A 56,439-nucleotide genomic window follows, 5' to 3' on the forward strand; every position below is an offset into this window, starting at 1 on the left:
ATTGTTCACCTCCTTTAAAAAAACAATAAAATAAATATATTCATATATTATAATTTTTATGATACGTTTTAAAGATTAAGCTCACAAAATGTTTATGAAGTAGTATTATATTTGTAAAGAGTGCAGTGTACTACGTAGATGTAGAACGAAAAAAATGGGACTATGCTTCTGAAAATAAGTGAAATATGAGTGGAAATCGATATAAATATGGTAAAATATTCAATTGCACCGTTTGGAATTATTATATAGTATTTTGCGAGGGAAATGTATGAAATAATTGATTTAACATAAGGAAGAAAAGAGGTAAAAAATATAGATGAAAAGATTATGTATAATCCCATGTGGAAAGAAGAAAATTTGGGATAAGTATGTAGATTATGGACCTACTGAGGCGAAGAATGTATATATTAGTCCTTTCGGGAAAGCATGTCAGGCGTACGCAACTGAGTTTTTTGAGGATTGGGTTATTTTATCAGCAAAGCATGGATTTTTAAAGCCGAATGATATTGTACAAGAAAACTATGATCTTGCATTTGATTCGAAGAGTGATGAAGTTATTAGTATAGAGCAACTACAAAAACAGATGATTGATAAAGGTTTAATACAGTTTGACGAAATTGTTTTGCTTGCGGGAAAGAAGCATAAAAAAGTAGTCACAAAGTTATATCCAGAAGAAATCATTACATATCCGTTAGAAGGATGTAAAGGGATCGGGTATATGCTGCAGAGGTTGAAGGGAGCTGTGGAGGAGGTAAAGGAACTATAGTAGTGGTGTTTCATATTTAGTTAACGTAGTATTTACCTATTATTATGAACGAGAAGTAAGAAAATATACATGAATGTAAAGCCCAAGCATTGGGCTTTTTTATTTGCAATATTTCCTACGAATATTTAATAGAAAATTTTTAAGAAAGTGTAATACTTAAAAAACTATTGTTTAAAAGTAGAAAATAGACTAGTAAACAAGCCTTTTTCTACTTTTAAACATAGAATATGATGAATTCTATTGAGGAGGAAGCATATTCATGGGGAATCATTGTCATTGTGGACGTTCATTTTGGGATGATTTAATGTTTGGAAGATGTAGATGTAAACGCAGGGACTGTGACGAATGTTGCTGCAAAGAGAAACCGAAATGTGATTGTGACGAGTGTCGTTGCAAGGAAAAGCCGAAGTGTGATTGCGAAAAATGTCATTGTAAAGAGAAACCGAAATGCCATTGTAAACAGGAAGGGTATTAATAATAAAAGAGTACTTTACGTACTCTTTTATTTTATGAGTTTATATTCCATCTTGAACTAATTTTTTTTCAATTTCCCATGTATCTCGCTTTTTAATTTTTATAGCTACATTAGTTCCGCCAGATTCTTTATAAAAAATATAGCCATTGTTTGCGTTTACGTATGTTATTGGTTCACTTATGCAATCTCGTGAACAAGATGTATTAACGAGCTCAAGTAAGGATAGTTCGCTCGGGTCGGTTTTACTTTCAGCTATAACGGCATCAATGTTTGTTTTACGATAACCTTGTAAATTCACATGGAAAATCTGTTCAATTTCTCCTGTAATGCTAGTATTCATTACTTCTACTGAATTCTTTTTTTCTTGAAGAAATCCATTTTCATAAAGTAATTTTGTATATCCAAGCCAGGCGATTAAAACTAGCATGATAAACATACTAGACATTTTTAGTGTTCGAAGTCTTTTACTAACAATTGTTTCTGAGTATTTCATTCAGTCTGATCCTCCAATGTTTTTAATTTAAAGTATGCCTGGATACATACATTTAGAAGAGGATGGAAGGCAACGAGTTGTTGATTCAAAAAAGAAAACATCAGAAGTTAGATGCTTTCTTTTTGAATGATTATTGTTATCTGTTCGTTACTTGTTTCATAAGCGGTCTTATTTCTTTAACAGGTGGTTTTTTATCATAGGCATCAACGTAAGAAAAGTAATAATTTAAATTTCTAAGAAGTCCTTTTCCTATTTTAGCGCTTAAAAAGGGGAATACTTGTCCAGTATAATCATCGAGAGATTTACAGTAGTATTTTTCATCTAAATATATACTGTATTTACAAGTGAGTTCTACTAATGAGTTACCTTCATCATCAATTACCTCTTTAGAATCAATAATGTCTATTAATGCAAATTTTTCATTCAAATACACTTTCTTCTTTTTCTCGTGTTTATTTGTGAGTATAAATACGAGACCAATGGCGTTAATCAAACTATTTCCTCCTATAAAAAACGGATATAAATAAAATATATCGATATACGTTAAATGTAAAGAGGAGAGGCGAAATAACATTGAGAGAAAGCTAAATAAGCCGATTTGTTTTTTTGAAATCGGCTTATGCTTATTTTTATCCCGCATTGACGAGAAATAAGAATCACACCTCGAAATTCAGCTTAAGTAGAGAAGTTAGGCGGGAGATAAAATGCTCGTGAAACCCTGATTGGTCTGGGTTAGTAATCGGTGGGGATGTACAAACCCATCACTGGTTAACGTCTCAGTTTATTGAAATACTTGCGGGAATTGTTTTACGATTGCGTTTGTTATCATGTCGGCCATTTCTAATGCTTCTTTTTCAATTTTATCGTAAAGTTTTACTCCTGCTTCATAATCTTTATTTAGGAAGGCAAGCGCTTCTGCTTTCGTTAGTGCTAAATGTTCATAAAACATTTTTCTAAATTCCTCTTTATCTATATATGGATTGATACTGTGAAGAAATTCAGTAATTTCATCACCATTAGCATACCATTTCTTCTCTATAGCGGCAGCTGCATTTTGATCACCAGCTTTTGCGGCTTTCACAAGATCGGCTGCAATTACTAAATGATCTTTAATTAATGCACTATATTTCTTTACTGCATCCTCGCCATAGAAGGGCTCAAGTGATAGTCCCATATGTGTTGCGTTTTGTAGAAGCCGTCCAACAGTAACGTTAACATCGGGTAAATTAAAGACAATACTTATAATAGCCAATCTCGTCCAAGCGACGTGTTGTTCCCATAAAGAACGCATATATCCTTTTAAAAAATTCTCGTTTTTACTTATTCGGTAGTTACGTACGGATAAATCATAGTTTACATAAAGGTTATGATAGGGAGAGTAATACGATTGCCAATAAGAATACATAAAAAGTAACACTCCTTTGAACATGTATAACTCAAAGTATGATAAAGATTTATTTTTAGTTACGTGTCCTAGATAATTTTCAGGTAATTTGAAATGGAGAAATTCAATGAATGATATTGTGATATATATAAATAAATTGAATGTAAAGTAAAAGAGGCTCTGCAAGGGAAGTTGCAGAGCCTCTAAAGGGTATTGCCGAGATGTCGGACTCGACTACGTAATATTATCATAAAATTCTTTTAAAAAAACCTGGTAAATGTGTCCAAATGAAAATGGAACTTTAATAAAGTCAAAGGGACCTGCTTCCCGCGGCAGGCCCCATTAACTAGATAATGTAGATGAGCAAAAACTCATCTGGAGTACTTTTATAGTAACAAGTAAAATGCGTTTTGTGTATTGAGAAAAAAGAATTGCATAATTACATGTGAACAATTTATATTTTACTTTTTATGATTATCATGAATTGTTGGGATTTAAATCTGGTTATAAAATGGAGAAAAGACTTGGAAGTGAAATTGAAGTGCACAGAAATATGTAATCATGAAAAAGACCTGCTATTATGAGCAGGTCAATTTAAGGGGTTTATCTAACTGATTATTATATAGGATAACAACTGAATTGTAGTAAGTCTATACGTTTCATATTGAGAAACCTTCTGTGAATGATATATTTTTACGCATATATTAACGTCTAAAAAGTTGAGAAAGAAAATTAAAAATCTTTTTATAAGAGAATAATGGCTGGTATTTATAGTATGATTCATATTTCCACGCATCATTATTAGAGAATTGGAGTTGTTTTGTTTTCGTTTTTGCCTTGGTGGAACCCATATTACGATGCTTCATATAGTAACCTCCTGCATTTATATGTATACGATTAGTAGTATTCAAGAAAGGGCAATAAAATGAATATTTAAATTGAAATGCTTTCTTCATGTGTAATGGATGTATGTTTTAAATGTTGTGAAACATACAAAACACCGATGCTAATTAATATTAAATACGAGGAGAAATATAGAATAATGAAAAAACAATAAGCATTTATTCATCGCTTTCAAGTCGCATAAGTGATGATATAATAGAAGTAGATGAAAGATAAAGAAAAGCAGGTGAATCTTTTTTGTTTACAAAAGCACAAGAACTTTTAGCGTCTTATTTCGGTTATTCGTCATTCCGAAGAGGGCAAGACGAAACAATTAAAAATGTATTAGAGGGGAAAGATACAGTTTGCATTATGCCTACGGGCGGAGGTAAGTCAATTTGTTATCAAATTCCCGCATTAGTATTCGAAGGAACGACGTTAGTAATATCACCTTTGATTTCACTTATGAAAGACCAAGTAGATACACTAATACAAAACGGTATATCCGCTACATATATTAATAGTTCTATTTCAATGACAGAAGCTAATCATAGAATTCAATTAGCGAAACAAGGGCATTATAAGTTACTTTATGTCGCTCCTGAGCGTCTTGATTCAATGGAGTTTGTTGATCAACTTATCGATATGAAAATCCCGATGATTGCGATTGATGAGGCGCACTGTATTTCGCAGTGGGGACATGATTTCCGTCCAAGTTATTTACATATACATCGTATACTAGATTATCTCCCAGAAAAACCGCTCGTATTAGCGTTAACAGCGACAGCAACTCCGCAAGTACGTGATGATATTTGCAAAACGCTTGAAATTAATCAAGAAAATACAATTATGACAACTTTTGAGCGTGAGAACTTATCATTTTCTGTCATTAAAGGGCAGGATCGTAATGCTTATTTAGCGGATTATATTCGTCAAAATCAAAAGGAATCAGGGATTATATATGCAGCTACTAGAAAAGTAGTTGATCAGTTGTATGAAGATTTAATGAAAGCGGGAGTTTCGGTATCAAAATATCACGCTGGTATGAGTGATCATGATCGAAATGAGCAACAAGAACTCTTTTTACGAGATGAAGTAAGTGTAATGATAGCGACATCTGCATTCGGAATGGGTATTGATAAATCGAATATTCGTTACGTTATTCATTATCAGCTGCCAAAAAATATGGAAAGTTACTATCAAGAAGCAGGACGTGCTGGTCGTGACGGATTAGATAGTGAATGTATTTTGTTATATTCTTCTCAAGATGTGCAAGTACAACGCTTTTTAATTGATCAATCAACAGGAGAATCACGTTTTTCGAATGAACTTGAAAAATTGCAAAATATGACTGATTACTGTCATACAGAACAATGTTTACAATCATTCATTTTGCAATACTTTGGAGAAGAACCGAAAGAAGATTGTGGACGCTGCGGTAATTGTACGGACGACCGTGAGAGCATCGATGTGACGAGAGAATCACAAATGGTTTTATCCTGTATGATTAGAACGAACCAACGATTTGGAAAACAAATGATTGCACAAGTATTAACTGGATCGAAAAATAAGAAAGTTATTGAATTTAATTTTCATACGTTACCAACGTATGGCCTTTTATCAAACCGTAGTGTAAAAGAAGTGAGTGACTTTATAGAGTTTTTAATTTCAGATGAGTTAATTGCAGTTGAACATGGTACGTATCCGACATTAAAAGTAACGGGAAAAGGGAAAGAAGTATTACTTGGTAATGAGAATGTTCTACGAAAAGAACGAGTAGAGACGAGACAAATCGTCCAAGATCATCCTTTATTTGAAGTGTTGCGTGAAGTACGTAAAGAAATCGCACAAGGAGAAGGTGTACCTCCGTTCGTTATTTTCTCTGACCAAACATTAAAAGATATGTGTGCCAAAATGCCGCGAAATGATTCCGAACTGTTAACAGTAAAAGGTATTGGAGAACACAAACTTGTGAAGTATGGCTCGCACTTCTTACAAGCAGTTCAGCATTTTATTGATGAAAATCCAAACTATGCAGAAACAATTAAGACAGAAGTTGTTTCTGAGCGTAAAAAATCAGGAAAAGCTTCAGCGAATTCTCATTTGGAAACGTATGAAATGTATAAACAAGGAATTGACCTAAATGAGATTGCAAAAGAACGTGATCTATCAAGACAAACAATTGAAAACCATTTAATTCGCTCTTTTGAGGATGGGATGGAAGTAGATTGGCAAAGTTTTGTACCAAAAGAGTATGAATCTCTTATAGAAACTGCTGTACAAAATGCAGAAGGTGGTTTGAAATCTATTAAAGAACAGCTTCCAAATGAAGTGAGTTACTTTATGATCCGTGCTTATTTACAAATAAGAAAGTAGAGACATATAAAGGGGATAGGGATTTATGTATCATGTTTTCGTTTATGGCACGTTAAGAAGAGGGCAAACGAATGCTCATTATATGCAAGGTGCAACATGCATCGCAGACGGAGCATGGACGTATGGGGAATTATTTGATACAAACGAAGGATATCCGGCCATGATTTGTTCTAATGAAGTAAAGGTATATGGGGAAGTTTATGAAGTAAATGATGATGTTTTGCATAAGTTAGATGAACTAGAAGAATATACAGGTAATGCAGAGACTGATTTATATGACCGAATAACGCAAACAGTGTATGTTGCTGATACGGAAATACATGCGTATGTGTATATTGCTCAGGATAAAAAGATGTTAAAGAAAGTGATTAATTCTGGGGATTGGCTTTTATATCAAAAAGTATAATAGAAGTAACTATATAAAATTGGAAAGCAGATAATGAAATATTTCATTATCTGCTTTTTATTGTTTCTTTTAATTGAACTTCTCAAATTAATAAAGAATGTTTTAAATATGTTATATCGAATTAAAGCAAAGCAGAGTAGGGATTAATGGTTACTCTTTTATATTTTAGAAAATTCTCACTAGAACTATTGACTTTGCGAATGGATTTTTAATACAATTGTATTTCGACTGAAAAATTAGAACGGACAGGAGGGAATCGTCGAAATGAGCAACATATTTGAAGATGAGTTACAAAAAATGAGGGATACTTTACATATGATGGATGATCAATTAGAACAGCTTGAAAAAATCCCGGTTTATTATGGAGAAGATTTTAAAGAGCAAATTCTTGAAAGCATGAGGGAGTCAAATAGACAGAACTTACGTATCGGTGTGGAAGAGCCGTATTTTGGAAGACTAGACTTTCAAGAGGATGGAAAAGAACAAGTTATGCCGATTTATATCGGTAAAGTAGGTGTTTCAGATAAGGACACGATGAAACCAATTGTTATCGATTGGCGAGCGCCTGTCGCAAGTATGTTTTATTCATTTACCGGTGGAGAAGAACTAGCGTTTTATCAATCACCAGATGGGTTAGTTGAAGGTGATGTGTATTTAAAACGAAACATTTCCATTCGTAAAAGAGAACTTGAACGTGTTGTTGATACATATGTGAAAGGAAATGAAGATGTATCGCATGCCGATGATTTTCTTCTATATCGATTAGGTGAGAATAAAGATAATAAACTAAAGGATATTGTTTCAACGATTCAATCGGAACAAAATGATATTATTCGAGCGGAAAGAAATTTACCATTACTTATTCAAGGGGTTGCAGGGAGCGGAAAGACAACAATCGCTTTACATCGCCTTGCTTTTTTAATTTATGAATACCGTGAACAGTTAGAGGCAGAAAGAATGATTGTATTTGCTCCGAACAGCTTGTTTTTAGATTATATTTCGAGTGTACTGCCTGAATTAGGGGTAGGGAATATTAGTCAAACAACGTTTCCAGATTGGGCATTGCGTACGTTAGATGATTCAGTGAAACTAAAGCAAACAGAAGAGAAATTGAAAGAAGCATTTTCAATTAATCGTGATGAAAGTAAGGTAATGCTCGGTAAATTAAAGGGTACACTGGAATTTAAGGCGTTTATTGAAGAGAGAATGATTCAATTTGAAAATGACTTAGTTCCGACAAACGATTTTGAGGTGTGGGATAAAGCGATTATTCCAGTGGAAGACATTAAAAAATGGATGCAAGTTGAATATAAACATTATCCACTAAAGAAAAGAAGAGAACGTTTAGTAGGCCGCATGAAGCGCTGGATTGAAATTGAACTTAAAAAGTTTGGGGAAACGAACGAGAAAAAATTGCTCAAAAAAGAAGCGACTAAGAGATTGAACACATATATGAAGTTTTGGCCAAAAATGAGTGCTTTTTCACTGTATAGTTCAATATTGAAAAGTAAAGAAATACTCGAAGTTTTACCTGAAGAACTTGTTAAAGAAACAGAAAAGAGTTGTCGTAAAAAAGAAGTGTATGTAGAAGATTTACCTGCCTTAATTTACATCCATCATCGCATAACAGGTATTGAAATCGGTCAGAAGTTTCACCATGTCGTTATTGATGAAGCGCAAGATTTTTCGCCATTTCAAGTGTATGTATTAAAAGAAATTACACTAGGTAATTCTTTCACTATATTAGGTGATTTATCGCAAGCGATTTATGATTACCAAGGAATTGAAGATTGGAACGCATTTAAGGAAGTATTCCAAGAAACAGGTTATTTTGAATTGACTAGAAGTTATCGTTCTACAAAAGAAATTATTGAATTCGCAAATGAAATAATTAAAAATGCAGAAATACCAGTGGGGCTCGCAACACCAGTTTTCCGTAGCGGTGAAGACGTAAAAGTAATCCATGCAGAAGATCAATTCACTGAAGTTTTGAAGACAATAAAGCATTTGCAAAATGAAGGTGTGAAAACAATTGCGGTAATAGGTAGAACAGATGATGAATGCCGCGGTATGTATGAGAAATTAACGAATGCAGGATTGACGGTAAATGTCATTGAAGCAAATCAAAGTAAATATGAAGGTGGTATTTCAGTAGTACCTGTATATTTAGCGAAAGGTTTAGAATTTGACGCTGTAATTCTAATGGATGTTGATGAAGACCATTATAAAAATACAAAGCATGATGCGAAGTTACTGTATGTCGCATGTACGAGATCACTGCATGATTTATGGATTTTCCATAGCGGTGAAGCGTCGCCTTTAATTAAAGGATTAAAATAAATGTAAAAAGAGGATTTTCTAGTAGGGTATGAAAATCCTCTTTTTTATATTTAAAAGCTAGATGAATTAACGACCTGAGCGGTTATTTAAATAATATAATAAAGTAAAAAAAGTGCAATGGAGTTATATGCATTAATATGTGCGTTTAAGTATAAATCTTGGTGATGGAAGTGTTTCTTGTTCTGCTTCAAAATACGCAACTTGATTTGTAATTGAGTATAGAATAGAAGGCATTCCCATTCCAACAGCAGCCTCTAATGCGTCCAGCAAAGGGAGTGTTTTTCCATCGATTTTTGTGTCCCATGATATGGCGTAACAAGAATCAACAGCCCCATGTTTTTTTAACAGATCTCCTATATCAATTGGACAATAATTAGGCTTAGGAATTTCAATCATATATTCTTCACGTAACGTAGTTCTGTAATTATGGCAAAGTCGACCGATCGCATCTTTACGTTTTTTTGAAGAAGAAAGCTCAAATAGTACTCTATTTTGAAGGCGCTTAGTAAAAAATGATTTTACAATGATCTCTTCTAATTTTTTATCCATTAAGATTCTCCAATCAACTAATCATTTGTTGGAAATTTTAGTGTTATTATATCATTACATATATTAAAAAAGGGGAAAAGCTATGATTACAAAAGTAATAACAAAAAGAAAATGGGAAATCGCAAAAACAACTGGAGAAATTCATGAAGAGTCACTTATAAAAGAGGGGTTTATTCATTGTTCATTATTTGAACAAGCTTTAAAGGTTGCAGAAAAACATTTCTTTCATGAAGAAGAGGTTTTATTACTTACAATAAATCCATCCTTGGTAAAAGCAGAAATAAAATATGAACTTGCTTCAAATGGTCAAGAATACCCGCATGTATATGGAGTAATCAATGTTGAGTCGATTGTAGGGGTTATCCCATTTCCTAAAGAAAAAGGAGAGTTTATATTACCAGAGGTACAAAGTTAAGCGTGTTATAAATATATAAGTTAGCTAGAAAAGCACAAATCGTATAGTTTGTGCTTTTTTTATCCGTTTTTTGGTAAATGATAATTGTTTTTGTCACACAAATACTGTACGATACATAGTATAAAACACATACTGTATGACATATAGTAATAAAAATGAGGTGGGTGAATGGATACTTTATTAAATTCATTAATTACTGAGTTAAGAAGAGGGACATTGACATTAGCGGTTTTAAGTCAATTAAGAACGCCGCAGTATGGATATTCACTTGTCCAATTATTGGAGCAATCAGGGATTACAATTGATCAAAGTACTTTATATCCACTACTTCGTCGATTAGAAAAGCAGAAACTAGTTACGAGTAGTTGGGATAAAACGGAGAGTAGACCTCGTAAGTATTATGTTTTAAGTGAATATGGACTAGAGATATTTTTACAATTGAAAAAGGAGTGGATAAAGGATTCGAAAGAACTTTATAACCTATTAAAGGAGGAGGACGAGAATGAGTTTGATTGATATGTACGTCCAAGAAGTGGCGAAGAGATTACCTGAAAAAAATCGTGAAGATATTACGCTTGAGCTACGGTCGACAATAGAGGATATGTTACCAGACGATTATAATGAAGATGATGTGAAGAGCGTTCTCGAAAAATTGGGAAGTCCGGTTTCATTGGCTAATGGGTATTTGGATAGACCGATGCATTTAATTGGACCACGTTATTTTGATGTATATACGACGTTATTAAAAATGATTATACCAATTGCAGCTGTTATCGCACTCATTGCAATGGTTGCAGAAAATTTTATAGGCTATACTGGTAATCAAGTAGTATTAGATGTTATTTTAAAATTGATAGGTAAAGGCATTGGGGAAATTGTTGAAGTAGGCCTCCATGTGTTTTTCTGGTTGACACTTGTATTTGCTGTTTTAGAAAGAACTGATAAAGAAAAGGATCCACACCCATTAACAACAAGTTTAAAAAAATGGACGCCAGATGATTTGAAAAATATCTCGTATATCCCGAAGAAAAAGGCAATCTCAAAGTTTGAAGTTTTTGGAGGTTTAATGTGGACAGCAATATGGGCTACCCTTTACTTTTATGCGAACCATCTTGTAGGCGTATATAATGGTACGGAAAACGGACTGAAGTTTATCGCGCCAACGTTTAATCAAGATGTTTTACTTCAATATTGGCCAATTATTTTGGTTATGATCGTTTTTGAAGTAGCTATATCTCTTTATAAGTTAGTACAAGGACAATGGACGAAAAGATTGGCAATCGGAAATGGTATTCTTCAAGTAGTCGGAACGATAGTATTCATTGTAATTGTAGTAAATCCACATATATTTAACGAAGGATTTATTACGTATTTGGCAAATGTGTTTACTATTTCCCCAGAAGGATTTAATACGTGGTTAGTTGGCGGTGGAATTATCATTTATACGTTGTCCGCTGCGATTAATATATTTGATGGTTTCAGAAAAGCAAATATTCGTATGCGGAAATAAAACAGAAATTTCGGTAAAATAAAATTATTAAAAAGATAGCGAAAGAAGATTAACATTAGGAAAGGAAGAAAACGATGATCAGGGAAGCAACGAAAAGAGATGTAGCATATATTTTAGACATTTATAACGATGCGATACTTTATACAACAGCTGTATATGCATATAAACCTGTAACCCTTGAAAATAGAATAGATTGGTATGAACAAAAAAAGGCTGATGGCTATCCAATTTTCGTATACGAACTAGATAATAAAGTAGTAGGATTTGCGACATTCGGCTCATTTAGAGCGTGGCCTGCTTACAAATATTCAATTGAACATTCTGTGTATGTTGATAAGGAATATAGAAAAAATGGAATTGGCTCCTCTTTGATGGAAAAATTAATCGCAACCGCAAAAGAAAGAGAATATATGACCTTAATTGCTGGAGTCGATGCGGAAAACGAGAAAAGTATAGCCTTGCATCAAAATTATGGATTTGTTCATGCCGGAACAATACAAAAAGCTGGTTATAAGTTTAATAGATGGCTAGATTTAGCCTTTTATCAATTGGAGCTTAACGGGCCTGAAAATCCTATAGAAGATTAGAAGTTTTTCGTGAAAATGAATGTTTTAGGTAGCAAGGAGTAATTCATGCTACCTTTTTCTAATTGTCATTACAAATATAACCTGTCAAAAAAGGTTTTTTATATTCCATATTGAATTATTAGAAGGTGATATAACGATGTGAAAAGAGGAATGGAAATGGAAACTGTCATTCAAAAAATGAAAGAGATACAAGTTGGTCATGTAGGAGTAGCTATTTATTCTACAAAAAACGAATGTATAATTATTTCATATAATAGTGAATTATATATTCCATTAGCATCGGCAGCAAAAGTAGTAATTGGATTTGTAGCAGCACAAATGGTGAAGGAAAATAAACGTAATTGGAATGATATACTTCATCACATTAAATTTCATCCACATGAAGATAGTGCACAGTTATATCCGCATCTACAAGGAAGAAGTACTTTAACACTTAGTAAAGCAGTAGAAGTGATGATAGCTTGTCACGACAGTTATATTGCTCACTCGGTTGTAAAGCACTGCGGTGGATGGGATGCTGTGAAAATAAATGCTCAAACGTATTTTTCAAAAATTTATATACAAGAGAATGCTAGAGATGAGAAAAATATTGGAGAATTAAATCAAGTTCTTTCGCTTTTAGTACATATTTTTCAAGGCTATAAAGTAGAACCAGCAGTATGGGAACCAATTATCAATGGAATGGTAAGACAACAAGGGGATTATGAAAGTATACCGTATTTTCATTTAGCTCATATGACAGGTGGATTGCCCACAGCTACAATAAATATTGGTATAATGGGAATGTTTAACGAATTCCCGTTTCTTTATGTAATTGGGGGAAAAGATTTACCCGAGCGAGTTCATAATATAGAGGTTGATGAAACTATTGCAACAGCTTTGAAATACATTTACAAAGCATATAGTGAAAGCATGCTAGGAGTGAGCGATTGAAACGAAACTTAAAGACTTCAACAATTATTATTTTAATTGTAACGATTATTGCTCTTGAAGTTGGAATCGCACTATATGATCACAATTTGTCATTAGATACCATTTACTTTGCAGCGATTCTTATTTGTATTGTATTGCTTTTTGGTACACGTGTTTCTGAAGAGAAAGAACGTACATCGAAACAGAGACGAAGAAAAACGGCTCTAATATTTTGGCCATCTATTTTAATGTTAATTACTAGCTTTGCAGCTATAAGTTATGTACGAACAGGCTATGTCTCTGTACCTGGGATAATTGGTTTTTCATGTTTTGTTACATATGGTGGATTTGTATTCATTAGTATTTTAAAAAGGCGAAATAAAAATTAGATGCAATTTACTAAGTTGAAAGGAAGAAATATATATGAAACACATAGAGAATGGTACTCGTAATGAAGGAGAATACATTAGAAATAAAGTCATTCAATATAATATGTCCATCTTAACAGATGAAGTAAAGCAGCCGATGGAACAAGTAAGCCTTGTAGTGAAAGATGAGGAAGGGAAAATCTTTGGCGGCGTAACAGGAACGATGTATTTTTATCATCTTCATATCGATTTTTTATGGGTTGATGAATCCGTTCGTCATGATGGTTATGGAAGTCAACTGATACATAAAATCGAAGACATTGCGAAGGAAAAAGGATGTAGACTCATATTACTAGATTCATTTAGTTTCCAAGCACCGGAATTTTATAAAAAGCACGGTTACCGAGAATATGGTGTCGTTGAAGATCACCCGAAAGGGTATAGTCAACACTTTTTAGAAAAGAGATTATAATAATATTATGTATACTAGTTGATGGGAGAAAGAATATGTACACGTATAAATTACAACATGAACGACCAATCTGTGCAGAGAAAATAAAGAAGCTTTACGACTCTGTCGGTTGGTGGCCAGAAAGAAAAGAAATCGATATTGAAAAAATGTTAAAGAATAGCATAGCAATTGGGGTATGGAAAGAAAATGAGTTAATTGGGTTTACTAGAGTCGTTTCAGATGGTGTTTTTCGAGCGTACATAGAAGATGTTGTCGTACATGAAGGTGTAAGAAATAAAGGCATTGGAGAGAATATGCTTACAATGTTACTGGAAGAGATATCTCATATTGATATTGTTAGTCTATTTTGCGGAGAGAAACTCATAAATTTTTATGGGGAACAGCAATTTAAAGCGACGAAGCAAATTGTGATGCATCGTAATCAAATAGTGAAAGAATAAGAGGTGCCATTTAAAATGAATGCAACGAGAGCATATTGTTTATCAAAAAGAAAAGCGACAGAGGATTCTCCAAATGGCTGGAGTGCAACATGTATGAGACTCAATAATAAAATATTTGCGATAGTGAACCATGAAGAAGGTGAAAAAGCTGCGATTACATTAAAATGTGATCCTGAGCTCGCTTTACGAATAAGAGAAGATTATCCAGACACAATAATTCCAGGGTATCATATGAATAAGAAACATTGGAATACAGTGTATATACATAAGGGAGTAGAACAGGAGCAAATTAATAAAATGATCGATTGGTCGTATGAGTTAGTACTACAATCATTTTCAAAGAAAAAGCAGCAAGAGTTAATGGATTAATATGTATTAGGGGTGGATATAATGAAAGACGCAGTCAAAGATACGTATGATAAATTAGCGAGTACATATAAAGAAAATATAGATTTGGCAAATCCATATAATAGTTATTATGAAAGACCTGCGATGATGGAGATTATTCCAAGGGAACTAGAAGGGAAGAGAATACTAGATGCTGGATGTGCCGCTGGATGGTATACTTCTCAATTCGTAGGAAGAGGGGCTAACGTTACAGCAATTGACATAAGTCCTGAAATGGTAAAAGCCGTAAAAGAAAGTATGGGAGAAAAAGCAACGTTCCTTTGTCACGATTTGCAAGAAACATTGCCATTTGAAAATAATACGTATGATATCATTGTAAGTTCGTTAACTCTTCATTACTTAGAAAATTGGACGCAAGTATTTCAAGAATTTCAGCGCGTATTGAAGCCGGGTGGAGAACTTATATATTCCGTTCATCATCCTTTTATGGATTTCACAAAGTTTACATGTGAAGATTATTTTGAAAAACAATTATTAGTAGATACTTGGGTTAAACCAAATATTACAATAGAAGTTAGTTTTTTTAGGAGGTCGCTCCAAGACATAATCAATGAAACAACAAACTATTTTGTATTAGAAAAAATAGTGGAACCGAAGCCGATTGAAAAGATGAGAGAAGTAGACAGAAAATCATATCATTATTTAAGTACAAATCCACATTTTCTTATTATGAAAGCAAGTAATATATAGCTAGTAAAATGATTGTATTTTACTAGCTATTTGCAGTTTTACATAATGAATTAGGAGCTTTTGAAATGAATATAAAACGAAATCAATTACTATATGTAATATTTACTATAGTTGTTATTATGTTAGGTCTTAGTTCTAGAAAGTTTGCTTTTGCGTTACCTCATTTATTAAATGATTACTTAGGTGATGCTTTATGGGCATTAATGATTTTCGTTGGATTCGGATTTTTGTTTCCTAAAATAGAAACGAAGAAATTAGCTTTTATGAGTTTAATATTTTGCTACGGGATTGAAATTAGCCAATTGTACCATGCACCTTGGATTGATAATATTCGTGCAACGACTATAGGTGGACTCGTTTTAGGTTACGGATTTTTGTGGAGTGATGTAGTTGCTTATACAATTGGTGTTGGAGTGGGAATGCTTTGTGAATTTATGTTACGGAAGAAATAAGTGAATTTTAAAAGGGGTATTTATATATGGAGGATATATTAGAAATTGCAAAGTTTTGGTTTCAAGATAAAGATGTCACAACTACTGAAGTTCAACCAAATGTAACGAAGATTCATTGTAATAATAAAGCGTATATTTTAAAGGAAATGAGATCGATAAAACAGTTTCTAGTTGAACTAAATGTATTAGAACAGCTTGATGAAAAAGGAGTTAAAGTACAAAAACTAGTAAAAACGAGAAATGATGAAAGGTACGTATTTTATAAAGAGAAATATTATTGTTTGTACGAATATATTGGTGGGAGTGTATTAGAAATAAAAGATACAGAAAAACTAAAAAAGCTAGGAAGTACAATTGGAGAGAAGATAGCTAATTTACATCAAGCACTACATTCAGTGAATAGTGCTAACGAGTTAATAAAAAGAGAATTGTATAAAGTGGTATACGAATGGGCCTTACCAATTTTAGAAAAGAATGCATCTGTCCATCGGAATGTCGTTCGAAAAATGGATCAAATACGTACAGTTTTCAAGGAAACGGTTCACCCACTACCGAAACAAATTATTCATCGTGATATGCACTTATCGAATGTAATTTTTCATGATAATGAATTTCAAGGATTTATAGATTTTGAACTTTTAGAAAGCAATGTAAGAGTATTCGATTTATGCTACTGCTGTACAAGTATATTAAGTGAGCTATTTAGTGATGAAACAGGAAGAGGGAAATGGTTACATATTGTCAGCAAAATCTTTGAAGGATATTATAAACAAAGCATTTTAACGAGAGAAGAACTGCAATCCATTTGGTATGTCATGCTTTCTATTCAAGTTATCTTTATTACTTATTTTGTTCAGTTACCAAATTTATTAAAGTTGAATGAAGAGATGTTCTTCTGGATTTTTGCAAATAAGGAAGATATTGAAGAATCTATAGTAAGGACCGTATGAATATGAAAAAAATCATATTAATTGGTTCTGGTGGTTCAGGAAAATCTACATTAGCAAAGCAGTTAGGAAATAAACTAAATATTAAGGTGCATCATCTTGATGCATTGTTTTGGAAAGCGAACTGGGAAGGTGTTCCTCGAGAAGAACAAAGAAAAGTTCAAAAAAACTTAATTAAAGAAGAAAAGTGGATTATTGATGGGAATTATGGCGGGACGATGGATTTAAGACTGAATGCAGCGGATACAATTATCTTTCTTGATATTCATAGAACGATTTGTGTTTATCGTGCTTTTAAAAGAATTGTACAATATCGAAATAAAACAAGACCGGATATGGGTGCCGGATGTGAAGAAAGACTTGATTTACAATTCTTTAAATGGATATGGGAGTATCCGAATAAGAAAAAACCTACCATTTTAAAAAGACTAGATCAATTAAGTAAAGGAAAAGAAGTGATTATTTTAAAATCTCCAAATGAAGTGAAACGGTTTTTGAAGAAGTACGATAAGATAAGTAGTTAGATTTTAAAAAGAAGTAATATGGGGGGATACTATTGAATACATTCATTCGCTCGATTGATTCTAATATGATGGAAATTCCAGCAGGAGAGGTAGTATTAAGAGATGATCGAATAAAAAAAGAATGGCAAGTTCAAATAAAACCATTTCTTCTTGCAAAGTATGCTGTAACAATGGAAATATATAATGCTATTACAAATCCTATATTAAATAATGATAAAGATAGTAATAAACCAATTGTAAATATTTCATGGAATGATACAATTGCTTTTTGTAATTTACTTTCTAAACAAGCGGGATTAACAGCGTATTATTCTATTAGTGATGATGGAAAAAAGGTTAGTTGTAATATAGAATCTGACGGCTACCGATTGCCATATGAGGCAGAGTGGCAATACGCATGTAAAGCAGGTACGACGGGATATACATATGGGGAACTTCAGAAAATAGCGTGGTATAATGAAAATTCAATTGGACAAATTCATGACGTCGGTAAAAAAGAGCCGAATGCATGGGGACTTTATGATATGTTAGGAAACGTTTGGGAATGGTGCTATGATTTGTATGATGAAAAAGTGTACGGATCGTACCGAATTTTTCGTGGTGGTAGTTGGGCTGAAGCAGCTAGAGGTTGCGGTGCGACTTGTCGCCGTCGTAGCCATCCTACATTTCATATAGACGATCTCGGTTTTAGGCTTGCTAGGTCAATTGGGCAGGAAAATGATACATAAAATACCGTGAAGAGTATGGAAAATATCCATACTCTTTACAACATAGAAATTTTAAAATGTAAGGAGTATTTTGAATGGCACGTATTTTATTCATTAACGCTGGATCAGAAGGACATATAAATCCAACATTACAAGTTGTAGAAGAACTGATTTCTCGCGGTGAAGAGGTCGTTTATTTTTCAATAGAGGCTTTCAGGGAGCGTATTGAGAAGACAGGTGCTACTGTACGAACAATAGATGATCAAAAATTTATACAAGCATTTCTTTCCGGTGGTCGAAATTATTTACAGGAAAGAATAAACGGCCTTCTACATACAGCAGATATTGTAATACCTAGTGTTTTAGAGCAAATTGAAGGAGAATATTTTGATTACATGATCCACGATTCTATGTTTGGCTGTGGTCATTTAATTGCCCAAATTCTTAATCTTCCGGCCATAAATTCCTGTACATCTTTTGCGCAGGATGAAAAATCATTTAAACAAATGTTAGACCATCTTTCTAAAAATATCCCAGTGGAAGTGCAGAATAGAATACATAATGATTTTCAAAACTTAACTAGAGAAATTGCAGGAAAATATGGTGTTGAAATAAATTCACCGTATGAAGTTTTCTGTAATCCAGCACCGCTTACTATTGTGTATACGATTAAGGAGTTCCAACCTTTTGGTAATACGTTTAATGAAACATTTAAATTTGTAGGTCCATCTATTTCTGCACAAGGGGAAAATGAAGATTTTGATTATACTTCAATTGAAGAACAAATCCTGATTTACATTTCACTAGGTACTGTTTTTAATGAAGCAATTAATTTTTATAAACTTTGTATGAAGGCATTCGAAAATAGTAAACATACAATTGTTATGTCTATTGGTAGTAAAACGAAAATAAGTGATTTAGGTGATATTCCTAAAAACTTCATTGTGAAAAACTATGTACCGCAAGCTGAACTACTTACATATACAAAATTATTTATTACACATGGCGGGATGAACAGTATGCATGAAGGGCTATATAACGGGGTTCCACTCGTTGTAATTCCGCAAAGTGCAGATCAGCCAGTAATCGCAAAGCGAGTGGAGAGTCTCGGAGCAGGAGTTAAATTGCAAATGCAAGGATTAACTGCGAATCAACTTAGTAAAAGTGTAGAAAAAGTATTAAGTAATCCATCATATAAAGAAGCTGCTTTGAATTTGAAGGAGTCTCTCCGAAAATCAGGTGGGTATAAGCAAGCTGTTGATGAAATCTTTAAATTTACAGGCCGGTATTAAAACTATATATGTGAAAGGGTGTCTATATTAAATGATGTAGACACTTTTATGTATATGAAGCGAGGAATTGATTATATGGAAATAATGAAAATATTAAATGTGAATTTTGAAGATATGACAGCTACACCATTTTTTCAAGTGGAGGAAAAAAATAGAATTAGATTCGATATAGAATTATTTGAGGGGAATTTGAGGGAATTAAGAGGACTACTGACTGAACTTTTTAAAAGCCCCGATACAATTGACGTTTCATTTATTTCCGGATATATAACATATGGTAAAAGTAAGAGAGTAAAGGAGAAAACAAAAATTGGAAGGTTCATGAAGATTAAAAATTGGACCGAAACGCAAGTAGACGTTGATGATCTTGAAAGTACAATCATATTTACTACGATTAAAGGTGTCCATGAAGATGAAGTATATAAGTATTGCAAGTATGTCGTTAATGGTGGTCAGCAAGCTTATATTTCTTTTTATAACGATACTTATTTGTTGTATATAAGTACAGACGTAATTGAAATTATTTCACCAGATACAAGTTTAATAGAAAAATTAAAAATCCAATACTATGAAGAGTATGACAAGTTTTATGAAACTATTTTGAAACATTAAGGATTATTCGCAATACATAAGTAATTTCACGTATCCAATAGAGACATATATTGAATATGGAAATGGAAGGGTGTTACAAAAAATATAATCTTACATCGCTATGCATATCAAGTTGATTAACAAATATTTCGAGAAGACTTGGTGCAATCCATCCGCGTATACAAAATGCTTTTATCTGGCCTTTTTTTACAAGATTTATAATTGCTATTGCGAACTTTTACTTTATAATTTTAAGATGTAGTTTTATGTGTTAGTAATAATTTCACTGTTTCTGCACAACTTCTGCACGTGTTTAGGTAATTTCTATGTCATGATATATTCAGTAAGTGAAATATATCACATGGAATGAAATATTTCTTTACTACGGTGTATGCATAACTTACGCATACAACACTACAATATTGTCTCGTGTTATTCTTTTACATCAAAGCCCACATACACTACGAAGTATAACAAGAAGGGGACATGAACATGAATAATCGAATTTTAAAACATCTACAGAACATGAAAATGAACAAAAAAAGTCTAGGAGCTGTTGCATTAACAGCCGGAATTATCGGCACGACACTTATTCCTCAAAATGCTTACGCGCATGGTTTTGTTGAAAAGCCTGGTAGCCGTTCCGCTTTATGTAGTCCAACTTATGGTGCACTAAATGTAAACTGCGGAAGTGTTATGTATGAACCACAAAGCTTAGAAGCACCAAAAGGATTCCCGCAAGCTGGTCCAGTTGATGGACAAATCGCTTCTGCAGGCGGAAAATTTGGTGGTATTTTGGATCAACAAACAGCAGACCGTTGGTTTAAAAATACAATCACTGGCGGAGAAAATACGTTTACTTGGAAGTTTACAGCGCCACATTTAACAAGCAAATGGCACTACTACATTACTAAAATAGGCTGGAATCCAAATAAAGCACTAACAAGAGCAGACTTTGAGCCAATTGGAACTGTACAACATGATGGTTCCGCAGCTTCAAATAATGTAGCACACAAAATCAATGTACCTACGGATCGTAGTGGCTACCATGTGATTTTAGCTGTATGGGATGTAGCTGATACAGCAAATGCGTTCTATAATGTAATTGATGTAAATCTCATCAATAATGTGAAACCAGACACAGAAGCACCAAGTATTCCAAATGGAATTCAGACACAAAAAGTAACAGCGAATAGTATAGAACTAACATGGAACACTTCTACGGATAATGTAGGAGTAAAAGGGTATCAAATCTTCCGTAACGGAGAGATGATTGACACCGTACCAGGCACTCATTTTATTGATAAGACATTACAATCAAGTACAGAATACTCTTATACTGTAAAAGCAATTGACGCAGCTGGCAATGTATCGAAAGAAAGTACAGCGCTTACAGTAAAAACAACATTTGAGGCTCCTGATACAGAAGCACCAACACAACCAAAAGGATTACATAGTATGGGAACGACAGCGTCAAGTGTGGACCTAATGTGGAGTCCATCTGACGATAATGTTGGTGTAGACCATTACGATATTTATAGAGAAATAGAAGGAACAATGAAAAAAATCGCAACATCTAATACGACTTCTTATATGGATAATAATTTACTCGCTAATAAGACTTATAAATATGTAGTGAAAGCTGTTGATGTAGCTGGAAATGAATCCGTACAAAGTGATATATTCACAATTACTACAAAAACTGAAAGCGTTTCATATGGAGAGTGGGATGCAAAGAAAGCGTATAAAAAGGGTGATAGAGTCCTATACGAAGGAAAAGTGTATGAAGCAGTACAAAATCATCAAGGAAATGGGGATCCAAACTGGATTTATGCTTTATCCTTATGGAGAGCAGTGTAAGTTTTATCTCAAAATGAAATAAAAGATCATGGGCTTTGATGCAAAAAAGGAAGCTTGAGAATTCACTATTCTGTTTATAAAAAAGACGACGTATTCAGCGTCGTCTTTTTTATAAATTTTACTTTCCTCCATTAAATGATGATAAATTCCGTAATTAAACAAAAGCGTTATTTTAATAAAAAAAGGGGAAATGAGAAATGTATAGAAAAATCGTTGAGTATGATTCTAAAATGTTTTTAAAAATGTGGTGAGTGAAAAAAAGAACCCTTTATAAAAGGGGTTCTTCTGGTGAGTGGATCTATTAATTATAATCTTGGTAATATTCATCACATGAATCGTTATTATCGTTACAGCAAATACAAAATGTTTTTTGGACAAATAAACTAACTATACTAGTAGAACCTTCCTGTTTTGTAAGAGTAAGACTTTGAAAATCTTCAACTTGAAATATTTTTGTTTGAACAGGTTGTAATGTTGTAGTAATTGGGCGGCTAGATTTTCTTGTGAGAATAGTTACTTGAACGGGTGCACTCATTCCGACGACGAATAACTGAATTAATGTTTTATTATGATTGTTTGTGAAATCCTCGAATACAGTTTGTGGAGCAGTGGTTTCAAGGAAAACAGATACAGGTATATTTCCATTTGCATTTTCTGCAGAACCAGCAATTGTATGAGTTTTAATAAAACAGTTATTTTTTTGATCGTCCGAATGTGATTGTTTTTTATAATATTTTTTACCATCTTTATAAAAGTAATTAGCCATATTTATGTTGCTCTCCTTTCTTTGAGATATCAATATATATTATTAAACAAAAGGAAAGAGTGCTTGTACAAAAGGTTAACATCCGCTATCGTAAATAATTGAAAACGCTATTTGATATGTATACTATTTGAGAATGTTTTAGTTTTTAACTAAAAATAAAGCACACATTAAAGTGTGCTCCTATGAAAGCTTTAAATTTGTATGACTAGATAGTCACCATACAATAAAATATGCTTATTTAATATAAATGTGTGTCGAATCTATAAAAATATATTTCGGCTTACATTGTATTTTTATTACCGAATTTGTGCAACCGTTAACGCTGCCGAACGAATGTCTACAGTACCAATTACTTCAACGGGTACAATTTGAATTAAATCACCAGGGTTTAAGTTAATGAGAATGACACCACTGGATACATCAACTTCACCAGTGCCAAAAATATTAGAACGGACTGCGGTTCCAGATCCTGCAATAATATTAGTTGATGAGTTTAGTGTCAAGAAAAATCGTGCTGCTTCCGGTGCTACGGGGACATTATCAAGGCTAATTGTTAGTGTATAACTAATTTGATATATGCCAGCTATCTGAATTCTAATACCAGTTCCAATACTAATTGTATCATTTATTACGGGAACGGTAATATTAGGATTTGGCCCTGTACTAGGTAATAGTAGTGGCGTGAATAATGTTGCAAATTGAGGTGAAGTAGCATTGAAAGCAAAACCAAGGGCAGGTAGTGTACTAGGGGCTTGTGCACCACAATTAAAGTGCGTGAATTTACGACTAGATGAGAGCATATTTTCACTCCTTTCTTTCATTTAGATAACGTAAGTAATAATCTCACGTTTTGGACAAGCATAATACAATATATGAAAATTTATAGTACAAAGTGCAGAAGTGTTACTATTACGGATAATTTTTAATTTTATATAGAATAAAAGCAGCTAGCCGAATTAGCAAACTACTTGGTAGGTTTTTAAAGAGAAAACAGGAGAATATTGACGGGATATAGGTCTTTATTCAGAGGGTTCAAATACCATTAAAGAAAAAAATATAGCATACCGCATTCCAAATCATGCAATCTAAATAATTGTAAAGGTTATATATTATAAAAACTATATAAATAGTCCTCTTGAAAAATGTTGAAATTGGCTAGCAATACAGGGGTAGGTGTAATAGTACCAATTTTTAATTTTATATAGAAGTCACTATTAGGTACATGAATGTATGACTCTCAATACATGGGGATTAAATTTTTTGTACAAGAATTTCATCTTGCGGGTCGTTGGTTTTAATAACTCGAAAGCGGTAGGAACATTATACTGCCAGCAAATTGAAGGTTTATAGATATGATATTAGAATATCTACCAAAAATAATTCAAAACGAATAAGATACAAAAAAGGTTACTATAAGAATACTTAATGTAGATTCATATAGTAACCTTTCTATTATGATAATACTTTCGTCATAAGTATATGTGAAATGCCATCTTCCATAAATACATTGGAAGAAGTTTGATAGTTTAATTTTTTATAAAATCCTTCAGCTTGTGTTTGCCCGTGTAGTTTCACTTTTGTAGCTTTTTTGCTACGGGCAATTTCTTCTAACGTTTGAATAATTACTTTACCTAATCCGTATGTACGATAATCTTTTAAAATACAAATGCGTTCTAATTTTCCGGCACCATCAACAAATCGTATACGACCTGTACCTACAGGAAGTTCATTATAATAAACTAAAATATGTTTACATTCTTCACCAATTTCATCAAATGTATCGAATTCATCTTCAAGAGGGACACCTTGTTCTTTTATAAATACTTCTTTTCGAATGTGAAAGGCAGTTTCTAAATCTGTAAGTTCTGTTATGAGTTTGGATTGCAAATTGTTCAGTCCTTTCTAGTGTAATCAGCTTTTGTTTTCATAGTATATCATAATAAATACCTATAAAGAGAAGAAGAAAATAATAAAAAGCCGACTTTAAAAAGTCAGCTTTCATTATAGTTCCTTTATCCCGTTTTTAGTACCGATAATCGCTTTCCTTGTCATATTTATAAACAATCCTGAATCAACTACACCAGTAATCATTTTTAATTGTTCGTGTAAATTAGCAGGATTAGATATATGATTAGGAAATATACAATCGATAATCATGTTATTATTATCGGTAATAAAGGTTCCATTATTTTTTATACGTAACGTTGTTTGACACCCTAAAGATTGAATTTTACTTTCGGTTTGTTTCCATGAAAAAGGGATAATTTCAACAGGCAATGGGAAATTACCTAAACGAGCCACAAGTTTTGATTCATCAGCAATAATAATGAGTTCTTTAGAGGAGGAGGCAACAATTTTCTCACGAAGTAATGCGCCACCGCCGCCTTTTATAAGCTGTAAATCGGAATCAATTTCATCCGCTCCATCAATTGTAAGATCAAGACTTTGTACGTTATTTAAAGAAATCAGCGGGATGTTTAGTTGCTTTGCTAAAGCTTCAGTTTCCTTTGATGTTGGTACAGCTTGAAAGTATAGCCCGTCTTGTACAAGTTGACCTAATTTTTGTATCGTCCAATATACGGTAGATCCTGTGCCTAGTCCAATGTTCATTCCATCTTTTACAAAGTTAGCAGCATATTCGCCAACAAGTTGTTTTAAATTCATCATTTTACTCCGCTGGGCGTGGACCGGTAGCTAATCCTGAATTTTCAACTGTAAGTACCGGACGAACGACTATATCTTTATGTACACGCATTTGACAAGATAATCGTAAATGATCTTCAATCCCTTTTTCTGTCATCGCATTTTTTTCATTCGCACTCGCTTCACAGAAATCACCCGCTATAATTTCTACTCTACAAGTTGTGCAACGTGCATTTCCACCACAACGATGAAGAATGTTTACACCGTTATCTTCAATTGCTAATACTAACTTTGTTCCTTCTTTCACATCAAAAGTGCCAGCACCTTCAATTGTTAATTTTGGCAAATTTGTTCCTCCTCACGTAAAATTGTACATAACATATTTATGACCGCGAATTATTGAACATAAACATTATTTTTTTTTAAGTCCCGTAACTTTTTTGTTTCATCAATCGTTTATTAAGTAAGCGCTGAAAAGGAGTGGTTATTTTGTGCACAAAAGTAACGCAATTGTTTAAGAAACATATCGATATGAATCATTCAAATATAAATTTTTTGATTGAAAATTATGCAGAGTTAAAAAGGTATTGTACGTTTTTAACGAAAAACAGATGGGATGGGGAAGATCTCGCCCAAGAAACAGTTTGTAAAGTTCTTCAAAAATATAGTAATAAAGATATTTGCATGACACTTGTATATAAAATAGCTAGAAATCGTTGGTTAGACCAGATAAAGTCAAAATCAGTTCATGAAAAAATAAGGGAACAAATTACTTTCGAAGAACCACATGAAAAAATTGCAGATTTGCATGAAATGGTAGGGAAAGTATTATCTTCATTAAATGTACAACAATCCACAATTTTATTATTAAAGGATGTTTTTCAATATAGTATCGCTGATATCGCTAAAGTATGTTCTGTATCGGAAGGAGCAGTGAAAGCTTCTTTATTTCGGAGTAGAAATAGGCTGAAAACTGTAAGTGAAGAAGGGCTTGAAATCATTGAATTCACAGAAGATATTGATATTATTGTAACGTCTATTCGTGAAGAAAGACCGGAATTGTTAACTAAGCTTCTTCCAACAATAGATTTTACGAAGTTACCAACTAAACAACCTGTCTTATTATTCAGTGCGAAAAACCCTTCTTCCTACAGTTGTATGCTTTGTGCGGCATAACAATTATTGGAGGGATTTAAAATGAATGCAATTCCATATGTAGTAGAGCAAACGAAATTAGGAGAACGTTCCTATGATATATATTCAAGGTTATTAAAAGACCGAATTATTATTATCGGTTCAGAAATTAACGATCAAGTAGCGAGTAGTGTTGTAGCTCAATTATTATTTCTAGAAGCGGAAGATGCAGAGAAAGATATATATTTATACATTAATAGCCCAGGCGGATCAACGACAGCAGGTTTTGCAATATTAGATACAATGAACTTAATTAAACCAGACGTGCAAACACTTTGTATGGGATTTGCAGCATCATTTGGTGCGTTGTTACTCTTATCAGGTGCAAAAGGAAAACGATTTGCATTGCCTAACAGTGAAATTATGATTCATCAACCGCTTGGTGGTGCGCAAGGGCAGGCAACTGAAATCGAAATAACAGCAAAAAGAATTTTAAAGCTAAAGCATGATATTAATAAAATGATTGCAGAAAAAACAGGGCAACCGATTGAAAGGGTAGCACATGATACAGAAAGAGATTATTTTATGACTGCAGAAGAAGCGAAGGAATATGGGATTGTAGATGATGTTGTTACGAAAAAATAAGATAAAACAGGCTAGAGAATATGCGAATTCTCTAGCCTGTTTTATTAATCTTTTATCCATTCATCAACTAACGATTGATTCTTTTCAATCCATTTTCGTGCTGCTTCTTCTGGATCTTTCGTTTTATTTAACATGACCATTAACGTACCAAGTTGCTCATCGTTCATTTTCCATTTATCAAAGTATTTCACAATATCCGGATGATCTTTTTCGAAACCTTTACGAACGGAGTAATAAATGTCATCTTTTTCACCATATACTTTCTTAGGGTCTTTTAAATATTTTAAATCAAATTCTGAAAAACCCCAATGAGGATTCCAAAGCGTAACAGCGATTGGTTTCTTTTTCGTATATGCCTTTTTTAATTCACTCATCATCGCAGCTTCTGAAGATTGGACAAGTTTTAGTTTAATATCATATTCCTTCATCGCCTTATTTGTTAAATTCATTAGGCTGCTGCCAGGTTCGATTCCGACAATTTTGTTATCTAGTTCATCTTTATGTGCATTTAAATCCTCGATACTGTTTATGTTTTTCAAATAAGAAGGAACGACAAGGCCAAGCCCTGTACCTTCATACCATTTTGATTTTAAGACAATGTCATTTTTATATCGATCATTTAATGGTTTATCCGTAACAGGCAGCCATACTTCTAAATTTGCATCAACATCACCACGAGCGACACCAGTCCAAATTGCCGCTTTTTCTAAATACATGAGTTCAACTTTGTAGCCTTTTTGTTCTAATAACACTTTCCACATGTTTGCAGTTGCAATATTTTCTTTCCAACTTGTTACACCAAGTTTAATTTTTCCTTTCGAATTTGCATTTGTTGCATTACATGAGGTGAAAATCATAGTAATAAATAATGCAAGGCATATAAGCCATATTTTCTTTCTCATTGAAAACCTCCTAAGAAACGTTTGCCTTTTTAAATAAATGTATAAGTAAGCATTCTTATTATGAACGGAAACGAGAATTTTAAAGAAATCTTATGAATGTCATTTTTATGTAATATTTCTTTGTAAAATCGCAACACTATGTAAATAGATGGGTAGAAAAGGAGTAGTGACATGGATAATACAAAGGTGCGTGTTGAAAACGTAACAAAAGTATTTGGGAAACACCCGCAAAGAGCCCTTTCCTTATTAAAAGAAGGAAAAAGCAAATCCGAAATTTTAAAAGAGACCGGAATGAATGTTGGTGTGAAAAAGGCAACGTTTGAAGTATTCTCTGGAGAAATATTCGTTATTATGGGGTTGTCGGGTAGCGGGAAATCAACGTTAGTACGCATGCTAAATCAATTAATTAAGCCAACCGCAGGTCATATTTACATAGATGGTGAAGACATCGCAACTATGGGGAAAGAGGAATTACGAAGAGTAAGAAGAACGAAAATGAGTATGGTGTTTCAGAAGTTTGCTCTATTTCCGCATCGTACTGTTTTACAAAATGTTGCATACGGATTAGAAATACAAGGAGTTCCAGTAGAGGAACGAGAGAAAAAAGCGTTAGAGTCACTTAAGTTAGTGGGACTCGATCATCATAAAGACAATTATCCAAGTCAACTTAGTGGTGGGATGCAACAGCGAGTTGGTATTGCGAGAGCGCTTACGAATGATCCGGATGTTTTACTTATGGATGAATCATTTAGTGCATTAGATCCGCTTATTCGAAAAGAAATGCAAGATGAATTGTTAGAGCTACAAGATAAAATGGAGAAAACAATAATATTTATTACTCATGATTTAGATGAAGCACTTCGAATTGGAGATCGTATTGCATTAATGAAAGATGGAGAAATTGTTCAAATTGGAACGCCTGAAGAAATTATGATGAGCCCTGCTAATGAATTTGTAGAGAAATTTGTTGCGGATGTGAATTTAGGAAAAGTAATTACGGCGGAGTCTATATTAAAACGACCGGAGACTTTATTAATTGACCGTGGACCTCGTGTGGCACTGCAAATTATGAGAAATGCGGGCGTTTCTACAGTATATGTTGTAAACAAAAAGTATGAGTTTTTAGGTATATTAACCGCAGATGATGCAAGTAAAGCAGTACAAAAACAGTGGCCGATTGCTGATTTATTACTTAACGATATTCCGCACGTTTATTTAGATACTTTACTTGAAGAGACGTATGCAAAAATGGCAGAGATGAAATATCCGTTACCCGTTATTGATGAGAAGAAAAGGTTAAGAGGAATTATTAAACGTGAAAGTGTCATTCAAGCTCTTGCAGGTAACATTGAGGAAGAGGTGAAAGACGATGAATAGTATACCGCGTATTCCATTAGGGGAATGGGTCGACTCGTTTGTTGCAAGTTTATATGAGAACTTTGAAGGCTTGTTCCGAGGATTCTCTTATATTATCGGCGGATTCGTTGATTTACTCACTAATTTTTTAACAATAATACCAGCTATATTGATGATTATTATACTATGTTTCCTCATTTGGTACACAACGAGAAAATTATCTTTAGTTATTTTTACACTCATCGGATTGTTATTTATTTTAAATATTAACTATTGGGCACAAACGATGCAAACATTAGCGCTCGTACTTACATCTGTTATTATTTCGATTATTGTCGGAATTCCAATCGGTATTTTAGCATCTCAAAATGAGCGTTTCTCAAAGTTTTTAAAACCAACATTAGATTTTATGCAAACAATGCCCGCATTCGTATATCTCATACCAGCGATTACATTTTTCGGAGTAGGTGTAGTACCTGGCATAATTGCATCAGTAATCTTTGCGATGCCACCAACAATCAGATTTACAGACTTAGGAATTAGACAAGTTCCGGAAGATTTAATTGAGGCAGCGAATGCATTTGGATCCACAGCATCACAAAAACTATTTAAAGTACAATTACCACTCGCAACTGGGACGATCATGGCCGGAGTGAATCAAAGTATTATGCTTTCGTTATCGATGGTTGTAACAGCGTCACTTGTAGGAGCACCAGGACTAGGAGTAGATGTGTACCGTTCTGTAACACAAGTTAATATCGGAATGGGATTTGAAGCGGGACTAGCCATTGTTGTCATCGCGATTATATTAGACCGCATTACACAAGGATTTCACCAAAAAAGAAAATAACAAAAAAACACACTTTATTATACAAAGTGTGTTTTTTGTTCGAAAAGATTACATACGAACAATAACAGAACCGCCAGCTGGTGCACAAACTTGATTTTTTTCTTGTTCCATTGATTTTATTAATTGATTATTTTCTTCGATTAATGAGATTAATTTCGCTAATTGGTTTTCAAGACTTGCGATGCGCTGCATCATATATTGAGAATCGTGATGCAGCGTATTTCTTACGGGATGGGGGGAGTAAGCATATTGTTGATTTATATTTGGATTCCAATGAGGATACATTTGAATCGTTCCTCCTTCAATGAATAACTGATCTTTCTTATAGTAAATGCCTATGTAGATGTAATGGTGACTTGAAAATTCTTTCATATAAAGAGGATTAAATAGGGGGAATGGAAAAGTAATAAAGTACATTTTTTGGAAATTTCCAAGTGGGATAGAAAATATATTAGGAAATAGCAACATTCATGTAAATATTATATTGGGAGAAATGATGTGAGGAGATGCTATTTTGGCTAATAATAAAAAAAGAAATAATGCAATGACAATTGGTGTCGCTATAGGCGTTGTAATCGGCGTAGTACCTGGCTTATTTACTGATAATGTAGTAATTGGAATTGCGATTGGGATTGTAATTGGAATGGGGATTGCGGTTTTGAAGAAGGAATGAGGTGCAAATTTTTAAAATGAAATAATGTAAAAATTCCTAATTTAAAAGATTGAATTTTCGGAATGAAAAACCTGTTTTTCCTTTTTTTATGATATTATATATAAAAAGGATGGTAATGGATATGTCAATAAACAATCCAGCAGAACAAAACTGCTTCATTTGTGAAAAACATAAAGGAAACATTATAGTTCCAGGTGGCGCTATTTATGAAGACGATCTTATATACGTTGGACATGTCCATTGGGATACAGAAGAAACATATCTCGGTTACGTAATGATTGATATAAAAAGACATGTACCTGGTCTTGCTGAATTAAATGAAGATGAGGCGAAAGCATTTGGACTTATAACAAGTAGAATAAGTAAAGCGCTAACAGAAAACGAAGGTGCAGAACATATTTACACGTTTGTTTCGGGTAATGGTGTACCGCATTTACATATGCATATTATTCCCCGTTATCCGGATACACCAAGAGAATTTTGGTCGCCGACTGAAGTAGCAAATTGAACTGGTGCACCATATGGAGGTTCTGAAGAAATTAAAAAACTATGTGAAAGAATACGAAAGTATATGGTAAATGAGTATGCATACAACAAATAATAACCAATATTCATGGGTTGGAAATACGGAAATGTGTTTAGGGGAAATCTCAGTTAAGCAATATGATGACATTGTACTTGGTAAATACGGTGGGAATATAAGTGCCGGAGCAAAAAAGAATGAAGACGGTGCGTTAGTTTGGTCAAATGATGATTGGGAATTTGCAGCTATTTTAGACGGGCATAATAGCGCAGAAAGTGTTGATTTAGTTATACATACAATCGAAAAAGAATATGAAAATATAAAAATAATGATGAATGAACGAATTGAAACAGTTTTTCAATCAGTTGCAAATCATATACTTACAATTTTTCAATCCTCCTCATTTAAAGAAAAGTGCAAAAGAGTTAAAGGTGAAACAGCTTTTTTACTATGTGTAAGAAAAGAAAACTACATATGGTGGCTATCTATTGGAGACTGTCTCGTTTATGTATTTCATGATGAATTACATAAATTAGGGCAATACGCACTAAATCAACGTCATTTTTACGAATGGATTGGCAATGTAAATACATTTGAATTACCTGTACCTTGCTATTCATCAGGAATTCGTGAATTACGTACTGGCAACAATCGAATTGTAATGGTGACAGATGGGGTATTAGAATGTGGGGAACGTCGTTATGAAACGCCATTAAATCTGTATAACGATATGAATGAAAATAAGATAGAGCTTAAAGAAAATGTTCACAATGTTTTAGAACACGTGCATCATCAATTGGGGCGAGATAGTGCAACAATTATTAGTTGGGATGTTGAAAATAAAAAGAATGCTACGTATCCGAGTGATCAGCCGGAGAAAATGAAAGTAAGAAAATAAAAGGAGGGGGGTCCGTCAATTACAAAAATGGCTCTATTAATTTTATAGGTACTATCCATATTCGCTTATGAAAGAATAGCAAGAAAAAAGTTAAACATCCTGAAACAAAAAGGATGAGAAATAGATTGTTGTTGTACAATACATAAAACATGTCTTGATAAAACTACTACTTAAGCATAAAGAAAATGAAAACATTATCGAAACATTATCAAAACATGGGAAAATTATATAGTCTACTTTATTAAAAATATAATTAATTTAATAGGAGGGAATGCAATGGGCAACTCTACTATTTGGATTATAGTTATTAGTATGATAATTGGAGGATATTTTTTAGAAAAGTTTTTAAGAAGAAAATTAAATATGCCAAAGGGCAATGTTTGGATATATAAGCATGTAAATAGTTTACATGTAAAATTAGAAATAGGTCTTTTTATCGTATATCTTATATTAAGTTTTATTTATCTGTTCAAAGCAGAAAATGCTAATATAGGAATTGTTGTACTTATTTATTTTGGAGCAATTTCCTTATTACGCGTATGGATGGAATGGAAGTATAACAGAGAGACAAAGGAATATATTCTTTCTATAATTGGATTCTTTGCATTTGTTTTTATGGTTTCAATGTTGTTTTATTTTGATCCTCTTTCTACATATTGATATCGTTTGGGTTTTTAATGATGAATATTTAATAAGAGTAGCTACCATTATTTATCTTGATAGTTACTCTTTTTATTTACATCTTCCTAAAACTCCTCAAAACAAGAAATTCCCACAATCTCCAAGGAAGAATCTTCTTCGCAAAAATCATAAATTTTACACCTTTTCCAATTGGATATCGTAAATTAGTACGCTTTGCTTCAGCAATTTCAAGGATTTTATTAGCAACATCTATCGGATTACCAAATGTATCACTACCGCTATTAATATGTTTTTGTATTTTATCCATATATTCTTGGTAAGGAGATGTTGTATCAGATTGGTTTTCAGCTAGTTGTTTACCAACCTCCCATATGTTTGTGTTATAAGAACCTGGTTCAAGTAAAGCAACATCAATTCCGAAAGGTTTTACTTCTAAGCGAAGGGATTCACTCCAGCCTTCTAATGCATATTTTGAAGATACATAAGGAGATAAACCAGGGAATCCAACTTGGCCGCTAATGCTGCTTATATTAATGATTTTTCCACTTTTTTGTTCTCTCATATATGGTAAAACAAGCTGAGTGATTGATATAGCGCCAAAAAGATTCGTTTCAAATTGTTTACGATATTCCTCTACTAGAATTTCTTCTACAAATCCTCCATTTGCATATCCTGCATTGTTTATAAGGAGGTCTACTCTATTAATTTCTTTTAAAAACACTTGGAAGTTATGTATAGAGTTTTGATTTGTTACATCTAATTGTTGAATTTTGATGTTTTGTTGTAAGTTTAGTTTAGTAGCTTGAGATAGTAAGTTTACTTGTTTTTCAAGGTTTCGCATTGTAGCAATGACAATATAGTCTTTTTTTGCTAGTTCAAGTGTCGTTAATAGTCCGAATCCACTTGATGCTCCTGTAATAACCGCGATTTTTTTATTCATTGGTCGCTCGCTTTCTTTTTCTTTTATCATAACGAGTTATAGGAATAAAATCTATTAATGATACATGTTGTTTTAATAAGATTATATGATAAAGTGCTTTAGTTTTTTCATTTATATATGTATTGGAATGATTTAAAAAGGGAATTGTGTAGACTCAGCGTATATAGAGAAGTAAGTATTATATAAGCCAATGAAATGAGGGAAGAAAAATGGTCCATGTGAAAGACGTATTAGCAGATCAGTTGTTAGCAAATGCGAATGATCCTAGTTGGTATATGCCATTTTCAGATGCAGTGAAGGATTTATCAGAGAGAGAAGCTTTCTGGAAACCGAATGAAGAGAGTAATAGTATAGCAGAAATTGTACAACATTTACTGTATTGGAACTCAACGTGGCAAACTAGGTATAAAGAATCAAATGTTAATGCGGTACCCGCTATTGGTGACAATAACAAAAGCTTTATGCTATCAGATAATCAAACATTCGAAGAGTTAAGGGGAAAATTATTAGAGAAATTGTTACAATGGCAAAATCTCATTAATGAAGACAAGGTTGAAAGTGATGTAGTTGGATTTCCTGTATCCGCGAAGTGGTGGGAAGTGCTAGGTAATGTAACTACTCATAATGCGTATCATATTGGTCAAATTATTTACATCCGGAAACTACAAAAAAGTTTTGATAGTGAATAAGGGAATGATTCTCTAGTAAGGTGAACAAAAGTGGACAAAACGAGACAGCTGTCTCGCTTTGTCCACTTTTTTATTTTTAAAAAGAAGAGAAAGTCTAATAAATCAAGGTTAGAATTTGGCACGCTTCTTGCAACATAAAGGATGAAAAAGAAAATAGGAGGGCTGGACATGTTAAAAACAACTGAAAGTAAAGGGAATGAAATTACGAAAGAACAAGCTCGCTGGATGTATGAAAAAATGTTAGAGATTCGTAAATTTGAAGATAAGGTACATGAATTGTTCGCGCAAGGTGTTTTACCAGGTTTCGTTCATTTATATGCTGGAGAAGAAGCGGTAGCAGTTGGTGTATGTGCCCACTTAACGGATAGTGACAGTATTACAAGTACACATAGAGGTCACGGACATTGTATTGCAAAAGGTTGTGATTTAAATGGTATGATGGCTGAACTTTTCGGGAAAGCGACAGGATTATGTAAAGGTAAAGGCGGTTCCATGCATATTGCCGATTTAGATAAAGGAATGCTTGGTGCGAATGGCATTGTAGGCGGGGGGTTCCCACTTGCTTGCGGTTCAGCATTAACAGCTAAATATAAAGGAACGAAAGATGTAAGTGTTTGCTTCTTCGGTGACGGAGCAAATAATGAAGGAACATTCCATGAAGGGGTTAATTTAGCGGCGATTTGGAAGTTACCAGTTATTTTTATCGCTGAAAATAATGGTTACGGTGAAGCAACTACATTTGAATATGCTTCAAGTTGTGATTCTATTGCTGATCGTGCAAAAGCATATAACATTCCGGGAGTTCAAGTAGATGGAAAAGATTTACTAGCGGTATATAAAGCAGCGGAAGAGGCTGTTGAACGTGCACGTAATGGCGGTGGCCCAACTTTAATTGAATGTATGACATATCGTAATTACGGCCATTTCGAAGGAGAAGCACAAACATATAAAACCTCAGAAGAAAAAGAAGAACATTTAAATGAAAAAGATGCGATTGTGAATTTCCGTAAGCATTTAATTCATGAAGGTTTATTAACGGAATCTGAACTTGTTGATATGGAAAAAGCAGTAGACGAAGCAGTGCAACGATCAATTGATTTTAGTGAAAATAGTCCATATCCAGAGGATGAAGAATTATTAAAAGATGTATACGTTTCTTACAAATAAGAGGAGGGTGAAAAATAATGACTAGAACAGTAAGTATGTCAACTGCTATCAATGAAGCGATGAAAATATCAATGCACCGTGATGAAAATGTAATTTTAATAGGTGAAGACGTTGCGGGTGGTGCACAAGTTGATCATTTGCAAGATGATGAAGCGTGGGGCGGTGTTCTTGGCGTTACGAAAGGGCTTGTACAAGAATTTGGCCGAAATCGTATTTTAGATACACCAATTTCTGAAGCTGGTTATATGGGAGCTGCGATGGCAGCGGCGGCAACGGGATTACGTCCAATCGCTGAATTAATGTTTAATGATTTTATCGGTAGTTGTCTTGATCAAGTTTTAAACCAAGGTGCAAAATTCCGTTACATGTTTGGTGGAAAAGCAAAAGTACCAGTTACAATTCGAACGATGCATGGTGCTGGATTTAGCGCAGCAGCTCAGCATTCTCAAAGTTTATACGCGTTATTTACGAGCATTCCAGGTATTAAAGTTATCGTTCCGTCCACCCCGTATGATGCAAAAGGCTTATTATTAGCGGCAATTGAAGATGATGATCCAGTAATCTTCTTTGAAGATAAAACACTTTACAATATGAAAGGTGAAGTGCCAGAAGGATATTATACAATTCCTTTAGGAAAAGCAGATATTAAACGGGAAGGCTCTCATATAACGATTGTCGCAATTGGGAAGCAAGTTCATACTGCGCTTGCGGCTGCGGAGCAATTATCGAAAAAAGGACTTGGGGTAGAAGTTATTGATCCACGCTCTTTATCACCGCTTGACGAAGATACAATTTTAGCATCTGTTGAAAAAACAAATCGTCTTATCGTTATTGATGAAGCAAACCCAAGATGTAGTATCGCAACAGACATTGCAGCAATTGTAGCGGATAAAGGGTTCGATTTATTAGATGCACCTATTAAACGAATTACAGCACCACATACACCAGTTCCGTTCTCACCACCACTTGAAAAACTATATTTACCAACGCCAGAGAAAGTAATTGAAACTGTATCAGAAATGATTGGGGACCGTTCTTTATTGAATGTGTAATGAAACGATGAGAAGGGAGAGAGAAATATGGCTGTAGAAGTTGTAATGCCGAAATTAGGAATGGCGATGAAAGAAGGTATTATTACGAGTTGGAATATTAAAGCTGGTGATAATGTAGCAAAAGGTGAATTAATTGCTAGTATTAATTCTGAAAAAATCGAAACAGAAATAGAAGCACCCGCTGATGGAACGGTACTGGATATAGCTGTAAGTGAAGATGAAGGAGTTCCACCTGGTACTGTAATATGTTACATCGGAAAACCAAATGAACAGGTATCGGTAAATGAAACCGTAAATGCTACAGAAGAATCAATACCGAAAGTAGAACCTCAAAATGTACAACATCCTGAACCGTACGCGGAAGAAAGATCAAAGAAACAAAGAATAAAAATATCTCCTGTAGCAAAGAAAATGGCAACAGTTGAAAATATTGGAATTTCCACATTAATAGGAACAGGTCCTGGTGGGAGAATTACAAAGGCAGATGTATTAAAAGTACTTGAAGAAAAAGTTGCTACCCCAGAAACGTTTGTAAAAGAAGAAAGTAAAGTAATTCCTGTTACCGGTATGCGGAAAGAGATCGCAAATCGGATGCAAGCAAGCCTCCAAAATAGCGCACAATTGACATTAACGATGAAAGTAGATGTTACGGATTTAGTTGCTTTACATAAAGAAATAGCGGAAGTTGTACAAAAACGGTACGATAACAAACTAACCATTACTGATTTGGTTTCTCGTGCTGTTGTATTAGCGCTTCAGGAGCATAAGGAAATGAACAGCGCTTATATAGATGATGCAATCCATCAATTTGAACATGTTCATTTAGGTATGGCAGTAGCGTTAGAAAACGGCTTAGTCGTTCCGGCTATTCGCTTTGCAAATAATCTATCTTTAGTAGAGTTATCTAAAGAGATTAAAAATGTGGCACAAAAGGCACGAGCAGGTAGTTTAAATAGTGATAATATGCAAGGAACGACATTTACAATTAGTAATTTAGGAAGCTTTGGTATCGAATATTTTACGCCAGTATTAAATACACCTGAAACTGGTATTTTAGGTGTAGGTGCAATTGAACATGTTCCAGTATATAAAGGAAAGAAAATAAAAAAAGGTAGTATGTTACCTTTAAGTTTAACATTTGATCATCGTGTACTAGACGGTGTACCAGCAGCTGCATTTTTACGCACAATTAAACAATACTTAGAAGAACCGGTAACAATTCTTTTATAAAGAGAAGGTGGGAGAATGAATAAATTAGTAGTTATTGGAGGCGGACCCGCTGGATATGTGGCGGCAATTACCGCAGCTCAAACTGGGAAAGATGTTACTCTTATTGATGAAGCTGATCTTGGTGGAACTTGTTTAAATGTCGGGTGCATGCCTACGAAATCTTTGTTAGAAAGTGCTGAAGTATACAATATTGTTAATCATGCGCAACGTTTTGGTGTATTAGTAGATAAGCAAAGTATATCAATTGATTGGAATCAAATACAGACGAAAAAATCACAAATTGTTGTGCAGCTCGTACAAGGAATAAAATATTTAATGAAGAAAAATAAAATTAAAGTTATAAAGGGGAAAGGGAAATTTGAAACGGATCATCGTCTGCGAGTTATGCAGGGGAATAAGGAAGCGATAGTGGTTGGAGAACAATTCATTATTGCGGCAGGTTCAGAACCTACTGAATTACCTTTTGCTCCATTCGACGGGAAATGGATTTTAAATAGTAGTCATGCGATGTCTCTTGAAAACATACCAGCTTCATTACTTATTGTTGGCGGTGGCGTAATAGGTTGCGAATTTGCCAGTATATATAGTCGTCTTGGAACGAAAGTAATGATTGTTGAAATGGCACCGCAATTACTACCTGGTGAGGATGAAGATATCGCAAGCATTTTAAGAGAGAAACTAGAAAATGATGGTGTAGAAATTTTCACAGGAGCAGCTTTAAAAGGATTAAACAATTATAAGAAACAGGCTTCGTTTGAATACGAAGGAAGTATGCACGAAGTAACTCCAGAATTTGTTCTCGTTTCTGTTGGTAGAAAACCTCGTGTACAAGATTTAGGATTAGAAAAAGCAGGAGTTCAATTTTCAAATAAAGGGATTACTGTAAATGAGCATATGCAAACGAACGTATCACATATTTACGCAGCCGGTGATATTATTGGAGGAATACAGCTTGCTCACGTAGCCTTTCATGAAGGAACGACAGCGGCATTACATGCGAGCGGAGAAGATGTGAAAGTAAACTATCGTGCTGTGCCTCGTTGTATATACACAGCTCCAGAAATAGCTAGCGTCGGTTTAAGTGAAAAAGGTGCAAGAGAACAATATGATGATATTATTATCGGAGAATTTCCTTTTACAGCGAATGGAAAAGCTCTTATTTTAGGAGAACAAATGGGGAAAGTAAAAGTCATTGTGGAACCTAAATATCAAGAAATTGTAGGGATTTCTATTATCGGTCCTCGTGCAACTGAACTAATTGGTCAAGGCACCGTAATGATTCATACAGAAGTTACCGCTGATATTATGAGAGGTTATATTGCAGCACATCCAACTTTATCTGAGGCAATTCATGAAGCTTTATTGCAGGCGATAGGACATGCTGTACATGCTTAAATGAAAATATAATAAACCACTATTCTCTAAATGAATGAGAGAATAGTGGTTTGAATTTTTACTATTTAATTTCAATAGCTGAAGTTATATCGTTCCAATCAGGAGCTAAATTAGCAGTTTTACCATACCAATCAGCGTGTTTAAATAAAACACCTTTTCCATATCCTTGTGTAGAAGTATGCTCCCAAAGTGTCGTTGAATAACTTGCAGAAGGTGACGCTGTACTTACAGAAGAAATTCTGTCGTTCCAGCTAGATGGTAAGTTTTTAAAGCCGCTGCTCCAGTAAATATATTGGCCACCTTTATCTTTATGTTCATAAAAATCAGTACTACCAGCACCACTACCTAAAGGGTTAATTTTATTTTTAAGTGCTTTTTTATCTTTTTCAATATAAGCATCCAATGTTTCTCTACTAGTAAAACCATAAGCTAACCAATCTCCATTTTCATTTTGCTCTGGTAATACCATAGTAATTTGGATGTCTTTCTTATCCTGATCACTTAATTTTGCAAATGAAGTAACATTCTGTTCATCCACTTTTAAATAATCAAATGACTTAATTGTGTTACCTTTTTCTTCAGCACTTGCTACGCCTAGTCCGCCAGTTAATGCAAAACCCGCTACTAATGTTCCTGCTACTAATTTCTTCAACATATAACCATCCCTTTTTGTTTAGATTTTTGTACAGGTGAATCTTGTACAACTAAAATGTATTCTAATTTCTTATTTTTGTAAATATTCTGAAGTTTTAGAAAAAATAGGCGGAATATTTACATTTTTACATTTTTTCTTTAGAAAAAATGGTTATTGGAATGATATAATAAGCGGATACATTGCTTTTCTTGGATGATAAAATGTTTTAGGAGAGATGTAATTGAAATATTTCACAAAAGATTGGTATAAAGAAATGCAAATTTCAGGATTTGTGCATTTCATAGAGTCAATAGAAGAATGGAAAGACATAGATCCCGATTATATACAAAGTTTGAAAGACGAAGTAGAAGAAAGGAAAGAAGATTTATTACACTATCTTCCTGAAACACTACATCCATACATTCATAACAACATGTTTGATTCAGTATATCTACCTAATGAATTAAAGAAACTTTTGTTAGAGTGGACAGCAGATTATGAGGCAAGAATGGCACAATTAGATCAATCATACTTAAAACATTTTAATTCCATTAAGAAAAAACTTCCGTCTCATGTCGCTCAGCTACATGAGATGTCACTACATGATAGTGTGATTAAAGTAGTAAAGAGAAAATCAGAAGATACTTTGTCTATCGTATTAGATTGCAGTGGTACTTTTAGTGAATTTGATAAACTTGAAGTAACTTTTATAGGAGTAACCAAGTGTTCTATGCCAGAAAACTTTGAAAGTGCTTGGTGGCTATATCATGAAATAGCTCTTACTGAAGATGGTTTTGAACTAGGTGTTTTATTTGACTGTCCATTTAGAGAAGTGACGATTTGGGCAGCAGATGTATTCCTTGAGAAAAAATGATTAAGTTACATGTATATTAACTAATAATAAAGAGAGTTCTTTTAGATGGTATTTACAAGTTCAACAATAAAAAAACAGTCAATAAAGACTGTTTTTTTATTTTGATGCTAGATTCCCAAGCTTCCAATATGTATTTGTTAATGGAGCAACTTTACTATCAATATACAAATACATGTTATTTAAGTCTTTAGGAGAAGTTTTCATTTCAAATACAACGTCAGTAGTTAAAGAAAATTTGTGTGGAACATTTTTATAGTGCTCGTCATCTATCGGATGAGCTTCACCTTCATATTTCTGACTAGTTTTTTCATCTTGTATGAAATATTTTATTTTCGAAAGATCAATAGTTTGTCCATCGTCTCGAACATTATTAATCATAACACGAGTAGTAAGGCGCCACTCTTTGTCTATTTTTTCAAATTTTGCATTTTCAACTGTTGCTCTATAGTATTCGTTTTTAACTATTTCTCCATAGTGCATTGCATTCTTTTCGAGAGCGCTCTTTTCTTGTTTTGGTGTAGTATTGCTATTACATCCTGTTAATATTCCCGTAAATAATAATGCTGTACATGTCGTTTTGATTAATGATTTCATAGTAATTCCTTTCTGTATTAAAAAGTAAAACATAGGAAAAATTTTACATGAATAAGGAAATAAATAGAAGTCTTTTAGTAGAATATGCAAATGTGCATTTATTTTATGTAAAGTTAACAAAATAGAAAAAGAGAGAAAACCTGCATAAAGACGGAAGAAAAAGGATTGAAAATATTGTGAAACGGAAGAAACGTGCATATAATTAACATAAAGTTCAAATTTCTGAATATTCAATAACGGTGGTGATAACATGTTTACTGAAGAACGTCGGGAGAAAATTTTAGAACTACTTAGTACAGATGGAAGAGTAATCGTAAAAGATCTTGCGGAAAGATTTGATATGTCTATTGATTCTATAAGAAGAGATTTGTCTATTATGGAAAAGGATGGTTTATTAAAAAGAACGCACGGAGGTGCAATTGAACTTACGCGAGTGAGAAACTTAGCTGCGGAACCAGCTAAACGTTATAGTGATAGCTCAATATATGAGGACACAATTGCAAGAGTTGCGGTATCTTATATAAAAGAAGGTGATTCAATTTTTATTGGTGGGGCTTCCGTTCATAATGCGATGCTGAAATATTTACCGGAAGTATCATTTACGGTTATTACGAATTCTATAGAAATAGCTGGTTATCTACGAGAATATAAGAATATTGATACGTATTTAATTGGCGGAAAAGTAAAACCTTCAGGGAATATTACTGATACACTTGCCTCTGAATTGATAAGTAGATTTTCTATTGATCTTTATTTCTCTACAGGTGGAGGCATTTCATTACAAGGTATTAGTACTGCAACACCTGAAGTTGCTTATTTTAGTAAAAGAGTAAGTGAAATTGCTAGAAGAAATATTTGTTTAGTTCCGCATAATAAACTTGGAATAGATTGTTTTATAAGAGGAGAGTCTCTAAAAGAAATTGACATTATTATAACTGACGAAGAGGCTAGTAAAGAAACTGTTCAGGACTTTGAGAAACAAGGTAAACAAGTTGTAATAGCGCCATTATATTCATTTGAAAGGAGTTTGACATGATTGTAAAAGAGCAAGAGTTTCATATAAATGGATTAACTTATACAATTCGTTCTGCAGCTGAGAAAGATGCTGAGCAGTTATCGAAAATTAGAGTTCAGATTGATGGAGAAACTGAAAATATGGATAGAGATGCTGGAGAGGGATTTATAGATAATCTAGGATTTCAAAAAATAATAAAAACAGATAGTGAAGAGACGAAAAATCTCTTTTTAGTTGCAGAAGTGCACAATCGAATCGTTGGATTTTCAAGATGTGAAGGATCAAATTTTAAGAGATTATCTCATAAAGTAGAGTTTGGTGTTTGCATTTTAAAAGAGTTTTGGGGATATAGAATGGGTAAGAACCTATTACAACAATCTATTAAATGGGCTGACGAAAATGCAGTAAATAAAATATCTTTACAAGTATTAGAGACAAACGAGAAAGCTATTCATCTTTATAAAAAATTAGGTTTTGAAATAGAAGGCATTTTGAAAAATGACAAAAGACTATCGGATGGAAAGTATTATAATACGGTAGTGATGGGAAGGTTTACTGATACTTTTCATAAAAGAGGTGAAGAAGTATGTTTTACAGAAGGAAGTACTATGTAGTGAAAAATGAATTCATAGAAGTATTTAATGATCATTTCAATAACACGAACTTACCTAATCAGTTAAAGCATGGTTCTAGGCTAATAGGACGCTGGATGAAAGATAATAAGAATGGTACGTCTGAAGTATTTGCCATATGGGAATATGATAGTTATGAACAGTATAAAGAAATAGAATCGAAAATTAGAAGTGACGAGATGCATGTTAGAAGAATACATGAATGGTATGAAAACTATGGCGGGAAAGAATATGTTTTACAAGAGTACATAGTAGAGATGAAAAATGAAGAGTTAGTATGTACTGTAAAATAATAGGAGTTAAGACTAATGCAGGTCAGAACGAAATTATATATTAGTTTATCAGCCGCTATTTTATTTGCAATAGCCGTGATTGTTTTCTTTATAAATGGTAATCCACAAAAGTGATTTTGGTTATGTATTTTCATTGCGTCCATTATACAAAATATAGTAGTGCTACTAAAAAAGAATAAAGAAGTGCAGTAAAATATTCAAATTATTAACATATTTGTGTCGTCTTTCTAGTTGTATTGAAAACGCTTTTATTCAGTTTTATAATAAAAGTATGTTTTATAAAGTGAAACTTTAATCAGTGGAGGTGTTATTCATCCCTCGCTAATTATTAGTTAAACCAATCAGGCTTTTACGGGCAGCCGGACCCGCACCTCACTTCTTTGCTCTAGCTGAATTTTGAGGTGGGGGTCTTACTGCCCGTTAATGCGGAATAAATCTCCAAAACAATTAAAAGGGAGATGATACAATGTTAGCTTCACCGTTTTACTTACATACATGGAAAAAGTTTATTGATAAAGGAGTCCTTGATTCGAACCGTATAAACGAAAGAATTTCAGAGTCATGGCATCGATGTAAACAAGCAAATGTGAATTCTCATATGAATAAAGGTCAGAAAATTTTGTCTTCTAACATTTTTCAAGAACAAAAGAAAAAGAGTGAAATTTTCCTTGATATAGCATTACCTCAAATACAAAATATGAGAAAAACCATTGATGAACTACAAATGATGGCATTATTAATCGATCCAGATGGTTATGTTCTATCCTTAAGTGGAAATAAACAAACGTTAAAGCGAGCGAAACATATTAATTTTATTGAAGGTGTAAAATGGACGGAAGCAGCTGTGGGGACAAACGCAATAGGAACAGCATTAGAAATTGAAGAAGCTATTATGATAAGTGGTACTGAACATTACTCCGTGGCATCTCATAGCTGGAGTTGTGCGGCTGCTCCCATTCATAACGATGACGGGAAATTAATTGGTATTCTAGATTTCTCCTGTCCAATTGAATTTTCGCATCCATATATGCTCGGTATGGTAACTTCAATTGCACATGCGATAGAACGTGAATGTAGCATAAGAGTTCATCAAAATGAATTACACTTAATTCATCGTTTTTTAGATGTCATTGATAGTGATGAACAAGTAGTTATTTGTAATCATCGTGATGTTATCGTTTCTGCGAGTAAGAGCGTTCGGGAACGAGTAACTAATTGGTCAAGAATGAAACTTGAAGATTTAATGCGCTATGGATTGGAAACTAAATTAGAGATACCAGTATATAGTAATGAAAGAATGATCGGGAAATGTATGTATTTAAAGGAAAACAAACAAATGAATACATATTCTGCTTTCACATTTATAAAAGGAATTACTTTTTCAGGAGTTACCGGGACAAGCAAAGCATTTCAACACACACTAGAAGAAATTAAGCTTGTTTCACCGACTGATGCTAGTGTGTATGTATGTGGTGAGACAGGAGTAGGAAAGGAATATGTTGCGAGAGCGATTCATGAAAATAGTCCAAGAAAAGACGGGCCCTTTATAGCTGTTAACTGCGGTTCTTTGCCTAAAGAATTAATGGAAAGTGAATTGTTCGGTTATGCTGAAGGTGCGTTTACAGGTGCGCGACGTCAAGGATATAAAGGGAAATTTGAACAAGCGAATGGAGGAACATTGTTTTTAGATGAAATTGGTGAAGTACCATCAGAGATGCAAGTAGCATTATTGCGTGTTTTACAAGAACGCACAATAACTCCAATAGGAAGTTCAAAAGAGGTACCAGTAAATATTCGTATTATTACTGCCACACATAAAGATTTACTACGGTTAGCAGAAGAAGGGAAATTCCGTCAAGATTTATATTATCGTTTGCACGTTTATCCGTTATATGTTCCATCGTTACTAGAAAGAAAAGAGGATATTCCATATTTTATACAACACTTTTGCGAACGGAAGAATTGGAATGTTGTATTTCCAAAGAGTATTTGCAATCAATTTTTACAACATACATGGCCCGGAAATATTCGAGAACTAGTAAATGTATTAGAACGCATTTACATTTTGTCGCAAGGGCGGGAAATATGCGAAAAACAAGTCGCTTTTTTGTTACAAACAATGATGGGAAATCAACAACAACTTGAGTTACAAGTTGAAAATAAAACAGAACATACATTGAATTTTCGCGAAAAAATACAGCGTGATAGCATGATTGAAGCATTACAAAAGACAAACGGAAATGTTTCGTTAGCTGCAAAACTATTAGATGTACCCCGTAGTACATTTTATAAACGAATGCAAAAATTTAATCTATAAAAGTAGATTTTTGTAATCTGCTTTTTCTTTTTGAGCTCATGTTCTGTCGGAATGTGCGCTTCCCAGGGAAATAATAAAGTAGTTAGACGGGAAATTCCCTAAAGGAGGTTAGTATGTGAAGTATATTGAAATTGGTATCGGGAATAGATGGTTCGTTCGAACAGAGACCGAAAATACAGACGGTACTGAATTTGAGGAAAAAGGAATTGTGAGACCTATTTATTTTGAATCATTTTATGTCCGTGTTTGGTTTCGGAAAACGTGTTTTATTTTTGATACGAAAGAGGGCTTTAAGAAAGTAAGGAAAAGTAGAGCTGAGTATAAGTTTATTATTGGAATTGTGAGTAGGTTAAAACAATAAAATAAAACAGGTTGTATTCTTATGATTATAATAATCACATACATACTCGCAATTATTATAATAGGCTATTCCATTTATAGTTAGAATGATGATTTTAAGAAAAAATAGCACACTTTAAATATGTGAAGTGCGCTATTTATATAATCCCGTTGTATACATCTCCGTTAATGTATACACTATTTCTTCTAGTTTTACTTCTTTGTTATTTTGTACAATAGTCCAAAGAAACATTTCATTCATTGCGAACCAACCGCGTGCCACGAGCTCTTTATTTAATTCAGGATGCGCTAATCCACTTTCTTGAGAGTAAGTAATATCCTGCGAAATACTTTTTATAAAGCGTTCGCGAATCTCACCCCATTTTTGACGTATCTCTTTTGATAATCCGATTGCTTCTTCGACAACTTGCAAAATAGCTCGTTCTTCTTCTGCTAATTGTAGGAATGCTCTAACGTGATTTTGAATCAAGTCACGTGCTGCTGCTTTCGTTTGAGGGAAGAAAGAGCGCCCAGCAATATTATAAAAACGATTCATAACATCTTCCATTAACACGATAAGGAGATCATCTTTGTTTTTAAAGTATACATATGCTGTTCCATAACCAGTTTCTGCATGTTTAATAATTTGCGTGATTGTCGTTTTCTGAAATCCATTAGTAATAAAAATAGTGTAACCCGAATGTAATAGTTTCTTTTTTGTTTCTAAGGAGCGGTGTTTTCTTGTTGAAAGAGTAGTGTTTTTCAAAGAATCACCTCTTTATACTGAAATATCTGAAAATATAATTGTATTGTAAAAGAAGATAGTATGTAAAGTCAACTGACATAATATCATTGACGTTATATCAACTAAGGTGATATATTTCAATTAGTTAGAATAAAAAGAAAATTAAGAGAAGGTGACACCATGTATAAAGAACCATTTCAACCAACTTATGAGTATGCGCTTGAGTGTGATAAACATGATGAACTGAAAGATTTTCAAACTGAATTCTATAAAAAAGAAGGAACTATATATTTAGATGGAAACTCATTAGGACTACTTTCGAAAAGAGCAGAAAAATCGTTACTTACTTTACTAGATTCATGGAAAGAGTATGGCATTGATGGCTGGACAGAAGGCGAACATCCATGGTTTTTCCTTTCGGAGAAATTAGGTGAACTGACGGCACCTCTTATTGGAGCTTTACCAGAAGAAACTATTGTAACCGGTTCCACGACTGCGAATATACACCAAGTTATTGCGACGTTTTATGAGCCGAAAGGAATACGTACAAAAATTCTTGCGGATGAATTAACTTTCCCGTCAGATATTTATGCACTTCAAAGTCAAATTCGTTTAAAAGGCTTAGAGCCAGATGAGCATTTAGTAAGAGTGAAAAGCCAAGATGGTCGAACACTTTCTGAAGAAGATATTATTCAGGCAATGGAAGATGATATCGCTTTAATTTTATTACCTTCAGTCTTATATAGAAGTGGTCAAATTCTTGATATGAAACGTTTAACAGTGGAAGCTCATAAACGTGGCATTCATATCGGATTTGATTTATGTCATTCAATTGGTTCTATTCCACATCATTTTAAAGAGTGGGATGTTGATTTCGCTGTATGGTGCAATTATAAATATTTAAATGCAGGGCCGGGTGGTGTTGCAGGTCTTTATGTAAATAGTAAACATTTTAATAGACTGCCAGGATTGTCTGGATGGTTTAGTTCTAGAAAAGATAAACAGTTTGATATGGAGCATACATTAACTGCAGCTGATCATGCAGGTGCTTATCAAATTGGTACACCTCACGTATTAAGTACAGCACCGTTAATCGGTTCTCTTGAAATTTTTAAAGATGCTGGTATGGAACGTTTACGTAAAAAGTCTTTACATATTACGAGATACATGCTGGATTTAATTGATCATGAATTAAAAGATTTCGGATTTACAATTGGAAACCCGTTAGAGGATGAAAAACGAGGTGGACATATTTATTTAGAGCATGCGGAAGCAGCGCGTATCTGTAAAGCACTAAAGGCAAATGGAGTAATTCCAGATTTCAGAGCACCAAATGGGATAAGACTTGCGCCAGTAGCTTTATACAATACGTATGAAGAAGTATGGAAGTCTGTTCAAATTTTAAAGAAAGTTATGAAAGAGGAAGAGTATAAACAATTTGAAAATAAACGAGAGGTTGTGGCATAAGAATGAAAACATCAAAGTGGATTGATATTTCACAGCCATTAAATAATGATATTGCAACTTGGCCAGGAGATACACCGTTCTCGTATGAAGTTTCATGGTCAAAAGAAGAGAGCGGTTCAGTAAACGTCGGAAAGTTAACGATGAGTATTCATACAGGTACTCATATTGATGCGCCTTTTCATTTTGATAATGACGGAAAGAAAGTAATAGATTTAGATGTTCAAGTTTATGTCGGACCTACGCGAATCATTGACGTTTCTAACCTTGAAAGCATCGGAAAAAAAGAATTAGAAAGTTTTCATTTAGAAGGTGTAGAACGACTATTATTACGTACATCTTCACATGGGAAAGCAAAAGAATTTCCAGATGTGATCCCGCATTTACGTGCTGATATTGCACCGTTTCTTTCTGATAAGGGAATTCGTTTAATCGGAGTGGATGTACCATCAGTTGATCCGTTAGATGATAAAGAACTAGCAGCACATCATCAATTGTTTAAATATGGAATTCATATTTTAGAAAATGTCGTACTAGATCATGTAGCAGACGGCGATTACGAATTAATTGCATTACCACTTGCGTTAACAGATGCAGATGGAAGTCCAGTTCGAGCTGTCATTAGACCAATATAAGTAGAAACATATAAAAGGGGTGTTTGACTAATATGAAAGAAAATGAAAAGGTAATTATGGAAAAAGGGATTCACACGGATTTTAAGGAAAATATGACGTATGGTGAGTATTTACAATTAGATAGTTTACTATCTTCTCAAAAGAGATTATCAGACCATCATGATGAAATGTTATTTATCGTTATTCACCAAGCTAGTGAGCTTTGGATGAAGCTTATTTTACATGAACTAAATGCAGCAATTGAATCGATTAAAAACGATAAATTAGCACCGGCATTTAAAATGTTAGCACGTGTATCAAAAATTCAATCGCAAATTATTCAATCTTGGGATATTCTCGCGACATTAACGCCATCTGAGTATATTGAATTCCGTGATTCACTCGGTCAAGCTTCAGGCTTTCAATCGTATCAATATCGAATGATTGAGTACGCACTTGGTTATAAAACACCACATGCATTAAAGATTTATGAAAAAGATCCAGAATTACACGCTCGTCTTCATAAAGCGCTACACGCACCAAGTTTGTATGATGTTGCGATACAGGCGCTTGTTAAAGAAGGCTTCCCAATTCATAAAGATGTGTTAAATCGTGATATTACGCAGCCTTACGAAGAAGATGCAACTGTAGAAGCGGCTTGGATAGAAGTGTATGCGGACGTGAAGCAATATTGGGATTTATATCAGCTTGCTGAAAAATTAATTGATATCGAAGATTGGCTACAACAATGGCGTTTCCGTCATATGAAAACGGTAGAACGCATTATCGGAAATAAAATGGGAACTGGCGGATCTTCAGGTGTATCTTATTTAAAACGAGTACTTGATCAACAGTTCTTCCCTGAACTTTGGAATGTTCGTACGAAATTATAGGAATAAGCTTGTCAGCTAATTATAGCTGATAAGCTTATTTTTTTATTTGAGCACAATTATGTTTTAATAAAAGGAACAAGATATAATAAATGAAGTAACTATTTTAATGGAGGTAAGATTTTTGGATTTTAAGCAACTACAAAATAAATTTGAAAAGAAAAAAGTGAATACATTTCTTATTTATCAAAAAGGGGAATTAACAACTGAGTATTATAAAACACCCGAATGTGCAAATAACTTATATAAAATAAATTCGATTACAAAAAGTATCGTATCTTTATTAATTGGTATTGCAATTGATAAGGGCTATATAAATGATATACATACACCGATTACAGAGTGGATTGAAAATGTACCTGGGGAGAAACATGATTTAACGCTGTATCACTTATTAACAATGACTACTGGTGAGGATTGGAAAGAGTTTGGGAATGGAGTAGTATTCCCAAACGACTTTGTAGAATCAGAGAACTGGGTACAGTACATATTAGAAAAGCCAATAATTGAAGAACCTGCTACAAAAATGAATTATAATTCAGGTTCTTCACATTTACTTAGCTATATTATTCAAGAAGCTACTGGGATGTCGACAGAGCAGTTTGCGAAAAGATATTTATTTGAGCCATTAGAAATTAGCGAATATGAGTGGCAACAAGATCCGCAAGGTATATATGTCGGCGGCTTCGGTATGAAAATGAAATCTACCGATTTATTAAAATTAGGAAAATTATGTTTGCAAAATGGATATTGGAATGAGAAAGAAATTGTATCAGCGAAATGGTTAGAAGAGTCAAGTAGGGCGCAATTTGAAACATATGAACATGTTGGCGCATATGGATATCACTGGTGGGTATTACATAACGAAAGATTTCACATACCGTATTGTATATATTTCGCTATGGGGTACGGCGGACAATACATCGTTATCATTCCTCAGTTAGAAGTAGTAGCTATTATAAGTAGTCATATGCCAAAACGTGGGCTCGTTCCATTAAAATTATTTATTGAGCATGTACAGGGAAATTCCAATTATATATAAGAAAAGGAGGGAATGTATGAGGGATGAAAAAACTTTATCTTTATTTAGACTATGTTTAAGTCTTCTAGCATGTAGTGCCATTATTACGCAATTCATAATCAGGGCACAATTGAAACCGTTCAATCCAGTTAATTTTTTTAGTTTCTTTACGATTGAAAGTAACATTTTAGTTGTATGTATTCTCCTTTTAAGTAGTATCGGAACAGCTACATTTGGTCGCTCAGAACAATTTAGTATACTTCGAGGTGCGGCAACGGTATACATACTTACGACAGGACTCATTTATTTTTTGCTATTAAGAGGATTAGAAGAGTCACTTCAAACGGCAATACCATGGGTAAATACAGTGCTACATTATATCATGCCGATTGCAATGCTTTTAGATTGGATTTTAAATCCACCTATTAAGAAAATCACTTGGAAACAATCTGCAAGCTGGCTCTTATTCCCGTTTTTTTACGTTGTATATAGCTTAATACGTGGCCCAATCGTGAATTGGTATCCATATCCGTTTTTAGATCCAAGAATAGGTGGGTATGGTAAAGTACTTTTATACAGTATAGGGATAGCGGTTGTAATTGGCGCTATTTGTATATTGGTAAGATTTTTAGGGAATCGAAACTTTAGGAAAGAATTTTAGAAATGCAAGGAGCCCCACTGTTTCCGTTTTTAACAGTGGGGTTTCATTTTATCTACTCGTCTTCTGAAACGACAACTTTATAAATTTCTCTGTCTTCGTTTCAAATTCTACATCAACAAAAACACCATATTCTTTTCCATCTTCACGTAGCCACAATTTAAACTTTTCAACAGTTATTTGAACCGTTTTTGGTTTTCTACCTATATGAAGATAATCAACAATCTCTGCTTTCGGATATTGTTCTTTCGTCTTTTCTACAGCAAGTTTACCCCATTTTGCATAAGGCGGTTGTGCATGAACAATCGATGACCCGGTATATATATTTAAACATGTTGTTAATAAAAGAATGACGAATGCGATACGCTTTAACAATTGCTTCATAATGAACTCCTTTTTTCCTTTTTGTATATTGTTTACATATTCTTTCAACGATATAAGTTTGGATTTTTTTGTCTTCTTTACATAAAAGCGAGGCTTTTACAAAACATAACCAAGAAATCATTTCTGTAATTAAGGAGGGAAAATTATGCGCCAAAAAGCTATTTTTAAAATAGCAGTTTTACTTGCGTTCATAGGACTGTCTTTAATGGTCAGTAGTATACAACTAAAGAATGTAGAAGCTTTTTCTAATCAAGTTATTCAAAGAGGAGCATCCGGTGAAGATGTCATTGAACTACAATCTCGTTTGAAATATAACGGATTTTATACAGGAAAAGTAGATGGTGTTTTCGGATGGGGTACATATTGGGCACTTCGGAATTTTCAAGAGAAATTTGGACTACCTGTTGATGGTTTAGCGGGTGCTAAAACGAAGCAGATGCTCGTAAAGGCAACAAAGTATGATAAGTCGACTGCGAATAAAGGGACGACAACGAATAAAGGAAATAGTGGTGGCACTGCACAAGAAAATAAACCACCACAAAATAAAGGGACAAATGTTCCGAACGGTTATTCCCAAAATGACATTCAGCTCATGGCAAATGCAGTATACGGGGAATCACGTGGTGAGCCGTATTTAGGACAAGTTGCAGTAGCTGCAGTTATTTTGAACCGTGTTACAAGCGCATCATTCCCAAATACTGTTTCAGGTGTAATCTTTGAGCCGAGAGCGTTTACAGCGGTGGCTGATGGACAAATATATTTAACGCCAAATGAAACAGCGAAAAAAGCGGTTTTAGATGCGATAAACGGCTGGGATCCAACAGGAAATGCTTTATATTATTTCAACCCAGATACTGCGACAAGTAAATGGATTTGGACTCGTCCACAAATTAAAAAAATTGGTAAACATATTTTCTGTAAATAGAGCGGAGGTGGGACAATGTTAAGAGGTATTATCATTGTATTATTAACAGTCGGTGTAGTTGGAACAGGATATTGGGGCTATAAAGAGCACCAAGAGAAAAATGCGGTTTTAATTCGAGCGGAAAATAGTTATCAACGAGCATTCCATGATTTAGCATACGAAGTTGATTTATTACACGATAAAATTGGTACAACACTTGCGATGAATTCACGCTCATCTTTATCACCTGCATTAGCAGATGTATGGCGTTTAACATCTGAAGCTCGTTCAGATGTAGGACAACTCCCGTTAACATTAATGCCGTTTAATAAAACGGAAGAGTTTTTAGCAAATATCGGTGATTTTAGTTACCGTGCAGCCATTCGTGATTTAGAAAAAGAGCCGTTAAATGAACAAGAATATAAAACGTTGCAAACTTTATATTCAAACGCGGGAAATATACAAGATGAACTAAGGAAAGTACAACATCTTGTTTTGAAAAATAATTTACGCTGGATGGATGTTGAAATGGCACTTGCATCAAATCGCGATCCAGCAGATAACACAATTATTGATGGATTAAAAACTGTAGAGAAAAACGTAACATCATACTCTTCTACAAACTTCGGACCAACCTTTACAAGTGCACAAAAAAATAAAAAAGGTGGATTTGAAGCAGAAGGAAAGGCAATTTCTAAAGATGAAGCCGCAAAAATCGCAAAATCATTTTTAAATTTAAAAGGAAATGAAAAAGTCGATGTAGAGAAAAGTGGAAAAGGTGCGAAAGAATCATTCTATAGTGTGAAGATTAAAGACTCTGCAACGAATAATGAGTTTTACATGGATATTACCGGAAAAGGCGGATATCCAATTTGGGTAATGAATAATCGAGAAATTAAAGAACAGAAAATTAGTTTAAACGATGCAGGAAGTAAAGGATTGACGTTTTTAAAGGATCATAAGTTTAATAATATGGAGCTTTATGATAGTTCTCAATATGATACTATCGGCGTGTTTACTTATGTAGTAAATGAGAATGGCGTACGGATTTATCCGGAAGCAATCCAAATGAAAATTGCTTTAGACGACGGATCTATCGTTGGATTTTCTGCAAAAGAATATTTAGCATCACATCAAAAACGAACAATTCCGTCTGCCAAGCTAACTGCAGCGGAAGCAAGGAAGAAAATTAACCCTGATGTGAAAGTGATGGAAGAGCGAAAAGCAGTCGTAGTAAATGATTTGCATAATGAAGTGCTTTGCTATGAATTTGTTGGAACGTTAGGGAAAGATACGTATCAAATTTTCATCAATGCGAATAGCGGAGCAGAAGAAAAAGTGAAAAAAATGCAAGCTGTTGAAAAAATTTATGATTAAACCTTAATAGTAAAGTGGTGAAAAGAATGAAAATCCTAATATATATGTTGATGCTTTGCTTTTTTATAACTGGATGCAGTATTGGAAAAAAAGACAATCCAAATGAAAAGCCAGAACAAAAAAATGTCTCAATGAAAAATGTTAATTATACAAATAAATCAAATAAGCCAAATGAAAAAGCAGCGGATCATTTAGCATCTTTAGCGGCAAGTGTGCCAGGTGTGAATGATGCAACAGCAGTAGTTGTTGGAAAATATGCTATAGTAGGTATTGATGTAAAAGCGAAACTAGACCGAACTCGTGTTGAGTCAATTAAGTACTCTGTTGCAGAAAGTTTAAAAAACGATCCGGATGGTGCGAATGCAGTCGTTGTAGCTGATGTTGATACGTATGAACGGCTGAAACAAATTGGAAAGCAAATTAAAAAAGGGAAAACTGGCGAAGGTATACTGGATGAATTAGCAGCAATTGTTGGCCGCGTGATGCCACAAGTTCCGAATGATATGATTGAAAATAGAGAAACGAATCCAATTAAAGATAATGACAAGCAATTACCAAAAGATGAAGAACAAGAACTAAGAAAAGAACAGAATGACCAATCTAATAATCATTTGAATAAGTAAAATGAGCCTCGTACTAAATTGTACGAGGCTTTTTAAATATAATATTAAATATTCAGTTTATTTTTAAGGGAATATATGGTTTAATTATTGTGGGAGGGACAACTGTTATGATGAAAAAAAGTGCATTTATTTTATGTGGTTTCTGCCTAAGTTTCAGTATGACAGCGTGTGAACAAAAGAAAGAAGTGAAAAAGCAAACAGCGACTTCTTCTACTGTGATGGAAAGTCAGAAGAAAGAAGTTATCAATATAAATCATTTCTCAAAAATAGATGAAGGAATGACTTATACAGAAGTGAAAGATTTAATCGGTTTTGAAGGAAATTTACTTATAGAAGAAGGGGTAGAACATTCTACACAAATTAAACAAATTTTTGCTTGGAAGGGGAATAATCCAAATTCATTTGTTGAAATTACATTTTTGGATGGAAAGGTGCATTCTAAATCACAGCAAGGTTTAAGTTAATTTGATAAAAATGGGAGAGTATAGCATGAACATACATACTGGGGAAATACAATTAGTTCCGTATAAGGAGACGTATAAAGAAATTATACAATCATTTACTTTACCAAGTGAACAAGTTCAATTCACATCAGATCCAGGCGGATTATTGAAAAAAGCAAAAAGCGATCGCACAAAAAATGTAATTGTTATTTTAGATTATAACGGGGTACCTGTTGGTCTTTTCGCATTACAAACAGGCGAAAGAGTACAAGAGTTCACAGAGAATGAAGACGCTTTACTTTTGACATCGTTTTCTATAAATTATAATAAACAAAGAAGAGGATACGTTAAAAAATCATTGGCATTATTACAAGATTTTATAAAACGTTATTTTCCAATAAAAAATGAAGTTGTACTTGCTGTAAATGAAAAAAATATGCCAGCACAAAATTTATATGAAAAAGTTGGCTTCGAAGATAGAGGCTTTAGAAGAATGGGACCGATTGGTCAACAAATAATAATGCATTTACCTATAATAAAATAACGGGATAGAAAACTTACTCTTGAACATTCTTGCAGTAAGTTTTTTTTATTTTGTGCTATGTTAGTAAAAACGAAAGTAGGTATCAAAAAAGATAAAGGTTTCAACATATATAGTTGAAAAGTCAATGAATATGCGAGGAGTAATGATATGACAATTTATATTGCGTTACTAAGGGGAATCAATGTAGGTGGACATAAAATAATCAAAATGGCAGATTTAAAACGATTGTTTGAATCAATAGGATTAAAACAAGTGAAAACATATATTCAAAGCGGTAATATCGTGTTTGAATCTGAGGAAGATATAAACGCTCTAAAAGTAAAAATTGAATTTGAAATTAAAAAGGAATTTAATTTTGATGTTCAAGTCATCCTAAAAACAAATGAAGAATTAATAAACACTATAAAATATTCCCCTTATAAGGCGGATGCTTTGTTAGAAGGAGAAAGTATACACGTTGCCTTTTTAGCTCATCCATTTTCTGAAGATGAGAGGAAGCAGTTACTTATGTACAAAAGTGAACTTGAAGATTGCTATATAGATGAGAAGGTTGTATATTTGTATTTCAAAAATAGCATTCGGAATTCTAAATTAATGAACCAATTTCAGAAGTTACATACACCAGCTACAGTAAGGAATTGGCGAACTGTTAATAAATTAAAAGCAATTGTAGAGGGTATGTAAATATAAAAAGATGAGGTTTTCTATATATAGAAAACCTCA

At 33.7% G+C, this 56,439-nt stretch carries 68 protein-coding genes and 1 pseudogene; 52 read left to right on the forward strand and 17 right to left on the reverse strand.

Features of this window, described 5'->3' with window-relative positions; all coding sequences use genetic code 11:
- Positions 1–316: 316 nt before the first annotated feature.
- A complete protein-coding gene (locus JDS95_RS16085) occupies positions 317–766 on the forward strand; it encodes a DUF6884 domain-containing protein (protein ID WP_085450259.1) in 450 nt (149 codons plus the stop codon).
- A 308-nt stretch (positions 767–1,074) separates the two neighbouring features.
- On the forward strand, positions 1,075–1,302 hold the full coding sequence (locus JDS95_RS16090; RefSeq protein WP_023440958.1) for a hypothetical protein: 228 nt from the start codon (positions 1,075–1,077) through the stop codon (positions 1,300–1,302).
- Here JDS95_RS16090 and JDS95_RS16095 read toward each other — a convergent pair.
- From JDS95_RS16095 to JDS95_RS16110, 4 genes are all read right to left on the reverse strand, one after another.
- Positions 1,282–1,734 carry a hypothetical protein gene (locus tag JDS95_RS16095; RefSeq protein ID WP_000877597.1) on the reverse strand — a complete coding sequence of 151 codons (453 nt, stop codon included), beginning with the start codon at positions 1,732–1,734 and terminating at the stop codon, positions 1,282–1,284. The genes JDS95_RS16090 and JDS95_RS16095 overlap by 21 nt on opposite strands.
- A gap of 136 nt (positions 1,735–1,870) precedes the next feature.
- On the reverse strand, positions 1,871–2,227 hold the full coding sequence (locus JDS95_RS16100) for a hypothetical protein (RefSeq protein WP_000606238.1): 357 nt from the start codon (positions 2,225–2,227) through the stop codon (positions 1,871–1,873).
- Positions 2,228–2,515: 288 nt separating this feature from the next.
- Positions 2,516–3,139: an acetylglutamate kinase gene (locus JDS95_RS16105; protein ID WP_139823492.1), complete on the reverse strand. Its 624-nt coding sequence runs from the start codon at positions 3,137–3,139 to the stop codon at positions 2,516–2,518.
- Between the two features lie 683 nt (positions 3,140–3,822).
- The gene (locus tag JDS95_RS16110) at positions 3,823–3,984 is read right to left on the reverse strand and encodes a hypothetical protein (RefSeq protein WP_000682735.1); all 162 of its coding nucleotides are present in this window, start codon (positions 3,982–3,984) and stop codon (positions 3,823–3,825) included.
- A 274-nt stretch (positions 3,985–4,258) separates the two neighbouring features.
- Between JDS95_RS16110 and recQ the strand changes: the two genes are divergently transcribed.
- The 3 genes from recQ (at position 4,259) to JDS95_RS16125 (ending at position 9,122) form a co-directional block, all read left to right on the forward strand.
- Positions 4,259–6,376: a DNA helicase RecQ gene (gene recQ, locus JDS95_RS16115; RefSeq protein WP_085450257.1), complete on the forward strand. Its 2,118-nt coding sequence runs from the start codon at positions 4,259–4,261 to the stop codon at positions 6,374–6,376.
- Between the two features lie 25 nt (positions 6,377–6,401).
- Positions 6,402–6,782, forward strand: coding sequence for a gamma-glutamylcyclotransferase family protein (locus tag JDS95_RS16120; protein WP_000274912.1), 381 nt, complete (start codon positions 6,402–6,404; stop codon positions 6,780–6,782).
- Positions 6,783–7,046: 264 nt separating this feature from the next.
- Positions 7,047–9,122 (forward strand): HelD family protein, encoded by a 2,076-nt coding sequence (locus JDS95_RS16125; protein ID WP_000065184.1) that lies wholly within the window; start codon positions 7,047–7,049, stop codon positions 9,120–9,122.
- Between the two features lie 132 nt (positions 9,123–9,254).
- On the opposite strand, the gene JDS95_RS16130 is transcribed toward JDS95_RS16125, so the two are convergent.
- Positions 9,255–9,671 carry a hypothetical protein gene (locus tag JDS95_RS16130; RefSeq protein WP_000358555.1) on the reverse strand — a complete coding sequence of 139 codons (417 nt, stop codon included), beginning with the start codon at positions 9,669–9,671 and terminating at the stop codon, positions 9,255–9,257.
- Positions 9,672–9,753: 82 nt separating this feature from the next.
- On the opposite strand from JDS95_RS16130, the gene JDS95_RS16135 reads away from it, so the two are divergent.
- The 17 genes from JDS95_RS16135 (at position 9,754) to JDS95_RS16215 (ending at position 21,846) form a co-directional block, all read left to right on the forward strand.
- A complete protein-coding gene (locus JDS95_RS16135) occupies positions 9,754–10,086 on the forward strand; it encodes a DUF952 domain-containing protein (RefSeq protein ID WP_000629055.1) in 333 nt (110 codons plus the stop codon).
- Positions 10,087–10,254: 168 nt separating this feature from the next.
- Entirely contained in the window at positions 10,255–10,602 is a 348-nt protein-coding gene (locus tag JDS95_RS16140; RefSeq protein ID WP_000380297.1) for a PadR family transcriptional regulator, read from the forward strand.
- On the forward strand, positions 10,589–11,596 hold the full coding sequence (locus tag JDS95_RS16145; protein ID WP_000052361.1) for an HAAS signaling domain-containing protein: 1,008 nt from the start codon (positions 10,589–10,591) through the stop codon (positions 11,594–11,596). The genes JDS95_RS16140 and JDS95_RS16145 overlap by 14 nt, the downstream gene beginning before the upstream one ends.
- A 74-nt stretch (positions 11,597–11,670) precedes the next feature.
- On the forward strand, positions 11,671–12,183 hold the full coding sequence (locus JDS95_RS16150; RefSeq protein ID WP_000617534.1) for a GNAT family N-acetyltransferase: 513 nt from the start codon (positions 11,671–11,673) through the stop codon (positions 12,181–12,183).
- A 156-nt stretch (positions 12,184–12,339) separates the two neighbouring features.
- Complete coding sequence (locus tag JDS95_RS16155) at positions 12,340–13,116, forward strand: serine hydrolase (protein WP_000450776.1); 777 nt, start codon at positions 12,340–12,342, stop codon at positions 13,114–13,116.
- The gene (locus JDS95_RS16160) at positions 13,113–13,484 is read left to right on the forward strand and encodes a hypothetical protein (RefSeq protein ID WP_000828015.1); all 372 of its coding nucleotides are present in this window, start codon (positions 13,113–13,115) and stop codon (positions 13,482–13,484) included. Before JDS95_RS16155 ends, JDS95_RS16160 begins: the two co-directional genes overlap by 4 nt.
- A gap of 34 nt (positions 13,485–13,518) precedes the next feature.
- Positions 13,519–13,935, forward strand: coding sequence for a GNAT family N-acetyltransferase (locus tag JDS95_RS16165; protein ID WP_000680421.1), 417 nt, complete (start codon positions 13,519–13,521; stop codon positions 13,933–13,935).
- A gap of 35 nt (positions 13,936–13,970) precedes the next feature.
- Complete coding sequence (locus JDS95_RS16170; RefSeq protein ID WP_000288962.1) at positions 13,971–14,375, forward strand: GNAT family N-acetyltransferase; 405 nt, start codon at positions 13,971–13,973, stop codon at positions 14,373–14,375.
- 15 nt (positions 14,376–14,390) lie between these two features.
- Entirely contained in the window at positions 14,391–14,744 is a 354-nt protein-coding gene (locus JDS95_RS16175; RefSeq protein ID WP_000994632.1) for an MmcQ/YjbR family DNA-binding protein, read from the forward strand.
- 21 nt (positions 14,745–14,765) lie between these two features.
- Complete coding sequence (locus tag JDS95_RS16180; RefSeq protein WP_098631748.1) at positions 14,766–15,473, forward strand: class I SAM-dependent methyltransferase; 708 nt, start codon at positions 14,766–14,768, stop codon at positions 15,471–15,473.
- Positions 15,474–15,538: 65 nt separating this feature from the next.
- A complete protein-coding gene (locus JDS95_RS16185; RefSeq protein WP_097837805.1) occupies positions 15,539–15,925 on the forward strand; it encodes a ribosomal maturation YjgA family protein in 387 nt (128 codons plus the stop codon).
- Between the two features lie 26 nt (positions 15,926–15,951).
- Entirely contained in the window at positions 15,952–16,875 is a 924-nt protein-coding gene (locus JDS95_RS16190; RefSeq protein WP_199690667.1) for a phosphotransferase enzyme family protein, read from the forward strand.
- A 2-nt stretch (positions 16,876–16,877) separates the two neighbouring features.
- The gene (locus JDS95_RS16195; protein WP_144467106.1) at positions 16,878–17,396 is read left to right on the forward strand and encodes a DNA topology modulation protein; all 519 of its coding nucleotides are present in this window, start codon (positions 16,878–16,880) and stop codon (positions 17,394–17,396) included.
- A 32-nt stretch (positions 17,397–17,428) separates the two neighbouring features.
- On the forward strand, positions 17,429–18,124 hold the full coding sequence (locus JDS95_RS16200) for a formylglycine-generating enzyme family protein (RefSeq protein WP_199690672.1): 696 nt from the start codon (positions 17,429–17,431) through the stop codon (positions 18,122–18,124).
- Positions 18,125–18,198: 74 nt separating this feature from the next.
- Positions 18,199–19,395, forward strand: coding sequence for a macrolide family glycosyltransferase (locus JDS95_RS16205; RefSeq protein WP_199690673.1), 1,197 nt, complete (start codon positions 18,199–18,201; stop codon positions 19,393–19,395).
- Positions 19,396–19,470: 75 nt separating this feature from the next.
- Positions 19,471–20,007 carry a hypothetical protein gene (locus JDS95_RS16210; protein ID WP_033661315.1) on the forward strand — a complete coding sequence of 179 codons (537 nt, stop codon included), beginning with the start codon at positions 19,471–19,473 and terminating at the stop codon, positions 20,005–20,007.
- A 471-nt stretch (positions 20,008–20,478) separates the two neighbouring features.
- Complete coding sequence (locus JDS95_RS16215) at positions 20,479–21,846, forward strand: lytic polysaccharide monooxygenase (RefSeq protein ID WP_199690674.1); 1,368 nt, start codon at positions 20,479–20,481, stop codon at positions 21,844–21,846.
- A gap of 301 nt (positions 21,847–22,147) precedes the next feature.
- On the opposite strand, the gene JDS95_RS16220 is transcribed toward JDS95_RS16215, so the two are convergent.
- The 5 genes from JDS95_RS16220 to JDS95_RS16240 form a co-directional block, all read right to left on the reverse strand.
- Positions 22,148–22,612, reverse strand: a complete 465-nt coding sequence (locus JDS95_RS16220) for a hypothetical protein (RefSeq protein ID WP_000024960.1) — start codon at positions 22,610–22,612, stop codon at positions 22,148–22,150.
- Positions 22,613–22,908: 296 nt separating this feature from the next.
- Positions 22,909–23,412, reverse strand: coding sequence for an exosporium protein ExsF (exsF, locus tag JDS95_RS16225; RefSeq protein WP_000953228.1), 504 nt, complete (start codon positions 23,410–23,412; stop codon positions 22,909–22,911).
- A gap of 652 nt (positions 23,413–24,064) precedes the next feature.
- Positions 24,065–24,499 carry a GNAT family N-acetyltransferase gene (locus JDS95_RS16230; protein ID WP_001190874.1) on the reverse strand — a complete coding sequence of 145 codons (435 nt, stop codon included), beginning with the start codon at positions 24,497–24,499 and terminating at the stop codon, positions 24,065–24,067.
- 114 nt (positions 24,500–24,613) lie between these two features.
- The gene (gene rpiA / locus JDS95_RS16235; protein WP_001050006.1) at positions 24,614–25,276 is read right to left on the reverse strand and encodes a ribose 5-phosphate isomerase A; all 663 of its coding nucleotides are present in this window, start codon (positions 25,274–25,276) and stop codon (positions 24,614–24,616) included.
- A gap of 4 nt (positions 25,277–25,280) precedes the next feature.
- A complete protein-coding gene (locus JDS95_RS16240) occupies positions 25,281–25,601 on the reverse strand; it encodes a 2Fe-2S iron-sulfur cluster-binding protein (RefSeq protein WP_001125384.1) in 321 nt (106 codons plus the stop codon).
- A gap of 143 nt (positions 25,602–25,744) precedes the next feature.
- On the opposite strand from JDS95_RS16240, the gene JDS95_RS16245 reads away from it, so the two are divergent.
- Together JDS95_RS16245 and clpP are read left to right on the forward strand one after the other, a co-directional pair.
- Positions 25,745–26,431, forward strand: a complete 687-nt coding sequence (locus JDS95_RS16245; protein WP_199690675.1) for an RNA polymerase subunit sigma-70 — start codon at positions 25,745–25,747, stop codon at positions 26,429–26,431.
- A 21-nt stretch (positions 26,432–26,452) separates the two neighbouring features.
- On the forward strand, positions 26,453–27,034 hold the full coding sequence (gene clpP / locus JDS95_RS16250) for an ATP-dependent Clp endopeptidase proteolytic subunit ClpP (protein WP_000991620.1): 582 nt from the start codon (positions 26,453–26,455) through the stop codon (positions 27,032–27,034).
- Positions 27,035–27,078: 44 nt separating this feature from the next.
- Here the strand turns inward: clpP and JDS95_RS16255 are convergent, their stop codons facing one another.
- Complete coding sequence (locus JDS95_RS16255) at positions 27,079–27,936, reverse strand: glycine betaine ABC transporter substrate-binding protein (protein ID WP_001227651.1); 858 nt, start codon at positions 27,934–27,936, stop codon at positions 27,079–27,081.
- 171 nt (positions 27,937–28,107) lie between these two features.
- On the opposite strand from JDS95_RS16255, the gene JDS95_RS16260 reads away from it, so the two are divergent.
- Together JDS95_RS16260 and JDS95_RS16265 are read left to right on the forward strand one after the other, a co-directional pair.
- Complete coding sequence (locus JDS95_RS16260) at positions 28,108–29,313, forward strand: quaternary amine ABC transporter ATP-binding protein (protein ID WP_000370604.1); 1,206 nt, start codon at positions 28,108–28,110, stop codon at positions 29,311–29,313.
- Positions 29,306–30,142: an ABC transporter permease gene (locus JDS95_RS16265; RefSeq protein WP_001084772.1), complete on the forward strand. Its 837-nt coding sequence runs from the start codon at positions 29,306–29,308 to the stop codon at positions 30,140–30,142. The genes JDS95_RS16260 and JDS95_RS16265 overlap by 8 nt, the downstream gene beginning before the upstream one ends.
- Positions 30,143–30,190: 48 nt before the next feature.
- On the opposite strand, the gene JDS95_RS16270 is transcribed toward JDS95_RS16265, so the two are convergent.
- On the reverse strand, positions 30,191–30,427 hold the full coding sequence (locus JDS95_RS16270; RefSeq protein WP_000283214.1) for a hypothetical protein: 237 nt from the start codon (positions 30,425–30,427) through the stop codon (positions 30,191–30,193).
- 226 nt (positions 30,428–30,653) lie between these two features.
- On the opposite strand from JDS95_RS16270, the gene JDS95_RS16275 reads away from it, so the two are divergent.
- The 4 genes and pseudogenes from JDS95_RS16275 to JDS95_RS16290 all read left to right on the forward strand — a co-directional run bounded on the left by JDS95_RS16275 (position 30,654) and on the right by JDS95_RS16290 (position 32,896).
- Complete coding sequence (locus tag JDS95_RS16275) at positions 30,654–30,815, forward strand: glycine zipper domain-containing protein (RefSeq protein WP_245150784.1); 162 nt, start codon at positions 30,654–30,656, stop codon at positions 30,813–30,815.
- Positions 30,816–30,930: 115 nt separating this feature from the next.
- Positions 30,931–31,416: pseudogene (locus tag JDS95_RS16280) on the forward strand (HIT family protein).
- Entirely contained in the window at positions 31,394–32,236 is an 843-nt protein-coding gene (locus JDS95_RS16285) for a PP2C family serine/threonine-protein phosphatase (protein WP_002093707.1), read from the forward strand. Before JDS95_RS16280 ends, JDS95_RS16285 begins: the two are co-directional and overlap by 23 nt.
- A gap of 276 nt (positions 32,237–32,512) precedes the next feature.
- Positions 32,513–32,896 (forward strand): DUF4181 domain-containing protein, encoded by a 384-nt coding sequence (locus tag JDS95_RS16290; RefSeq protein ID WP_000528453.1) that lies wholly within the window; start codon positions 32,513–32,515, stop codon positions 32,894–32,896.
- 76 nt (positions 32,897–32,972) lie between these two features.
- On the opposite strand, the gene JDS95_RS16295 is transcribed toward JDS95_RS16290, so the two are convergent.
- Positions 32,973–33,818, reverse strand: a complete 846-nt coding sequence (locus JDS95_RS16295) for an oxidoreductase (protein ID WP_206773877.1) — start codon at positions 33,816–33,818, stop codon at positions 32,973–32,975.
- A gap of 209 nt (positions 33,819–34,027) precedes the next feature.
- On the opposite strand from JDS95_RS16295, the gene JDS95_RS16300 reads away from it, so the two are divergent.
- The 5 genes from JDS95_RS16300 to lpdA all read left to right on the forward strand — a co-directional run bounded on the left by JDS95_RS16300 (position 34,028) and on the right by lpdA (position 39,351).
- A complete protein-coding gene (locus JDS95_RS16300; RefSeq protein ID WP_000233796.1) occupies positions 34,028–34,507 on the forward strand; it encodes a DinB family protein in 480 nt (159 codons plus the stop codon).
- A 168-nt stretch (positions 34,508–34,675) separates the two neighbouring features.
- Positions 34,676–35,674 carry an acetoin:2,6-dichlorophenolindophenol oxidoreductase subunit alpha gene (gene acoA / locus JDS95_RS16305; RefSeq protein ID WP_000921287.1) on the forward strand — a complete coding sequence of 333 codons (999 nt, stop codon included), beginning with the start codon at positions 34,676–34,678 and terminating at the stop codon, positions 35,672–35,674.
- Between the two features lie 17 nt (positions 35,675–35,691).
- On the forward strand, positions 35,692–36,726 hold the full coding sequence (acoB, locus tag JDS95_RS16310) for an acetoin:2,6-dichlorophenolindophenol oxidoreductase subunit beta (protein WP_000198879.1): 1,035 nt from the start codon (positions 35,692–35,694) through the stop codon (positions 36,724–36,726).
- 27 nt (positions 36,727–36,753) lie between these two features.
- A complete protein-coding gene (locus tag JDS95_RS16315) occupies positions 36,754–37,956 on the forward strand; it encodes a dihydrolipoamide acetyltransferase family protein (RefSeq protein ID WP_144467114.1) in 1,203 nt (400 codons plus the stop codon).
- Positions 37,957–37,971: 15 nt separating this feature from the next.
- The gene (gene lpdA, locus JDS95_RS16320; protein ID WP_144467115.1) at positions 37,972–39,351 is read left to right on the forward strand and encodes a dihydrolipoyl dehydrogenase; all 1,380 of its coding nucleotides are present in this window, start codon (positions 37,972–37,974) and stop codon (positions 39,349–39,351) included.
- Positions 39,352–39,412: 61 nt separating this feature from the next.
- Here the strand turns inward: lpdA and JDS95_RS16325 are convergent, their stop codons facing one another.
- Positions 39,413–40,006, reverse strand: coding sequence for a hypothetical protein (locus JDS95_RS16325; RefSeq protein WP_000914450.1), 594 nt, complete (start codon positions 40,004–40,006; stop codon positions 39,413–39,415).
- Positions 40,007–40,226: 220 nt separating this feature from the next.
- Here JDS95_RS16325 and JDS95_RS16330 point away from each other — a divergent pair, with 220 nt between their 5' ends.
- Entirely contained in the window at positions 40,227–40,859 is a 633-nt protein-coding gene (locus JDS95_RS16330) for a DUF4085 family protein (protein ID WP_000873423.1), read from the forward strand.
- Positions 40,860–40,955: 96 nt separating this feature from the next.
- On the opposite strand, the gene JDS95_RS16335 is transcribed toward JDS95_RS16330, so the two are convergent.
- Positions 40,956–41,453: a hypothetical protein gene (locus tag JDS95_RS16335; RefSeq protein WP_033661317.1), complete on the reverse strand. Its 498-nt coding sequence runs from the start codon at positions 41,451–41,453 to the stop codon at positions 40,956–40,958.
- A gap of 250 nt (positions 41,454–41,703) precedes the next feature.
- Between JDS95_RS16335 and JDS95_RS16340 the strand changes: the two genes are divergently transcribed.
- The 5 genes from JDS95_RS16340 (at position 41,704) to JDS95_RS16360 (ending at position 46,071) form a co-directional block, all read left to right on the forward strand.
- Positions 41,704–42,489, forward strand: a complete 786-nt coding sequence (locus JDS95_RS16340; RefSeq protein WP_000493650.1) for a DeoR/GlpR family DNA-binding transcription regulator — start codon at positions 41,704–41,706, stop codon at positions 42,487–42,489.
- Positions 42,486–43,082 carry a GNAT family N-acetyltransferase gene (locus JDS95_RS16345; protein ID WP_000635678.1) on the forward strand — a complete coding sequence of 199 codons (597 nt, stop codon included), beginning with the start codon at positions 42,486–42,488 and terminating at the stop codon, positions 43,080–43,082. The genes JDS95_RS16340 and JDS95_RS16345 overlap by 4 nt, the downstream gene beginning before the upstream one ends.
- The gene (locus JDS95_RS16350) at positions 43,055–43,393 is read left to right on the forward strand and encodes an NIPSNAP family protein (RefSeq protein WP_000499989.1); all 339 of its coding nucleotides are present in this window, start codon (positions 43,055–43,057) and stop codon (positions 43,391–43,393) included. Before JDS95_RS16345 ends, JDS95_RS16350 begins: the two co-directional genes overlap by 28 nt.
- Before the next feature lie 466 nt (positions 43,394–43,859).
- A complete protein-coding gene (locus tag JDS95_RS16355) occupies positions 43,860–45,710 on the forward strand; it encodes a sigma-54-dependent Fis family transcriptional regulator (RefSeq protein ID WP_199690676.1) in 1,851 nt (616 codons plus the stop codon).
- Between the two features lie 115 nt (positions 45,711–45,825).
- On the forward strand, positions 45,826–46,071 hold the full coding sequence (locus JDS95_RS16360) for a DUF3977 family protein (RefSeq protein WP_000873854.1): 246 nt from the start codon (positions 45,826–45,828) through the stop codon (positions 46,069–46,071).
- Between the two features lie 132 nt (positions 46,072–46,203).
- Here JDS95_RS16360 and JDS95_RS16365 read toward each other — a convergent pair whose 3' ends face one another.
- Entirely contained in the window at positions 46,204–46,815 is a 612-nt protein-coding gene (locus tag JDS95_RS16365; RefSeq protein ID WP_000799614.1) for a TetR/AcrR family transcriptional regulator, read from the reverse strand.
- A gap of 159 nt (positions 46,816–46,974) precedes the next feature.
- Between JDS95_RS16365 and kynU the strand changes: the two genes are divergently transcribed.
- The 5 genes from kynU (at position 46,975) to JDS95_RS16390 (ending at position 51,444) form a co-directional block, all read left to right on the forward strand.
- Complete coding sequence (gene kynU, locus JDS95_RS16370) at positions 46,975–48,261, forward strand: kynureninase (protein WP_000276279.1); 1,287 nt, start codon at positions 46,975–46,977, stop codon at positions 48,259–48,261.
- Between the two features lie 2 nt (positions 48,262–48,263).
- Positions 48,264–48,893 (forward strand): arylformamidase, encoded by a 630-nt coding sequence (gene kynB / locus JDS95_RS16375; protein WP_000858203.1) that lies wholly within the window; start codon positions 48,264–48,266, stop codon positions 48,891–48,893.
- A 32-nt stretch (positions 48,894–48,925) separates the two neighbouring features.
- Complete coding sequence (gene kynA / locus JDS95_RS16380) at positions 48,926–49,765, forward strand: tryptophan 2,3-dioxygenase (RefSeq protein ID WP_000661948.1); 840 nt, start codon at positions 48,926–48,928, stop codon at positions 49,763–49,765.
- Between the two features lie 121 nt (positions 49,766–49,886).
- Positions 49,887–50,804, forward strand: coding sequence for a serine hydrolase domain-containing protein (locus tag JDS95_RS16385; protein ID WP_000346271.1), 918 nt, complete (start codon positions 49,887–49,889; stop codon positions 50,802–50,804).
- Between the two features lie 16 nt (positions 50,805–50,820).
- Complete coding sequence (locus JDS95_RS16390; protein ID WP_001204117.1) at positions 50,821–51,444, forward strand: Pr6Pr family membrane protein; 624 nt, start codon at positions 50,821–50,823, stop codon at positions 51,442–51,444.
- A 48-nt stretch (positions 51,445–51,492) separates the two neighbouring features.
- Here the strand turns inward: JDS95_RS16390 and JDS95_RS16395 are convergent, their stop codons facing one another.
- A complete protein-coding gene (locus tag JDS95_RS16395) occupies positions 51,493–51,825 on the reverse strand; it encodes a YqzG/YhdC family protein (protein ID WP_000811610.1) in 333 nt (110 codons plus the stop codon).
- A gap of 145 nt (positions 51,826–51,970) precedes the next feature.
- Here JDS95_RS16395 and sleB point away from each other — a divergent pair, with 145 nt between their 5' ends.
- The 6 genes from sleB (at position 51,971) to JDS95_RS16425 (ending at position 56,400) form a co-directional block, all read left to right on the forward strand.
- Positions 51,971–52,750, forward strand: coding sequence for a spore cortex-lytic enzyme (gene sleB, locus JDS95_RS16400; protein WP_001249053.1), 780 nt, complete (start codon positions 51,971–51,973; stop codon positions 52,748–52,750).
- A 15-nt stretch (positions 52,751–52,765) separates the two neighbouring features.
- Entirely contained in the window at positions 52,766–54,106 is a 1,341-nt protein-coding gene (gene ypeB / locus JDS95_RS16405; protein WP_000943731.1) for a germination protein YpeB, read from the forward strand.
- 26 nt (positions 54,107–54,132) lie between these two features.
- On the forward strand, positions 54,133–54,729 hold the full coding sequence (locus tag JDS95_RS16410) for a YhcN/YlaJ family sporulation lipoprotein (RefSeq protein ID WP_000697996.1): 597 nt from the start codon (positions 54,133–54,135) through the stop codon (positions 54,727–54,729).
- Between the two features lie 107 nt (positions 54,730–54,836).
- Positions 54,837–55,193, forward strand: coding sequence for a hypothetical protein (locus JDS95_RS16415; protein WP_000976451.1), 357 nt, complete (start codon positions 54,837–54,839; stop codon positions 55,191–55,193).
- Between the two features lie 25 nt (positions 55,194–55,218).
- On the forward strand, positions 55,219–55,716 hold the full coding sequence (locus JDS95_RS16420) for a GNAT family N-acetyltransferase (RefSeq protein WP_199690677.1): 498 nt from the start codon (positions 55,219–55,221) through the stop codon (positions 55,714–55,716).
- A 147-nt stretch (positions 55,717–55,863) separates the two neighbouring features.
- The gene (locus JDS95_RS16425) at positions 55,864–56,400 is read left to right on the forward strand and encodes a DUF1697 domain-containing protein (RefSeq protein WP_000158246.1); all 537 of its coding nucleotides are present in this window, start codon (positions 55,864–55,866) and stop codon (positions 56,398–56,400) included.
- Positions 56,401–56,439: the final 39 nt, after the last annotated feature.

Source organism: Bacillus cereus group sp. N24, assembly GCF_016483345.1.
GTDB classification, from domain to species: domain Bacteria; phylum Bacillota; class Bacilli; order Bacillales; family Bacillaceae_G; genus Bacillus_A; species Bacillus_A toyonensis.

What these genes read in the sequence shown, in the direction of transcription:
- JDS95_RS16085 (WP_085450259.1), top strand. Translation starts at nt 317, where the DNA reads ATGAAAAGATTATGTATAATCCCATGTGGAAAGAAGAAAATTTGGGAT.
- JDS95_RS16095 (WP_000877597.1), bottom strand. Translation starts at nt 1,734, where the DNA reads ATGAAATACTCAGAAACAATTGTTAGTAAAAGACTTCGAACACTAAAA.
- JDS95_RS16105 (WP_139823492.1), bottom strand. Translation starts at nt 3,139, where the DNA reads ATGTATTCTTATTGGCAATCGTATTACTCTCCCTATCATAACCTTTAT.
- JDS95_RS16110 (WP_000682735.1), bottom strand. Translation starts at nt 3,984, where the DNA reads ATGAAGCATCGTAATATGGGTTCCACCAAGGCAAAAACGAAAACAAAA.
- JDS95_RS16120 (WP_000274912.1), top strand. Translation starts at nt 6,402, where the DNA reads ATGTATCATGTTTTCGTTTATGGCACGTTAAGAAGAGGGCAAACGAAT.
- JDS95_RS16125 (WP_000065184.1), top strand. Translation starts at nt 7,047, where the DNA reads ATGAGCAACATATTTGAAGATGAGTTACAAAAAATGAGGGATACTTTA.
- JDS95_RS16130 (WP_000358555.1), bottom strand. Translation starts at nt 9,671, where the DNA reads ATGGATAAAAAATTAGAAGAGATCATTGTAAAATCATTTTTTACTAAG.
- JDS95_RS16135 (WP_000629055.1), top strand. Translation starts at nt 9,754, where the DNA reads ATGATTACAAAAGTAATAACAAAAAGAAAATGGGAAATCGCAAAAACA.
- JDS95_RS16140 (WP_000380297.1), top strand. Translation starts at nt 10,255, where the DNA reads ATGGATACTTTATTAAATTCATTAATTACTGAGTTAAGAAGAGGGACA.
- JDS95_RS16145 (WP_000052361.1), top strand. Translation starts at nt 10,589, where the DNA reads ATGAGTTTGATTGATATGTACGTCCAAGAAGTGGCGAAGAGATTACCT.
- JDS95_RS16150 (WP_000617534.1), top strand. Translation starts at nt 11,671, where the DNA reads ATGATCAGGGAAGCAACGAAAAGAGATGTAGCATATATTTTAGACATT.
- JDS95_RS16155 (WP_000450776.1), top strand. Translation starts at nt 12,340, where the DNA reads ATGGAAACTGTCATTCAAAAAATGAAAGAGATACAAGTTGGTCATGTA.
- JDS95_RS16165 (WP_000680421.1), top strand. Translation starts at nt 13,519, where the DNA reads ATGAAACACATAGAGAATGGTACTCGTAATGAAGGAGAATACATTAGA.
- JDS95_RS16170 (WP_000288962.1), top strand. Translation starts at nt 13,971, where the DNA reads ATGTACACGTATAAATTACAACATGAACGACCAATCTGTGCAGAGAAA.
- JDS95_RS16175 (WP_000994632.1), top strand. Translation starts at nt 14,391, where the DNA reads ATGAATGCAACGAGAGCATATTGTTTATCAAAAAGAAAAGCGACAGAG.
- JDS95_RS16180 (WP_098631748.1), top strand. Translation starts at nt 14,766, where the DNA reads ATGAAAGACGCAGTCAAAGATACGTATGATAAATTAGCGAGTACATAT.
- JDS95_RS16185 (WP_097837805.1), top strand. Translation starts at nt 15,539, where the DNA reads ATGAATATAAAACGAAATCAATTACTATATGTAATATTTACTATAGTT.
- JDS95_RS16190 (WP_199690667.1), top strand. Translation starts at nt 15,952, where the DNA reads ATGGAGGATATATTAGAAATTGCAAAGTTTTGGTTTCAAGATAAAGAT.
- JDS95_RS16195 (WP_144467106.1), top strand. Translation starts at nt 16,878, where the DNA reads ATGAAAAAAATCATATTAATTGGTTCTGGTGGTTCAGGAAAATCTACA.
- JDS95_RS16205 (WP_199690673.1), top strand. Translation starts at nt 18,199, where the DNA reads ATGGCACGTATTTTATTCATTAACGCTGGATCAGAAGGACATATAAAT.
- JDS95_RS16210 (WP_033661315.1), top strand. Translation starts at nt 19,471, where the DNA reads ATGGAAATAATGAAAATATTAAATGTGAATTTTGAAGATATGACAGCT.
- JDS95_RS16215 (WP_199690674.1), top strand. Translation starts at nt 20,479, where the DNA reads ATGAATAATCGAATTTTAAAACATCTACAGAACATGAAAATGAACAAA.
- JDS95_RS16220 (WP_000024960.1), bottom strand. Translation starts at nt 22,612, where the DNA reads ATGGCTAATTACTTTTATAAAGATGGTAAAAAATATTATAAAAAACAA.
- exsF (WP_000953228.1), bottom strand. Translation starts at nt 23,412, where the DNA reads ATGCTCTCATCTAGTCGTAAATTCACGCACTTTAATTGTGGTGCACAA.
- rpiA (WP_001050006.1), bottom strand. Translation starts at nt 25,276, where the DNA reads ATGAATTTAAAACAACTTGTTGGCGAATATGCTGCTAACTTTGTAAAA.
- clpP (WP_000991620.1), top strand. Translation starts at nt 26,453, where the DNA reads ATGAATGCAATTCCATATGTAGTAGAGCAAACGAAATTAGGAGAACGT.
- JDS95_RS16255 (WP_001227651.1), bottom strand. Translation starts at nt 27,936, where the DNA reads ATGAGAAAGAAAATATGGCTTATATGCCTTGCATTATTTATTACTATG.
- JDS95_RS16260 (WP_000370604.1), top strand. Translation starts at nt 28,108, where the DNA reads ATGGATAATACAAAGGTGCGTGTTGAAAACGTAACAAAAGTATTTGGG.
- JDS95_RS16265 (WP_001084772.1), top strand. Translation starts at nt 29,306, where the DNA reads ATGAATAGTATACCGCGTATTCCATTAGGGGAATGGGTCGACTCGTTT.
- JDS95_RS16270 (WP_000283214.1), bottom strand. Translation starts at nt 30,427, where the DNA reads ATGTATCCTCATTGGAATCCAAATATAAATCAACAATATGCTTACTCC.
- JDS95_RS16285 (WP_002093707.1), top strand. Translation starts at nt 31,394, where the DNA reads ATGAGTATGCATACAACAAATAATAACCAATATTCATGGGTTGGAAAT.
- JDS95_RS16290 (WP_000528453.1), top strand. Translation starts at nt 32,513, where the DNA reads ATGGGCAACTCTACTATTTGGATTATAGTTATTAGTATGATAATTGGA.
- JDS95_RS16295 (WP_206773877.1), bottom strand. Translation starts at nt 33,818, where the DNA reads ATGAATAAAAAAATCGCGGTTATTACAGGAGCATCAAGTGGATTCGGA.
- JDS95_RS16300 (WP_000233796.1), top strand. Translation starts at nt 34,028, where the DNA reads ATGGTCCATGTGAAAGACGTATTAGCAGATCAGTTGTTAGCAAATGCG.
- acoA (WP_000921287.1), top strand. Translation starts at nt 34,676, where the DNA reads ATGTTAAAAACAACTGAAAGTAAAGGGAATGAAATTACGAAAGAACAA.
- acoB (WP_000198879.1), top strand. Translation starts at nt 35,692, where the DNA reads ATGACTAGAACAGTAAGTATGTCAACTGCTATCAATGAAGCGATGAAA.
- JDS95_RS16315 (WP_144467114.1), top strand. Translation starts at nt 36,754, where the DNA reads ATGGCTGTAGAAGTTGTAATGCCGAAATTAGGAATGGCGATGAAAGAA.
- lpdA (WP_144467115.1), top strand. Translation starts at nt 37,972, where the DNA reads ATGAATAAATTAGTAGTTATTGGAGGCGGACCCGCTGGATATGTGGCG.
- JDS95_RS16325 (WP_000914450.1), bottom strand. Translation starts at nt 40,006, where the DNA reads ATGTTGAAGAAATTAGTAGCAGGAACATTAGTAGCGGGTTTTGCATTA.
- JDS95_RS16335 (WP_033661317.1), bottom strand. Translation starts at nt 41,453, where the DNA reads ATGAAATCATTAATCAAAACGACATGTACAGCATTATTATTTACGGGA.
- JDS95_RS16340 (WP_000493650.1), top strand. Translation starts at nt 41,704, where the DNA reads ATGTTTACTGAAGAACGTCGGGAGAAAATTTTAGAACTACTTAGTACA.
- JDS95_RS16345 (WP_000635678.1), top strand. Translation starts at nt 42,486, where the DNA reads ATGATTGTAAAAGAGCAAGAGTTTCATATAAATGGATTAACTTATACA.
- JDS95_RS16350 (WP_000499989.1), top strand. Translation starts at nt 43,055, where the DNA reads ATGTTTTACAGAAGGAAGTACTATGTAGTGAAAAATGAATTCATAGAA.
- JDS95_RS16355 (WP_199690676.1), top strand. Translation starts at nt 43,860, where the DNA reads ATGTTAGCTTCACCGTTTTACTTACATACATGGAAAAAGTTTATTGAT.
- kynU (WP_000276279.1), top strand. Translation starts at nt 46,975, where the DNA reads ATGTATAAAGAACCATTTCAACCAACTTATGAGTATGCGCTTGAGTGT.
- kynB (WP_000858203.1), top strand. Translation starts at nt 48,264, where the DNA reads ATGAAAACATCAAAGTGGATTGATATTTCACAGCCATTAAATAATGAT.
- kynA (WP_000661948.1), top strand. Translation starts at nt 48,926, where the DNA reads ATGAAAGAAAATGAAAAGGTAATTATGGAAAAAGGGATTCACACGGAT.
- JDS95_RS16390 (WP_001204117.1), top strand. Translation starts at nt 50,821, where the DNA reads ATGAGGGATGAAAAAACTTTATCTTTATTTAGACTATGTTTAAGTCTT.
- JDS95_RS16395 (WP_000811610.1), bottom strand. Translation starts at nt 51,825, where the DNA reads ATGAAGCAATTGTTAAAGCGTATCGCATTCGTCATTCTTTTATTAACA.
- sleB (WP_001249053.1), top strand. Translation starts at nt 51,971, where the DNA reads ATGCGCCAAAAAGCTATTTTTAAAATAGCAGTTTTACTTGCGTTCATA.
- ypeB (WP_000943731.1), top strand. Translation starts at nt 52,766, where the DNA reads ATGTTAAGAGGTATTATCATTGTATTATTAACAGTCGGTGTAGTTGGA.
- JDS95_RS16410 (WP_000697996.1), top strand. Translation starts at nt 54,133, where the DNA reads ATGAAAATCCTAATATATATGTTGATGCTTTGCTTTTTTATAACTGGA.
- JDS95_RS16415 (WP_000976451.1), top strand. Translation starts at nt 54,837, where the DNA reads ATGATGAAAAAAAGTGCATTTATTTTATGTGGTTTCTGCCTAAGTTTC.
- JDS95_RS16420 (WP_199690677.1), top strand. Translation starts at nt 55,219, where the DNA reads ATGAACATACATACTGGGGAAATACAATTAGTTCCGTATAAGGAGACG.
- JDS95_RS16425 (WP_000158246.1), top strand. Translation starts at nt 55,864, where the DNA reads ATGACAATTTATATTGCGTTACTAAGGGGAATCAATGTAGGTGGACAT.